Raw genomic sequence first — 57,671 nt, 5'->3', positions numbered from 1 at the left:
GTCCAGCTGGCCAGCGCCGGCTCGGCCCACCAGCGCGGCATCGAGCTGGCGCTCGACGTGGCCCCGGTCCACGTCGGCCTGGATCTCGCGGTGCCGCTCGGCCTGCTGCTCAACGAGCTGGTCTCGAACAGCCTCAAGCACGCCTTCCCCGACGGCCGGCGCGGCACGATCCACGTCACCGTGGCGCGCGAGCCGGACGACGGCGTGGACGCGGACGACCAGATGCTGCGCCTGACAGTGCGCGACGACGGCATCGGCCTGCCGCCGGGCTCGGATGGAACTTCACCGCAAACCTTGGGTCTAAGACTAGTTAGCGCCTTGAGCGAGCAATTGCATGCCAAGCTCGTGCTCGAGAACCGCGGCGGCGCCTGCATCAGGCTTGTCTTCCATCCCGGGCTCAACGGCAAGCGCGGCGCCAGCCACGCGGCCGATGCGCTGTCGCACCAGACGAACATGGCCGCCCGCCAGACGGCGCCATAACAGGATCGATCATGCTGCATTCCTTACCGGGCGCGGCCCGGGACGCGCCGAGCCTGCTGGTGGTCGAAGACGAGTCCGTGGTCGCCATGGACATCGCGGGCCAGTTGGGCGAGATGGGCTACCGCGTCTGCGGCTGCGTCGACAACGGCCCTGACGCCATCATTCGTGCGCGCGCCGACCGGCCCGACCTGGTGCTGATGGACGTGGTGCTCAAGGGCGAGATGGACGGCATCGCGGCCGCCGCGCGCATCGGCGCCGAGCTGCAGATCCCGATTCTTTTCCTGACTGCCTACAGCGACGACCAGACCGTCGACCGCGCCGCCTCGGCGATGCCCTATGGCTATCTTACCAAACCGTTCCAGGGCCGCGAGCTGCGCGCCGTGATCGAGGTCGCGCTGCGCAAGGCCGACGTCGAACGCGCGCTGCGCGACAAGGAACGCTGGCTCACGTCGGTGCTGCACGGCGTGGGCGACGCCGTGATCGCCACCGATGCCGATGGCCTGGTCGGCCTGGCCAACCCGGCGGCCGAGCACCTGCTGGGCACCGAGATCCTGCGCGGACGCAGCGCCGCCGAGGTGGTCCGGCTCGAGGACGACGCCGGCGATGCCGTCAGCCTGGCGCGCCACGACTGCCTGGCGCACAGCGGCGCCGCCATGCTCGTGACCCATGAGGGCCAGCGCATCCCGGTCGACTTCTCGGCCGGCCCGATCTGCGACGAGCGGGCCCACCCGATGGGCACCGCGATCGTACTGCATGACGAACGAGAACGGGTGGCGGCCGAGCTGCGCCTGGCGCGCAGCGAGCAGCGCTTTCGCAGCGCCTTCGATAACGCGCCGCTGGGGCTGGCGCTGGTCGACCGCGACAACCGCTATGTGCGCGTCAACCGCGCCATGTGCCGCCTGCTCGGTGCGCCGGCCGACGAGCTGGTGGGCGCCGCGCAAGACGGCTTCGGGGACAGCGGCGACAATGCCATCGAACGCGAGTACCAGCAAGACCTGCTGTCCGGCCGCAGCGACGCGGTGCAATACGAACGGCGCTACCGCCCCAGGGACGGGCGCACGGTATGGGCCCTGGTATCGGCCACCTTGCTGCCCGAGAACCACGAACCGCAGCAATTCCTGATCCAGGTGAACGACGTCACCGAACGCAAGCGGGCCGAAGAAGAACTGGCCCACCTGGCCCACCATGACGCCCTGACCGGGGTTGCCAACCGGGCCATGCTGAGCGAGCAGGTCGAGCGCGAACTGGCCGTGGCACGCCGCCGCGGGGCGCGGCTGGCGGTGGTCTTCATCGACCTCGATTACTTCAAGCACATCAACGACACCTATGGCCACGAGACCGGCGACCAGGTGCTCAAGGAGCTGGCGACGCGGCTGGCGCGCAGCGTGCGCGCGATCGACATTGTCGGCCGCCTGGGCGGGGACGAGTTCGTGGTGGTGCTGTCCGAGGTGTCCGACACGCGCGACGTGATCGCCCTGACCGACAAGCTGCGCCAGGAATGCGGTCGGCCGCTGCACTTGAACAGCCACGAGGTGCGCCTGGCCGTCAGCATGGGCGTGAGCCTGTTCCCCGACGACGCGCAAGACTTCCGCACCCTGCTGCGCTTCGCCGACAGCGCGCTCTACCAGGCCAAGGGAGAAGGCCGCAACAACGTCCAGTTCTACCGGCCCGAACTGACCGCGCGCATGGAGATGCGGGTGCGGCTGGGGACCGGCCTGCGCATGGCGCTCGAGCGGGACGAACTCGAGATGTTCTACCAGCCCATCGTCGCCCTGGCCGACGGCCGGCCGGCCGCCGCCGAAGCCCTGCTGCGCTGGCACCACCCCGAACTGGGCCTGCTGATGCCCGACCTGTTCCTGCCGATGCTCGAAGAATCGTCGATGGGCGAGGAAATCGGCGCCTGGGCCATCCTCCAGGCCTGCCGCCAGGCCGTCCTGTGGCACGCCGACGGCGGCCCCGGACTGCGCGTCGGGGTCAACGTGACGGCGGCCCAGTTCAAGTCGGGCCGCCTGGTGCCGGTGGTCGAGGCGGCGCTGCGCGCCACCGGCCTCGCGCCGGGCCGGCTGTGCGTCGAGATCACCGAGCAGCACCAGCTGGCCGACACCGAACAGACGCGCGCCACCCTGGCCGGCCTGAAAGCGCTCGGCGTGCTGGTGGCGATCGACGATTTCGGCACCGGCTACTCGTCGCTGGGCTATATCAGCCGCCTGCGTCCCGATGAGCTCAAGGTCGACAGGTCGCTGGTGACCGACATCGACACCGACGCCGAGCGCGCCGGCCTGGTGGTGGCCGCGCTCGCCATGGCGCGCAGCCTGCGCCTGATGGTAGTGGCCGAGGGCGTCGAGACCGAGGCCGAACAGGCGTTCTTGCAGGCCCACGGCTGCGACATGGCGCAGGGCTTCCTGCATGCGCGGCCGATCCCGGCGCCCGAGTTCGATGCCTGGCTGGCCAGGGCCGCGAGCAGGGAGGCCGGCGCCCCCGCCCCGGGCCCGCACTGAACCCAGGCCGGCCCGTAGCCGTGATCGGCCCTGGACCGGGAGGGTGGCGCCAGGCTCCACGACGCCGCCTTCGCCCGCGCTCGCGCTCGATGGCCGGTTGTTGGCCGGTTGCATAAGCAGCCACCCGGTTTTCTATAACCGAAAAATAGACGATAGTATTTTCGCGGATCTATAATATGGGGAGAAAAGACGTCATCGTGACGTCTGGCGCGTCCCTATCACACCACCCGATGCTTACTAAAACCAATGCCGTCAATGCCCCCGCCGAAAGCCAGCTTGGCCTGGTGCTGCGCGACCTGAGGAAGGAGCGCGGCATGACCTTGCTGGAGGCGAGCGAGCGCACCGGCCTGCCGGTGTCCACCCTGTCCAAGATCGAGAACGGCAAGATGTCGATCAGCTACGACAAGCTGGTGTCGATCTGCCGCGGGCTCGGGATCGACATGGCCCAGCTGTTCGGCGCCGACGCGCCGGCCGGGACGCAAGCGCCCCGAACCGCCTCCAGCGGCCGCCGCAGCATTACCCGGGCCGGCGCCGGCTATACCATCGAGACCCCGAACTACCGGCACCTGTATCCCGCCGCCGATTTGCTGAACAAGCAGATCGTCCCCATCGTGGGCGAGATCCACGCCCGCTCGATCGCCGAGTTCGGGGAGATGATCCGGCATGCGGGCGAGGAGTACGCCTACGTACTGGAAGGCGCGGTCGACCTGTACACCGACCTGTATGCGCCGACCCGCCTGGAAACGGGCGACTCGGTCTATTTTGACAGCGGCATGGCCCACGCCTACATCGCCGCGGCCCCCGGGCCCTGCCGCATACTAACCATCTGCCCGGCCGACCGCGACCACCCGGCGCCGCACGTCAACGGCCATAGCAGCGCGGCGCCCGAACCCCGGGCCGCGGCTGCCGGCGCCACGAGCCGCGTCCGTCGCCGCTGATGCACGCCAGGCTGCCCGCCGCCCGGGCAGCGTTTTCGTTTATGTAAAATTTTTCAAGCCTGCCGGGGGCCGACGCCAATGTCGGCCTTCCTGGCAGTCGGCATGCCCGCGCCCGGCAGCATCACCACTACATAATTTCTGATTGCGAAAATTTTCTGATTGGGATAATCTGGTTTCACTTTATCCCATCTCCTGCAAGGAGTCGCAATGCGTGATTCTTCCGTGATGAATGCCGCGGCGCCGGTCGATACCGGCGCCGCCGGGCTGGACGCGTTGTTTGACGTCTTCAACCGCAGCGATGCGCCCGGCCTGGCGGTCGGCGTGGCCCGGCATGGCGAGGTGGTCTACCGGCGCGGATTTGGCCTGGCCAGCGTCGAGCTGGCGGTGGCGAACACCCCGTTCACCCGCATGCGCATCGGTTCGACCAGCAAGCACTTCACCTGCCTGGCCGCGCTGTTGCTGGCCGAGGAGGGCAAGCTGGACCTGGATGCCGGCGTGCGACGGCACCTGCCGGAGCTGCCCGCACTGGACGCAGAGCCGACGCTGCGGCAGTTGATGAACCATACCGGCGGCTACCGCTGCCATCTAGACATCGGCTTCCTGGCCGACGGCATGGCAATCAAGCCGGCCGGCCAGGCGCTGGCTGCCCAACTGCGCCAGCGCGAAGCCAATTTCGCGCCGGGCCAGAAACTCATCTACAACAATAGCGGCTACCACCTGCTGTCGATCGCGATCTCGCGTGCCAGCGGCATGGCGTTCGAAGCCTTCCTCGCCGAGCGCATCTTCAAGCCGCTGGGCATGATCGACACCGTCTCGGCGCCGAGCGACTTCGAGATCCATCGCGGCATGGCCACCATGCATGTGGCGCTGCCTGCCGGCGGCTACCGGCGCGGCATCTTCCCCAGCACCGAAGTCCGGGGCGAAGGCGCGATGATCTCAACCGTCGACGACATGCTGCGCTGGCTGGCCCACCTGCGCGGAGCCAAGCGTGTGGGCAGCGACGCCAGCTGGACCCAGATGCTCGCACTGGCGCGCCTGGACGACGGCGTCGAGCTGCCCTATGCGCTGGGCCTGATGCGCCACGTTTACCGCGGCGTGGAGGTGGTGCACCACGCCGGTGGCGTGATCGGGGGCGCTTGCCAGATGCTGACGGTGCCAGCCCACGGGCTGGACGTCATCATCATGAGCAATGGCGCCCCGATCAAGCCCTGGGACCTGTCCCGGCGCGTGGTCGACATCATGCTGGCTGACACGTTGACGTCCGCCTGCGACACCCAGGTGGCCAGCGCGGACCGCAAGGCACTGCTGGGCAGGCGCTATGTCTCGCGCAGCTCCGGCTTCATGGCCGCTTTCGCCGACGTCGACGGCGCCCTGGGACTGGAAGTGCTGCATCAAGCGCCGATGGCGCTGCATGCCGGGGACGGCAAACTGCGCACGCGGTTCGAGGAATCGGCCACCGGCCCGTTCGCCATCGACCTGGCCGCGCTGCCGGCTGGCGCCGGCGCGCCGGCGACGCTGCGGGTATCAGAGGGCAGCCATGCCGAAGACCTGGAACTGCTGCCTGAAACGCCGCCCACGCTGGCACAGGCGGGCCGGGACCTGGTGGGCCGCTATCGCGCGCCGGAGCTGGACGCCCATGCAGTGCTGCGCCTGGACGGCGACGTCCTGCGCCTGGCACTGGCGGGCCGCTTCGGCAGTACGTCGATCCAGCTGGAGGCGTTGGGAGACGACGTCTTCGGCTGGCAAATGGAAGGGGACCTGCCTTTGCGCGGCGCGCTCCGGGTAGAGCGCAGGAACGGCCGGGTGGCCGGCCTGCGCATGGACACCATGCGCACCCGCCACCTGCTGCTGGAACGAGAGGAGTAAGGCAATGCAAGCGGACTTCATCATCATCGGCGCGGGCATCGGCGGCGCTTCGATCGCCTACTGGCTGTCGCGGCACGCCAGCGTGGTCGTGCTCGAGCGCGAGCCGCAGGCCGGCTACCACAGCACCGGGCGCTCGGCAGCGCTGTTCATGGCCAGCTACGGGCCGCCGCAGGTGCGCGCGCTGACCCGCGCCAGCCGCGCTTTCTTCGACGCGCCGCCGCCGGGCTTTTGCGAGCATCCGCTGCTCACGCCGCGCGGCGCGCTGACCTTCGCCCGCGAAGGCCAGCAGGCCGAGCTCGACGCCCACGAGGCGCTGGTGCGCTCGGTCACCGACGCCGTCATCCGGCTGAGCGCCGACGAGGCCGGGCAGCTGGTGCCGGCCTTGCGCGGTGAAGACCTGATCGGCGCCGTGCTCGAGGCGGACGCGGACGACGTCGACGTCGATGCGCTGCTGCAGGGATTCCTGCGCGGCGCGCGGGCCCGGGGCGGCAGGGTCGTGTTCGACGCCGAGGTGCACTCCATGCGGCGCGAGGACGACGAATGGCAGGTCGACAGCTCGCAGGGCCGGTTCCGGGCCCCGGTCGTCGTCAATGCGGCGGGCGCCTGGGCCGAGGCCATCGGCGCCATGGCCGGCGCGGCGCCGATCGGGCTGGTGCCCAAGCGCCGCTCGGCGCTGCTGTTCGAGCCGCCGGCCGGCCTGGGCACCAGCCACTGGCCCACCTTCATGGACGTCGGCCACTCGTTCTACGTCAAGCCCGACGCCGGCATGCTGCTCGGCTCGCCGGCCAACGCCGATCCGGTCGCGCCGCACGACGTGCAGGCCGAGGAACTCGACATCGCCATCGGCATCGACGCCATCGAGCGCATGACCACCCTGACGGTGCGCCGGCCGCGGCACGTCTGGGCCGGCCTGCGCTCCTTCGTCCAGGACGGCGAATGCGCGGGCGGCTTCGACGGCGCGGTGCCCGGGCTGTTCTGGGCCGCGGCCCAGGGCGGCTACGGCATCCAGACCGCGCCCGCCGCCGGCCAGCTGTACGACGCACTGCTGCGCGGGCAGCCGGTGCCCGAGGCGCTGGCCCGCTTCGGCGTCGACCCGGCGGCGCTCAGCCCCTCGCGGCTGCGTTGACTGCCACCATCGCAACACAAATTCGATCCGTAAGGACATTTTTGGAGATACCAGCATGAATCGCCATACCGTAGAAAAAGCCCAGCCCGACTCGCCATTCTCGCCGCGCCGCACCTTGTTGTCGGTGCTGGTGACCCTCGCGTTCGCACCGGTGCCGATGCTGGCCCAGGCCCAGGTGCAAGCCCAGGCGCCGGACGCCGCCGCCCCGGCCGCGGCGAACCAGCCCGAGGCCGAGGCGAACGTCGTCACCGTCACCGCCAACCGCCGCCGCGAGCCGGCGCGCGAGGTGCCGATGCAGGTCAATATGGTCTCTACCGAGAAGCTGGAGCAGGGCGGGGCCAGCTCGCTGGCCGACTACATCGCCGACCAGCCCGGGATCGACGTCAATTCGGGAGGCGGTCCGGGCCGCGGTTCGGTGACGATGCGCGGCGTCTCGACCGGCGACCAGGTGATCGCCGTGGTGGGCATGTATATCGACGACGTGGCCGTCGGTTCGAGCAGCGCCTATGCGCGCGGCGCGATGTCGGCGCTGGACATGGCCTTGCTGGACCTGCACCACATCGAGGTCTTGCGCGGCCCGCAAGGCACCCTGTACGGCGCCGGCGCGATGGGCGGCCTGCTCAAGTACGTGACCAATGAACCGGACACCAACAGCTTCTACGGCAAAATCACGCTCGGCGGCAGCCAGACCCACGGCGGCGAAGCGGGCGGCACGATCAGCGGGACGGTGAACGTGCCACTGAGCGAGGGCGTGGCCGGGGTGCGCGTCTCGGCCTTCCATGACAAGGCTGCCGGCTACACCGACGCGCGCGGCAGGCTGGCCGGCAAGGACGTCAACGGCGGCGCCAGCAACGGCGCGCGTATCTCGGTGCTGCTCGACCCGAGCGCCAACCTGCGCGTGCGTCTCACCGGCACCGCCCAGGACATCCGGCGCGACGGCCTTGACCTGACCGATTACGGCTTCACCACCGGCCAGCCGCTCACCGGCGAGCTGACGCAGACCCTGGCCACCGGCCAGCCCTACCGCTCCCGGGTGCGCCTGGTGTCGGCCGATATCGAGTACGAAATGGGCTGGGCGCGCCTGAATTCGATCACCTCGCTCCAGACCACCCACCTGACGACGGTCAACGACTACTCCAGCGCCTACGTTCCCCTGGTGGCGCAATTCGGCATGAACCTGGAAACCGTGCCGCTCAGGACCGCCAGCGGCCTGCACAAGCGCACCCAGGAATTTCGCCTGACGTCGCGCCGCAGCGACCGGCTGGAATGGCTGGCCGGCCTGTACTACACCAACGAGCGCGGCAGCAATCACCAGGTTGCCGCGTCGACCGTGCCGGGCGGCGCCCCCGGGCCCGACCTGCTCGACGCCAACCTGCCCAGCACCTACCGCGAGATCGCCGGCTACGGCAACCTGACCTGGAAATTCACGCCCAAGCTGTCGGCCACCGGCGGCATCCGCGTCGCCCACAACAGCCAGACCTACCACCAGGCGAGCGATGGCCTGCTGGCGGGCGGGGCCAGCACGGTCGACGGCGAATCGAGCGATACCGCCAAGACCTATATGGCCACCCTGAGCTATGCGCTCACGCCGGTCAGCAATGTCTACCTGCGCGCCGCCAGCGGCTATCGTCCCGGCGGCCCGAACCCCTTGATCCGCGACCTGGCCACCGGCCTGCCGACCGCGCCGCCTACCTTCGACCACGATACCTTGTGGAGCTATGAGGCCGGCTACAAGGCCGACCTGCTGGACAAGAAGCTGTCGGTCGAAGCCTCGCTGTTCGACATCCGATGGGACAAGATCCAGCAGATCATGGCAGTCAACGGGGTCGGGGTGCTGGTCAACGGCGGCAAGGCCGAGATCCGCGGCGCCGAACTGGGGCTGACCTACCGGCCGACGCGCGCGTGGCGCCTGAACGGCAGCCTGTCGTGGCTCGACGCGCAGCTCACCGAGGATGCGCCCAGCCTGGGCAAGGACGGCACGCGCCTGCCCAACAGCGCGCGCCTGTCCGCCTCGCTCGGCGTGCACCGCGAGTTCACGCTGGGAGGGCATCCAGCCTATGTAGGGGTGACGCAGCGCGGGGCCGGCCAGCGCAACTCGGGCTTCGACGGCAGCACCACGCTGCCGAACTACAGCCTGCCCGGCTACGGCTTGACCGACCTGCAGGCCGGGGTCGAGATGGGCGACTACACACTGTCGTTCTATGCGCGCAATGTGTTCGACAAGCGCGCGCAGCTTGGCGCCAGTCCGCTGCTGGTGCCGCTGGGCAGCCCGGTGCAGGTCACCAATGCCCGCCCACGCACCATCGGCGGCAATCTGAGCGTAAGCTTCTAGGGACAGGCAGGCCGCTGGCCGGCCCGGTTCCTTTCGATCGGACTTCTTGAAGGTATGCTATGACCCTGTTAATCACCGGCGCCACGATCATCGATGGCGTCGCCGACAAGCCGCTCACCGGCAACGCCATCCTGGTCGAACGCGGCCGCATCCGCGCGATCGCCAGGCGCGAGGACCTGGACCCGCCGCCTGGCGTGCAGACGGTCGACATGGCGGGCAAGTTCGTCATCCCCGGCCTGATGAACGCCAACGTCCACCTGCTCGTCAATACGACGCTCGAGACGCTGCTGCGCTACGATGGCCGGTATGAAGAGCTGATCACCGAGGCCGCGCAGGTCGCGCTGAAGGCCGGCATGACCACCGTGTTCGACACCTGGGGACCGCGGCGCGCGCTGATGACGGTGCGCGACCGGATCGACCGCGGCGAGACCGTCGGCAGCCGCATCCGCTGCGCGGGCAATATCATCGGCTTCGACGGTCCGTTCTCGGGCGACTTCTTCGGCAAGGCCGCCGAGGTGGCCAGCTCGTGGTTCGTCGACCGCGTCAACGCGACCTGGGTCGAGAACAGCGGGCGCCACCTGATGTGGATGACGCCGCCCCAGGTCGGCGAAGAAGTGTCGCGCTACGTCGCGCGCGGCATCGACTTCGTGAAATATGGCGCCTCCGAACATGGCGGGCTGGCCGCCGGCGCCTTCCTGCAGTTCTCGGAACGCGCACAAAAGGCGATCGTCGACGCCGGGCATGGCGCCGGCCGCACGGTCCAGGCCCACAGCACCTCGGTCGAGAGCCTGCGCATGGCGATCGAAGCCGGCTGCGACCTGGTCACCCATTGCAATATGACCGGCCCGGTGCCGATTCCCGCCGAGACACTCGACCTGTTCGGGCGCACCCGGGCCGGGGCCGTGATCTTCCCGGTGACCGAGGCCGGGCTGGCCTATGTCAAGGGGGCAGTGTCCGACCATGAATGGACGATGTGGTCCGCGGCCGACATCAATGCCCGCAACCTGATCGGCTCGGGCGCACCGATCCTGCTCGGTAACGACGGCGGCGTGTTCGCCAGGGAGATGCTGCGCGAGCCCTGGTTGAAGGCGACCTGGAACGGCATGCCCGAGCAGGAGGCGCTCGGGCGGCTGGCCACCGGGCACTTCGCCTGGCTGCGCGCGATGGAAGAAAAGGGCATGGCGGCGATGGACCTGCTGCACGCGGCGACGCGCAATATCGCCCGCGCCTACAAGGTCGACGCCGATCTGGGCACCCTGGAGCCGGGCAAGATCGCCGACATGCTGGTGCTGGACAAGAATCCGCTGGAGGCGGCCGACCATTACCGCAGCATCCACGCGGTCATCAAGCAAGGCGCGCTGGTCGACCTGGCCGGGCTTCCCGCACATCCGCTGTTGACCGCCGAACTGCCTGCGCCGCTCGAGGAGGAGGGCAATTTCAAGCGCTTCCTGCATAACGGCGCGCGGCTGCCTGGCTGCCCATCGTGCGTCAGCGGCGGCCACTGACATGCCCATCGATTTCGCCGCGGTCATCGCGGACACCACGGGCAGCGGCGCGGTGACCGGCGCATCGTTCGCCTATTGGGATGGCGAGCGCTTGCATCAAGCCGTCGGTGGCCTGCGCAACAGCGTCACCGGGGATCCGGTCACGCTCGATACGCTGATGCATATCGGCTCGATCACCAAGGTGCTCAACGCCACCCTGTTCATGCAACTGGTCGACGATGGCCTGGTCGGCCTCGACGATCCGGTGAGCAGGCATTTGCCCGAGCTGCGGCTGGGCGATCCGCAAGCGCTGGCCGCGCTCACCTGCCGGATGCTGCTCAACCACACCAACGGCATCGACTACGATTGCCCGGCCTACCACGGTTTCGACCAGCAGCGCATCGAGGATGCGATCGCCGACTGCGCCTCGCGGTTGCAAGTCCATGCGCCGGGCGATGCAACAGCCTATTCGAATATCGGCACCGTCATCGCCGGCCATATCGCCCAGAAGCTGAGGGGCGAGGGCTGGTACAGCCTGGTCAAGTCGCGCATCTTCGAGCCGCTCGGCCTGCGCCATTCGCTGGCCGACATCACTGAGTTGCCGCGCTTTCGTGTCAGCGTCGGCGACCAGGTCGATGCCCAGGGCAATTTCGTCCAGAGCACCAAGCCCTTCCTGCCCCTGAGTTTTGCCCCGGCCGGGGCGACCGTCATGATGACCGCGGCCGACCTGGTAAGCTTCGCCCGCGCCCTGATCGCCGGCGGCGTCGGCGTCAATGGCACGCGCATCCTGTCGCCGGCGAGTGCGGCCCTGATGGCGACCGAGACGACCAGGTTCATTTCGCCCATCACCTGGCGCGTGGGCCTGGGGTGGATGATGGCGCCCGGAGGCGTGCTGTTCCACGGCGGCGGCGGCCCCGGCGTGGTGTCGGTGCTATATGCGCATCCCGCGAGCGGTCGGACGTTCGCGCTCCTGACCAATTGCTCGAAGAACGGCGCATTCGATGCACGGCTCGTCGAACCCCTGCTTGACAGCTGGGGCGCGGCGGTCGCCCCCTTGGCCCCGATCGCAGGGCAAGTCGATACCGGGCCGTACGAGGGCAGCTACGAGAACCAGACGTATCGCTTCGATGTCTTGCGCGACGGCGAGCGCCTGCTGGCCAGGATGGTGGCGCGAGTGGACTTCTACGAGACCGATAACGCCCGGGCGCCGGTCTTCGAGCTGGCGCGGATCGGCGCGCACCTGTTCCAGATCAGCCTGGACGGCACGGTGATCCCGTTCCCGCTGGCTTTCGTCAATCCGGACGCCGGGGGCAAGATGCAACGGCTGGGTGCGATGGCGCGGATCTTCAACCGCGTTGCGGGTTGAGGGAGGACGAAACGATGTCGCTCAATGATACCCGGCGATACGCCCGATCCCTGGTTGCCGCCAGCCTGGTGTGGGACAACCACGGGTGCATGCCGCTGCGGCCGCTGGATGAAACGTTCTTGCCGCAGCTCGAGCTGTACCGCTCGAGCGGCGTCGATGTCGCGATGCTCAACGTCGGATTCGGCGAGCAGGGCGTCGAGGAACATCTGCGGATGCTGGCCCATTTCAGGCGCTGGATCGCGGCGCGCAGCGACCGTTATCTGCTCATCCGGACGGTCGATGACATCCGGCGCGCGCGCGAATCGGGCCGGCTCGCGATCGGCTTCGATATCGAGGGCGCCAACGGCATCGGCGACCAGCTCAGCCTGGTCTCGCTCTACTACGACCTGGGCGTGCGCTGGATGCTGATGGCGTATAACGGCAGCAACAGGGTAGGGGGCGGCTGCCAGGCCGACGATGGCGGGCTGACCGCCTTCGGCCGCCAAGTGCTCGACGAGATGGCGCGGGTCGGCATGGTGGCGTGCTGCTCGCATACCGGCGACCGGACGGCCCGCGACGTGCTCGAGTACAGCCGGAATCCGGTGATCTTCTCGCACTCCAACCCGCGGGCCTTGTTCGATCATCCCCGCAATATCCCCGATGCGCTGATGCTGGGTTGCGCGCGAACGGGAGGGGTCGTCTGCCTCAATGGCGCCGGCATCTTCCTGGGCGATAACGACATCAGCACCGAACGCTATTTCCGGCATATCGACTATGCCGTCCAACTGGTCGGCGCCGACCATGTGGGGATCGGGCTCGATTATGTCTTCGACACCGGGGAGCTGGATGGCTATCTCGCCAGGATGAAGGATACATTCCCCGCCGAACTCGGCTACGCGATGGACGGGGGATACCAATGCGTTTCACCCGCCCAGATCGAGCCGCTGGTCGAGCTCCAGCTGAAGGCCGGATATGCCGAATCCGATATCCGCAAGATTCTCGGGACGAACTTGCTCCGCGTGGCTGAAGCGGTGTGGAGACCGAACGAGTAGCAATCGGCCTGGATCACAGGGGTCAAGCAACAAATCTTTCAACAACCAAGGAGGCAAGATGAGTACACGCGAATATTTTCCACTGCAGCTGAAGGGTTATCCGATTTCGGAAGCGGTCCGGGTCGGCGATGTCGTTTACCTGGCGGGGCAGCTGGGCATCGGCGAGAACGGCCTGGTGGAAGGATTCGAGGCGCAGTCGGTCCAGACGATGGACAATATCGGCGCCGCCCTGAAGCGTGTCGGCCTGGGATTCGAACATGTCGTCAAATGCACGGTGATGCTGGACGACGTCAGCAAGGCAGGGGAGTTCAATCGGGTTTACCAGACATATTTCCCGGCCGGCCAGTACCCGACACGCTCGGCGTTCGGCGGCTGCCAGCTGGCATTCGGGGCCGAGGTCGAGGTCGAGTGCATCGCGATCGGGCCGCGCGCGGCCGGCTAGGGGCACGCGCCCGTGGGCGGCCGTTACCTATCGGCGAGGGTTGACATGAGCGGCCGCCATGCGGGGAGCTCCCGCGATGTCCAGATGGTCAGGATAGGCAAGGGATTTCGCCGGATTTGCCAGACCGAGCTCGGTCAGGAACAGGTCTGCGCAAGCTGCGATGAGCCCTGGCCGATGGATCCGGAATTTTTCAATATATCGGGCAGCAGCGTGAGCTACGAGTGCAAGGCATGTGCCAACGAGCGTAAGCGAGTCAAGTGAGCGGCGAGCACGACGCCTGTTATCGCTGCATATTTGACTCGACATTAGCATATATATTGTCGAGTTCAATGCGGGGCCGGGATGCGGCGCTTGTCTTCCGGTGTCGGCGCGGGTAGAGTCCCGGTCACATGATAACCGGCCAAATCCAATGACGATCGCCCATATCTCCGCCGGCGCAGTTGCGCATCGTAACGACGACCACGTGGCAGTCTTCAACCATGGGGGCGCCACGGACATCCTGGTGATCGATGGCGGGACCTCGGTGGCCGAAGGCGACTACCTCGATCCCATCCACGGCGACGTGACCTGGTTCGTGCACTCATTCACGGCGGCGCTGGAGCATCAATTGCGGCCGGAACGCAGCCAGCAAGAATGCGTGCAGGCCGCGGTCGACGGCGTCCGCGCCAGGTTCGAGGAAATCACGGATCGAACTGCCGTGCCGCTGCACGCATGGCCGATCGCGGCCTTGACCTGGATCCGAATTGGCAAACGGGATGGCAGACAATGTGCGTCGCTGTACGGCCTGGGCGACTGCAAGAGCCTGCTGCGCACGGCAGCCGGCGCCTGCATCGACCTCGATCCGTTCGTGAATCCGCAGGACGCCGTGCTGCAGGCCGAGATCGCGAAACTGCGTGCCAAAGGCGTGACCGATCCGGTCGAACGGCGCGAACGCATGCTGCCGATGCTGCGTGAACGGCGTAAGTTCCAGAATACCCAACCGGCGCCGGCGGTGCTGTGCCTGCATCCGAACGGCGCCTTCAATGCGCGCATCCGGAACATCGACCTGGAGGCGGGAGCGAGCCTGCTCATCATGACCGACGGCTTTTATCGCTTGGTCGATCCGTACGGCCGCTACACGGATTCAGGATTGGCCGACGCCTGTATCGAGCGGGGGTTGCCTGCGATGCTGGACGAGCTGCGAACGTATGAGGCGGTGGTCGGCAGCACCGGGGCGCGCGCCGTGAAAGCGGCGGACGATGCGTCGGCGGCGATCTGGACTGCTTGAGCGGGAGCGGACCATGCTGGCGGTTCAGGGCTGCATGGACGGCGGAGTGGTTCACCCTGGCGGTTGAGGCAGATCCGCATTGATCGCCAGAGAGCGTATTTAACATAATATAGATTATGCGAAGTACCGCGACGTGGTGGACGCCGCCTCCCAGACCTACATAAAAGCTCTCGGAAGCAAAGTTGTTAGATCTATCGAAGTAAACTGCTCGATGCTGCTGTCCGCATCCTGTCTCACAAATTTGCTTCCAATCGCTTCCGGGAAATGTGTCAGGCGACGCATCAACCAGCTTGGATGACCTCGTGTCGATCTTCAACTGTGCTAGTGGCCGTCAGCCCCGTCCAGCAATCTGCTGCCGTAATTCGCTGGAAGCGATGTCCGCGCGCGCGGGCGTTTCCGCAGCCTCAACCAACCGCGTCCTGCTGTCGACCGTTGTGCCTCAAGCACGGCAACTCGCGCCTTAACGGCCTTCAGCTGCTCTACGTTCTCTGCTTGGTTGCGGCTTGCTTCACGTTCAAGATGCAGAGCCGACCGGACCGAGTTCCGTCGCGAGCGCGGCCGCCTCCTTGTTCAATCGAGTCAACTTGGGCGAAAACGAAAGCTGCGCCCGCTTCAGTTCCGTTTGTAACCCATGGACCAGATGCTCGTGTCGGCGTTTCCCCTGTTCCCGCTGTTCCTTGACTGCCATCCGATAATGTTCCAAGGCGTCCCGCGCATGTTTATGCTTTTTTTCCAGCAACACTTGGTGCCGTTCGGCCTCGGCCGGCATGCCATTCAGATCAAGCACGCGTTGCTCTGCGATATGCCGCGCGATCTTCTCGGTGGCGAGCTGGTTTTAGACGGTCGCAAGGTCGTGCTCGCGCGCTTCAAGGCACCGCGAGACATCCTTGACAGCCCGTCGCGCCTCGCCGAGCTACGCTTCCAGTTCAGCCCGGGCACGTTCGTCAGCGGCGCACTGATCGTCGATCTGCGCCCGCACCTCGTCGAGCTCAGCCATAGCCTCCCGTTTCAGCTGTTCGGCCAACTGCGTCGCCAGGGCGCGGATGGCATCGTTGACCGCCTGTATCGCGCCGCCCTCCTCGACCTAATTTTCGCGCAGGTGTATGCCCATCCTGAATCGCGGTGACATTAGGCAACGAGTTCCTGTTGTTCCTGAGGGGCGTCTTGAGCTCGTACTCCATTCTTGGAAAGCACGCCGGCTGAGAGTCGGTCGATCTTGCAAACCCCGCGCATCCGGCGCCAGGTCTGTTCCGATCACTTGAGGCCGAGTTCCGCACGCGAGTACGATTTCACCACAGTGGAACCATCCGTGAACTTCTGGCTGATCGTCAACGAAGTCCCCGTTACGGTATATGTAATCACATCGTCCAGGGTATGCTCTCGCCATCGACCAGATTTTGTTGCCCATACCACTTTTTGACCCTCGACTCGGCAACGTTGCTCCCATACAGTTTCATCGTCAGGCCTGGAATAACTCAGGTGGATGACCCCTGAATCAACTTTAGTCACTTTGAGAGTCTTCGGGTCGCGCCCCATCACCGCGCTAATAGCCGCGCGGCAGATCTGCTGCTGATCGAAGTTGACTGCCAGTGCGGGCTTACTCTCGAATGCTGTCAAAAGTACAGCGATGCCTAGTGCTGCTTTCATAGTATTTTTGCCTACGGTATGGTGTTAGGAGAATGGCTGGCGATCAGTAATTCGATGATCCGTCAGTCCATCTGCTCCACTGGGGCCGTCCCCTTTGGCCACTTGGGACACTCAAAAACATGGCCAGCCGTCGCACCACAGGCACAGCACTTTTCTTGAATGTCTGTCACGGCGTTTTCCTTTGGTGTCAGTCCGGGCCGGGTGGCGTTAGCAAAAGTCCGGTCGGCCGCGCCTGGATACGAAGATCGAACGTCGTACCCTAACTGCGGGGCGATTCTAGCCACGCAGTGGTCCACATCGCCAATCAAGCTTGGATATGGTCTATACCATTTTCCGCGATGTCAATGGCTAATGCTGGGCGGCGGTCCAATCAGGGAGTCAACGCGGTCTTCCCGGATTGCTCTTTGGAGTGGCATTTTAATCGGTAAATCGCCACTTTACGAAGTGCAGTACCCTCATGCCTCGCCCCTTTCTTGGTGGCTGGCCAGTTTGGCATGGTCGTGTCCGTAGTCAGCAGCGGTAAATAGTTATCCTGATTGAAATAAATAGATTGGTTAGTTACGTTTTGGAGAAAGCAATGGATGCGATTAGTCAAGGCTCACCAGTTAAAGCTCTATGGTTGCGCTTAACATAACTTGTAAGGTTATGGTATAAACCGTTGCAGCTCTACATTGTTTCAATAACAATGCCAGTGACATTCGACCACCGACGCCTCCGCTCCTGCCAAGGCCATGCCAGGCGAAATTCATCTACCAAAGGACATCATGATTTCTTCTCGCATTCTGGGTAGCATTGTCTCGTCTGCCATTGTGGTAAGCGCACTGGCAGCCTGTTCTGCTCCCGGCGCCCGACCAGGTTTCGACGGTGCGCCGGTCCATGCCGCGCATTTCGAGCGTTTCAGCTATGAGGGCCGTTCCCAGGAAACCGCGACGCCCTCCGCGACGCAATACCGCAACCCCATCCTGTCCGGCTATTACCCCGACCCCTCCGTGCTGCGCGTGGGGGACGACTATTACCTGATCAATTCCTCGTTCACGAATTTCCCCGGCCTGCCGCTGTTCCACTCGCGCGACCTGGGCACCTGGACGCAAGTCACCAACGTGATCAGCCGCCCTTCCCAGGCAAACTTCGAAGGCCTGCGCTCGTCACGCGGCATCTACGCCCCCGACATCTCGTTCAACAAAGGCGTGTTCTACGTGGTCACCACCTGCGTCGATTGCGGCGGTAATATGGCGATGACGGCCACCCGGCCCGAAGGCCCCTGGTCGGAGCCGGTCAAGCTGGCCTTCGGCGGCATCGATCCTTCGCTGTTCTGGGACACCGACGGCAAGGTCTACCTGGTCGGCAACGACGCCCCGGCCGAGCAGCCGCGCTATGATGGCCACCGCGCCATCTGGGTCCAGGAATTCGACCCGGGCGCGCTGGCGGTCAAGGGAGAGCGCACCCTGCTGGTCAATGGCGGCGTCGACATCTCGGCCGAGCCGAGCTGGATTGAAGGGCCCCACATCTTCCGGCGCGGCGACTACTACTACCTGATCGCGGCGGAAGGCGGCACCGGTGACAATCACTCGCAGGTGGTGTTCCGGTCGCGCAGCGTGCGCGGCCCGTTCACGCCCTACGCGAACAACCCGATCCTCAGCCAGCGCAAGCTCGATCCGGCGCGCCGGAATCCGGTAACATCGGCCGGCCACGCGAAATTCGTCCAGACCCCGGACGGGCAATGGTGGGCGACCTTCCTCGCCACCCGCCCTTACCAGGACGGCATGTACAACATCGGCCGCGAGACCTTCCTGTTGCCCGTCGCCTGGAAAGACGACTGGCCGCAGGTGCTCGAAGATGGCAAGGCGATCCCCTTCGTCGCCGAGCGGCCGGCGCTGCCGGCGCAGGACCGTCCCCAGCTGCCGTTGTCGGGCGACTTCGCCTATGCCGATGAATTCGACGGCGCGCGCCTGGCTGATGCGTGGATCGGCGTACGCACGCCGGCGACGCCGTTCCACCGGCTGGAAACTGGCCGCCTGGTGCTGGAGCCACGCGGCCAGCTCGGCGACCTGCACGCCACACCGGCCTTACTCGCGCGCCGCCAGCAGCACCACATCGCCACCGTGTCGACCGCCTTGCGCTTCCGTCCCACCCACGAAGGCGACCGCGCCGGCCTGGTGGCCTACCAGAGCGACGCCTCGCACCTGTTCTACGGGATCAGCCGGATCGGCCAGCGCGACATGCTGGCCCTGTATGTCCGCGACAAGGCCGATGCCGACCGGCTGCTGGCCAGCACGCCGCTGGACGGCGAGGCGATCGAACTCGAGATCCACGCCGATGGCGGGCGCATGCGCTTTTCCTACACGGCAGGCGGCGTGAAGCGGGTCTTGCTCGGCGACGTCGATGCCACCTTCCTGTCGACCAGCAAGGCCGGCGGGTTCACCGGCACGATCATCGGCCCCTATGTGTGGCGCGGCCACGCCGCCGGCGCAGTAGGGATTACGTGCGCCGGCCTTCTCCGATAAGTGGATTGCCGTGATCGACAACATTTTTTGTTATGCGCTACCATTTATTGTTAGGCAATGGTAGGCTTCGGATACGACGTACCTGGACTATAACAATATCAACGATCGGAGGAGACTTGGAACGACATCCGCGAACAATCACGGTGGGCGGCGCTTGCCTGGCGGCTGCGCTCGGCGCAGGGCTGGCCATGGCGCCCGCCGCCGCCCAGCCACCAACGCAGTCGGCACAACAGTCGCAGCCAACGAGCGCACAAGGCCGCGAACGCATCGACTTCAACGACGGCTGGCGCTTTACCCTTGGCGATCCGGGCGGCGACTCGGCGCCCTACCTGTACGACGTGCGCCCCGACGTCAAGCAATCGGCGGACGGCAAGGACGCCGACGCCAGGCCTGACCAGGCCGCCAAGGTCGAACGCGCCGGCGTGCCGCTGCTCAAACCCTGGATACTCCCGAGCGGCAACGCCTTCATCAAGGATCCGTCGCGCCGCCATGCTCGCCCTGCTGCCGATCCGGCCATCGACGCGCCGTATGCGCGCCTGGGCTTCGACGACAGCGCCTGGCGCCAGGTGCGCCTGCCGCACGACTGGGCGATCGCCGGGCCGTTCCTCGAGACCGGGCCGTATGGCGGCATGGGCCGCCTCAAGACCTGGGGCCCCGCCTGGTACCGCAAGACCCTCGACCTGGACGCGGCCGACCGCGGCAAATCGATCTACCTCGACGTCGACGGCGCCATGGCCTATGCCAGCGTCTGGGTCAATGGCCGCCTGGCGGGCGGCTGGCCGTATGGCTACAACTCCTTCCGCATCGACCTCACCCCCTACGTGACGCCGGGCGCGCGCAACCAGGTGGCGATCCGCCTCGACAACACGCCCGAATCGGCGCGCTGGTATCCCGGCGCGGGCCTGTACCGCAATGTCTGGATCACCAAGACCGCGCCGCTTCACGTGGGCCAATGGGGCGTGCACGTCACGACGCCGCAGGTATCGAAGGAATCGGCCCAGGTGGCCTGGCGGGTCACGCTCGACAACAAGGGCGCCGCGCCGGGCAAGGCCGACGTGGTCACCGAACTGCTCGTACTCGACGCCCAGGGCAAGGCAAGCGGCAAGCCGGTGGCGCGCGTGACGTCTGCGCCGGCGACCGTCGCGCCGGGCGCCAGCGCCGACATCGAGGGCACGGCGACCCTGGCCAAGCCGCGCCTGTGGGGCCCGCCGCCGACCCAGCAGCCGCACCGCTACCTGGCCGTGACCACCGTGCGCCAGGATGGCCGCGTAGTCGACCGCGTCGAGACGCCGTTCGGCATCCGCAACTTGCGCTTCGACGCCAACGAAGGCGTGTTCGTCAACGGCGAGAAGATTCCGCTGCGCGGCGTGAACAACCACCACGACCTGGGCGCACTGGGCTCCGCCTTCAATGTGCGCGCGGCCGAACGCCAGCTCGAGATGCTGCAGCAGATGGGCGCCAACGCCCTGCGCATGAGCCACAATCCGCCCGATCCGCAACTGCTGGCGCTGACCGACCGCATGGGGATCCTGGTGGTGGACGAGGTATTCGACTCATGGCAGCGCAAGAAGACGCCGCTCGACTTCCACCTGATCTTCGACGACTGGCACGAGCAGGACCTGCGCTCGATGATCCGGCGCGACCGCAACCACCCGTCGGTCATCATGTGGAGCATCGGGAACGAGGTCGGCGAGCAGTACACCGACAAGGACGGCGCGGCGATCGCGCGCCGCCTGCACGGCATCGCGCGCGAGGAAGATCCAGGCCGTCCCACCACCACCGCCATGAACTACGCCAAGCCCGACATGCCGCTGCCGGCCGAGGTGGACTTGATCAGCCTGAACTATCAGGGCGAAGGCATCCGCCAGGATCCCGAGTTCGAGGGCACCGACCGCATCCGCACGCCGCCGCAGTATCCGGCCTTCCATGCGACATTCCCGGACAAGGTGATCCTCACCAGCGAATCGGCATCGGCCTTCAGCAGCCGCGGCGTTTATTTCTTCCCCGTCCATCCGGCCAACAGCTCGATCGTGCGCGACGGCCGCGGCGGCGATTCGAAGCTGCAGCAGGTCAGCTCGTATGAACTGTACGCCGTCGATTTCGGTTCGTCGGCCGACAAGGTGTTCGCCGCGCTCGACCGCCACCCTTATGTGGCTGGCGAATTCGTCTGGACCGGTTTCGACTACCTGGGCGAACCGACCCCGTACTACGGCGCGCGCAGCTCCTATACCGGCATCATCGACCTGGCCGGCTTCAAGAAGGACCGCTTCTACCTGTACCAGTCGCGCTGGCGCCCGGACCTGAAGATGGCCCACATCCTGCCGCACTGGACCTGGCCGGAACGGGTCGGCCAAGTCACGCCGGTCCACGTGTTTACGTCGGGCGACGAGGCCGAGCTGTTCGTCAACGGCAAGTCGCAGGGCCGCCAGAAGAAGGCTCCCCTCACCTACCGCCTGCGCTGGGACGAGGTGAAATACGAGCCGGGCGAGGTGCGCGTCGTGAGCTACAAGGACGGCAAGGAATGGGCGCGCGCATCGGTGAAAACGGCAGGCGAAGCGGCCGCGCTGCAGGTCAGCGCCGACCGCACGACGATCGACGGCGATGGCCGCGACCTGTCCTTCGTCACGGTACGCATCGTCGACCAGGCCGGGATCGATGCGCCGCGCACCAGCCAGCGCGTCCGTTTTACGGTCGACGGTCCGGGCGAACTGGTGGCTACCGACAATGGCGACCCTACCAGCTTCGAGCCCTTCCCCTCGCCTGAACGCGCCGCCTTCAACGGCCTGGTGCTGGGCATCGTGCGCGCCAAGCCGGGGGCCAACGGCCCGATCACGGTGCGGGCGGTGGCCGAAGGGTTGACGCCGGCGGCGGTGACGCTGCAGGCGCGCCGGCATCCTTGACCACCGCAGGCGGCATCAGCCTTCGCTGGCGCCGCCTGCGCCAGGAATGCGCATCGCAGTCGCATTCCTGGCTGCTCGCTCGGCTTTGCCCTCCTGCCCTGGTCGCTTTCGCGAATGTTGTTAGCTGGTCCGGAGCCTGCGCCTTCGAATAATTGATGCTGGTCGGCGGCCTATGTTGGTTAGTTACGTTTTTTGCTGATGCACAGGCCGCCTTCCGTTCCGCACTCGGGCGCAACCAAGACTGTTCAGTCCGGGTCACCCCTGCGCCGCTGCAGCGGTATCGGCCTGGGCCGGCATGAAGGTCGATAGCCGAACCTGGCTCAATTCGCGCAACAGGGTTCCCGCCGCCTGCGCCATCGCCACGTCCAGCGCGCCATTGATCGCCTGCTCTTGCGCGCATCCCGGATGGTCGACGTTCGCACCGATGGCAAAGATCACCGGCTCCTCGAGCGCCTGGTAGACGTCCAGCATCGTGATGCTGTCGGGATCGACCGCCAGCACCCATCCCCCATTGCGGCCCGCTGTCGAACGTACATAGCCCGCCTCGCGCAGCCCTGCCATCATGCGCCTTACCAGCACCGGATTGGTGTCGAGCACCACGGCCAGCTCCTCGGAACTGGTCGTGCCCTTGCGTCCATAAATATGCACCAGCGCATGAATCATGCGCGCCAGTCGAAAATCGGCTCTCATCGGTATCCTCCCTGCACAAGAATACCGCAACTCCGAAAGTTTCGGAATACCCTATTCAATCGCCACTCGAGGAGTTCGCTTTTCACGAAGCGCCATTTCTACGCTGATAATTTACGTCGGCGGAACTCGGCCGCCTTGTGCCGGTTGCCGCACAAGGCCATGCTGCACCAGCGACGCCGGTGCGATTTGGTCCGGTCATAGAACCACAGTACGCAATCAGGGTGCTCGCATTGGCGCACATAATCGAACTGCCCCCTGGCCAGCAAATCCGCCAGTGACTCGGCGACCAGCCCCAGCGCCTGCTGCGGCGAAGGTGTCGGGCGTTGCCGCGCGAGTAGCGGTCCGTCATCGCCCCATTCCAGCAGCGGCGCCGACTGCATCGCCGCCAGATACCGGTTGAGCCGTCCCGGATCTCCCCTCCGCCCCTGCTTGCGCAGCTCGACCAGCTCGCGCCCGATCGCCCTCAGCTCCCTGGCCTCGACCAGCAAGGCGTCCTTCGCCGCCTGGTCGGCCACCAGGCCGCTATCGACGCCGCAGCGCTCCAGCCAGCGCAAGACGTCATTGCCGCTTTGCCAGAAATCGACGCGCGCGGCGCCCACGCCAGCCTCCGTGTTGAGCAGGTCGAGCGCAAGGTGGTCGGCCACCATCAGCGGTTCGGTCAGGGGGCTTTCCTGTGTGTGGTCGGACATGATCTTCCTTTCGCGATAACCATCAACATTATACTTGAACGGTTACTGAAAGCGTGCAATACTGTTTCCATAACCTCTCAAATACATTTTTAAAGGTTAGTTTAAATCCACACTATCGAAAGGAGTCCTTCATGAAAGCCATTCTTCGCCCCCTCCTCATGGCGGCGGCCATCGGCAGTGCCGGCGCCGCCCAGGCCGCGGAGCAAGCGCCCGCGGTGCGTTACGAGACCCTCCAGGTCAAGGGCGTCGACGTGTTCTATCGTGAAGCCGGTCCGAAAGACGCGCCCGCCGTCCTGCTGCTGCACGGCTTCGGCGCCTCGTCCCATATGTTCCGCGAGCTGATTCCAAAGCTGGCCACCGGCTACCGCGTGGTCGCGCCCGACCTGCCGGGTTTCGGCCTGACGCACGCCGACGCCTCGTTCCGCTATACCTTCGACAACCTGGCTGACGTCATCGATGCGTTCACCACCGCCAAGGGCCTGCAACGCTACGCGATCTATGTGTTCGACTATGGCGCGCCGGTCGGCTGGCGACTGGCCGTGCGCAACCCGGAAAAGATCACGGCGATCGTGAGCCAGAACGGCAATGCCTACCAAGAAGGCCTGAGCCCGGGCTGGGCGCCGATGCAGGCCGCCTGGGCCAATCCGACGCCAGCGAACCGCGAGGCGCTGCGCAAGTTCAACACGCTGGACATGCTCAAGTGGCAGTACGTGGAGGGCGTGAAGGATACCTCGGCGATCGCGCCCGAAGGTTACCTGCTGGCCCATGAGGCGGTGCAGCGGATCGGCGTCGAACCGCAGATGGACTTGCTGGTCGACTATGGCGAGAACATCAAGCAATACACGCAGCTGCATGCCTACTTCCGCCAGTACCAGCCGCCGACGCTCGCGATCTGGGGCAAGAACGACCCGTTCTTCCTGCCGCCGGGCGCCGAGGCGTTCAAGCGCGACAATCCAAAGGCGGAAGTACGCTTCCTTGACACCGGCCACTTCGCGATCGAGACCCATGGCCCGGAGATCGCGCGCGAGATGCGCAGCTTCCTCGACCGCCACCTGGGCGGGCGCAAGCGAGACTAGCCAGCGGCGTTATAGAGCGGAAGCAAAACCCGGCTCTTCCCGCTAGCCGGCCACGGCCTCGCAGGCGGCCAGCACCTTCATCTGCTGGGCCCGCATATGGGTGCAGCAGATGAAGATTTCGCGCATGAAATAAACAAAACCCACGATCAGCGCCAGCATGCCGCCGATGAAGCACAGGGCAATGTACCGGTCCAGCGGCAGGTCGGTCGACTCCCCCAGGAACAGCATGGCGATCACCACGCACACCAGCAGGCCGCACGCCGTGGAGGCGGTGATACTGACGTTGATCAGGTAAGAGCGGTTGTGCAGGCTGAGCAGTTCTGCCACGCAGTCGTTGCCGGGACTGGCCCTCAGGCGGTCTTCCAGCACCCGGGTACGGTCGATCAGGCGGCCCAGGCGGTTGGTCAGGGCGATCAGCAACGTGCCCACGCCGGCCAGCAGGAACACCGGCGCGATCGCCAGCTGGATGGCGCCACCGATATCGCTGAGCTCGAGAATCATGGGTTCCTGTCCTGTTGACGGGTGGCCGTCAGTTTAGCAGCACAGCCCGCCAGTGTGCGCATTCGCCCAGTCTTTTGGCCGAGCCGGAAACGGCGACGATTGCCTCAGGGACCTGGTGATTTCCCCATGGGAAAATCCCCATTAATTCAAGCACATCGCTCCCATGCGATGCGGGAATACGGCTCGGTTTTGTGGACCCGCAAGCGCCGCGATGCAGGCGCGCTACGTCATTTGATGCGCATGAAATCTCGACAAATTGGGACATTCTGGCGCTGGCATTTCGTTAGAGTTCTTGTCCGGGCCAACTTTCCTGTACGAATTAAACACCCTGGAACGGCCCGCACCAGCAACTTTGCAAGCAGGTTTTAGTACGGTTCCACACGCACGTCACCCCTCTTTGACAACCAGCGAGGTCTCTACTATGACAACTCCAGTTTCGCAATGTACCGTGTTCATCCAGGTCTGGGTCGACACCAACGCCGTCCAGGCAGGCAAGACCGGTGGCCTTTATATGGTCGACAACCGCACGTCGCGCGGTAGCCAGAAGGAAGGCTCGGGCACCTTGCAAACGTCCTGCAGCATGAATTCCAATATCTGCTGGTCGGTCCTGCCGGTCGACCCCAACTTCTCGGCGGCCGGCGGCATGATCGGGCTGCAATCGATCGGCAACTCGAATGCCTGGGGTTCCAGCGGCCAGCCGCAGCGGATCGACGGCACGACCTTCACCGGCACGGCGCAGAACGCGGGCACGGCCAACTACCAGATGGGCATCAACGTCCAGGTGCCGGGCCAGTCGGGCATGACGCTGAGCCTGAACCCGACCGTCTCCGTCATCAACTAACCCAGGGAGGACCACATGAGCGCAGATAAATCCATGGCCATGGTTCGCGTCGTCAAACCGAGCGCCACGATGCCGGCCCCGCAGACCCAGGTCGCGATCGCCGTCGACACCGCCTATATCGCCGCCACCTCCGGCCAGTCCGTCAATACCGGCATCTACATGATGGACAACCAGGCGAATATGGACAGCTCGGGCGAAGGTTCGCTCGAACTGACCACCGTCTGCCCGGTCGGCAGCCTGATCGGCTTCTCGGTCTACCCGATGGACGTGAATTCCGGCGACAAGGTCGTCATCACCGGCTTTAACGTCTCCCAGGGCAATGTGTTCGGGAATGTCGGCTATCCGATCCAGATCGACCCGGCCGATGGCAGCTACTGGATCGGCCAGGCGATGAACGCCGGCCGCCAGACCTACCAGATCCAGGTCCGGGTCACGGCCGGCGGCCTGCGGCCGACCAACTACTACATCAACTGGGATCCGTTCATCGTCGCCCGCTGATCCCCGGGCAGGCAGCGGCGCCATGCGCCATGGCGCCGCCCGCGGCAAGGACGCGCGCCGCGTACTTGCCGCCCCGCGCATCGGCTGCGCGGCCGGCCGCAATCCGCAGGCCGTCGTCCAGCAGGCGGGCGGCCCAGCCGAACACGGTGTTCTGGCTCACCACCGCGCGCATGGCGCGCATGCGGGCCGCCTGCTCCTGGAGCGGCATGTCCAGCGCGCGGCCGATGGCGCGCGCGATGCCGGCGATGTCGCGCGGCTCGACCAGCAAGGCCTGGTCCAGCTCGGCCGCGGCGCCGGCCTGGCGGCTGAGCACCAGCGCCCCGCGCACATCGCTGCGGGCCGCAACGAATTCCTTGGCGACCAGGTTCATCCCGTCGTGCAGGCTCGTCACCAGGCAGACGTCGGCGGCGCGGTAGCAGTCGGTGACCGTCGCCGCGTTGGCGCTGGCCGCATGCAGCAGCACCGGCTGCCAGGCGCCGTTGCCGAAGCGGGCGTTGATCCGGTCGGTCAGCGCCTTCACCTGGCGCGCAATCTGCTGGTAGGCGGGCAGCGCGCCGCGGCATGGTGCGCCGATCTGCAGCAGGGTCACCTGCCCCAGCAGCTCCGGGCGCTGTTCCAGCAACAGCTCGAAGGCCTGCAGGCGCTCCGGGATGCCCTTGGTGTAATCCATGCGGTCGACACCGACCAGCAGGCGCACGCCGGGGGCGACGCCAAAGCGGCGCCTGACATCGATGGCCAGGCCAGGGGCCGGCAAGTCCTGGCGGGCCGGCCAGCCGATCGAGATCGGATAGGCGTCTACATGGGCCGTCCCCAGCCCCGGCGCGCAGGCGCTGCGCGCCCGCTTGAAGTTGGCCGCGTCGGCCGGCGTCTGCAGGCCGACCACGGTGCTGGCCAGCAGGCCAGCCATCACCTGCTCCCGCCACGGCAGGCGCGCCAGGCGCTCCGGCGCCGGAAACGGGATGTGCCAGAACAGTACGATGACCGCATCCGGCAGCTGCTCGCGCACCATCCGCGGCACCAGCGCCAGGTGGTAATCCTGGACCAGCACCACCGGCCGCGACGAGGATGCCTCGGCCACCACGGCGTCGGCGAAGCGGCGGTTGACCCGCACATAATGCTCCCAGTCGCCGGTGCGGAAGGTCGGCTCGACGTCGGTGCGGTGGCACAGCGGCCACAGGCCCTCGTTGGACAGGCCGTCGTAGTAGCCGGCCACTTCATCGTCGCCCAGCCACAGGCGGCGCAGGCGGTAAGGGGCATCCAGGTGGCGTTTCATGACATGACCGTGCTCGTCGGTCGTCTCGCGGTCGGCGTCGCCGCTGCCGTGGGCGATCCAGCAGCCGCCTTCAGCGGCCAGCACCGCTTCCAGCGCCGTGACCAGGCCGCCGGCGGGCCGCCGGGCCACGATGCCATCATCGGTATGGGAATGGACGCAGGGCGCCCGGTTCGAGACGACGATCAGGTCGTCGCCGCAGCCCAGCTGCTCGAGCAGGCGGGCCAGGTCGAGGCTGTCGCGCACGTCGGCCGGGCTCAGCAAATTGGCCGGTGCGCGCTGCGTGCGGCCGTCGCCCGGATGGCGGTCAGGCAGATGGGTGGGTAGATGCGCTGGATTGCCGCGCACCCGCGTACTGGGGTGGGATTGGACTCTCGCTGTCATGCAAACAGCTTAATATCTTAGCGTTATCCCCGACCGTGCGCCACCGTACTCAAGCTGACAATTTCTCGGCAGCAATCCCTAGATGGCGATGTAGTGGTCCAGCAGCATTCCCGCAAATAGCAGCGCCAGGTACATGATCGACCAGGCGAAGGACTTGCGGGCGACCTGGTCGCTATACCGTTTATGCACCAGCCACCCGTAGCGCAGGAACACGGCGTTGAGCGCGCAGGCCGCCGCCAGGTACACGACGCCGCTCATGCCGACCGCCCACGGCAGCGCCGTGCCGGCCGCCAGCGCCAGGCTGTAGCGCCACACCTGCAGGCCGGTGTGGGCCATGCCGTGGGTTACGGGAAGCATGGGCAAGCCCGAACGCGCATAGTCGTCGCGCCGGTACATCGCCAGCGCCCAGAAGTGCGGCGGCGTCCACAAGAAAATGATCAAGACCAGCAGCCAGGCCTCCATCGGCACCGCATTGGCAACCGCGGCCCAGCCCAGCGCCGGCGGCATGGCGCCGGCAAAGCCGCCGATCACGATGTTCTGCGGTGTGTTCGGCTTGAGCAGCAGCGTATAGATAAAGGCGTAACCGACGAAAGTCGCCAGGGTCAGCCACATCGTGAGCGGATTGACCTTGGTATACAACAGCGCGGCGCCGGCGCCACCCAGCGCCAGCGAGAACACCACGGTCTGCAGCGGGCCCAGGCTGCCGCTGGCGGTCGCGCGGCGGGCGGTGCGCGCCATGCGGGCGTCGATCCGGGCCTCGAGCAGGCAGTTGACCGCGAAGGCGGCGCCGGCCAGCAGCCAGATGCCGGCAGCGCTGAACAGCAGCACGCCCCAGCCGGGAAAACCTTCGCTGGCCAGCAGGCTGCCGATCACGGCGCAGAACACCGTCAACATGGTGACGCGCGGCTTGGTCAGCACCCAATACTGGGAGCAGTGGCGGGAACAGTAGCGGGCCAGGCGCGTGGCGGCGCCCTCGCCCGCCTCGAGGCCTGCTGTTTCTATATCTGCAACTTTGATATTCGACATGATCGCTGGACCGCGGTGCGACGATGGCGGTCCTTACCCAAAACCCGACATCGTAGAGGAAATCGGGGTGCAGACAAACGGGCAAAATGTCCCAGTTGCCGTAGAGACCACGGAATTTGCCGCGATCAGCCCACTTCCTCGACCGGATGCACGATCGCCGGCGCCAGGTGGACAGGTGACTGATGTGTGAAAACCACATGCTGGATCATGCCCAGCGCGACGTAGGCGAGCAGCTCGCACAATTCCTCGAACAGCTGGGCGCTCGGGACTGCCATATCGAGATGGCAGTACATATGACCTTCGGCGCAGGTGGAGCCCATGGCGCCCGCCACCGTGACAAACAGGCATAGCCAGGGGACGCGGCGCGCGAACGCAGCGCGCACCGGTCCATCGATGCGGTAATGCCAGGCGCTGAACACCAGCCAGGCCAGCAGCACGACGGCGAGAGTCCGGGCCAGCGGCCCGGCCCAATGCGCCGTGGCGGCCATGGCTTCGGCGCCCGGCTGCAGCAGCCATGCTTTCCCCCAGCTGAGCTCGCGCCCTGCCAGCAACAGCCACACGGGCGCCGCCCACAAGGCCAGCATGGCGACCCGCGCCGGCCGGGAGCGCAGGTAGCCGAGCAGCGCCAGCGCGCAGCCCACGCCCAGCACGACCACCTGCAAGTTCTCCAGCAACCCGCCCTCGCGCGACCAGGCCGCGGGCAAGACCAGGCTGGCCGGATAGGACGCCGCCAGCGCCGCCAGCAAGATCCACTCGCCGCGGACAGCCTGCAAGCAGCTCAGCTTTCGTGACATACGTGCTCCGTTCGCATGAAGCCGCGATTCCCGCAACGTGGGGGAACCGATCGGCAATCACGCGATTGTACGAAGCAGCGTCATGCGCACGATTGGTTTGCCGAAAAATCCGACAAAAGGTTGATGTTTCTACGTCAACATCGTCGAATGAGCGCTCAGTGGCCAGCTCAGTGGCCAGCTCAGTGGCCGGCGTGGGCCGGTTTCGCCGCGTTATTGAGTGCCTTTACCGGCGCCTTGATGTCGACCGTCTCGCGCTTGCCATCCTTGCCTTCGAACACCAGGGTAAACGGGACGGTATCGCCTTCTTTCACTTGTGCTTTCAGGTTCAGCAGCATGATGTGGTAACCGCCCGGCTTGAGTTCGACCGGCTTGCCGGCCGGCAGCTCGATCGCCTGCACCTGGCGCATGCGCATGACGTCGCCCTGCATCGCCATCTCGTGCACCTCGACCGTGGGGGTCAGGGGCGAACTGGCCGAGACGAACTTGCTGTCGGCAGCCGCCTGCAGCTGCATGAAGGCGCCGGTCGCTTTCTGCTGGGGCACGGTGGCGCGCACCCAGGCGTCCTTGACGCTGACATTGGCCTGGGCGAAGGCCGAACCGGCGGTGGCTGCCAGCACGGCAGCGGCGGCAAAGTGACGGATGAATTGATTCATGGGTACTCCTGGTGGATGATAAAGGGTCAGGCCGCATGCAGCAGCTTGCGTACATCGGCAGCGTACTCGATCGCCGACTGGCTGTGCGACAGTTTCAGGCGCAGTTTGCCGTTGGTGTCGAAGGCATAGGTGACCGACGTATGGTCGATGGTGTACGAATCGCCGGTCGGCACTTTTTGGTAGATCACCTTGAATTCTTTCGCGGTCTCGGCCAGGCGCTGCTGGTCGCCGTACAGCGCCAGGAACGACGGGTCGAAGGCGGCGGTATAGGCATTCAGGACCTCGGGCGTGTCGCGCTCGGGGTCGACGCTGACGAACAGCACCTGCAGGCGGTCGCCGTCCGGCCCGAGCAGGGTCTTGACCTCGGCGGCCCGCGCCAGCGCGGTCGGGCACACGTCCGGGCACTGGGTAAAGCCGAAGAAGATCAGCACCACCTTGTCCTTGAAGTCGGCCAGCGTGCGTTCCTGGCCCGTCGGGTCCTTGAGGCGGAAATCGCGGCCGAAATCGGCGCCCGTGATATCGGTGCCGTTGAAACTGACGTTCCCGCCGACGTCGCAGCCGGCCACGACGCCCAGGGCGATCGCCGCGCCGGACAACACGAAGGCGCGCCGCGACGCACCAGTTGAAACTCGTTGATTCATCTTGCTACTCCTGATTGAACGCGCGCCGTGCGGCGACTAGCCTGCCAGCAGGCTCGCATCGCACGCGCGCAAAGACAGCGCCGGCGCCATGCCGGCTCGTATTCGTCAAGAGCAGATGGGTGGCCCGCGCGGCGGCAAGGGCGCGCCGGCGCTGGCGGTGGTGTGCGAGGCACCTGAGATGGACACTGCCGCGATGGATGGCTGCGGCAGCGGCGTACGTGGCGCCGCGATGGCCAGCGGCACGGCGGCGGGCAGGCACAGCGGGCAATCGAGCGTATGCCCCTTGCCATGGACGGCCGCGCCGTCGCGGTCGACGAAGACGACCTTGGCGCCGCCCTCGGAACACACCAGCGCCATCGTGGCCGGATGCACCACGGGCGCGGCACTGGCGGCGCCCAGGGTAAGGACGAACCAGGCCAGGACCAGTCGGACCAGCATCGACGATGTGCGCAGGATGTGCATGACCTTCGATTATTGGTGATCGCCCATGCTCGCGTCAACGGCAAACTGCATCCGGAAGCTCTCTCATAACGTAGATGTTGACGCTTGCGCTTGACACGTATTGACGTGCCGGATATCTTAACGTTAAAAGTTGCCTTAGAGCAATTTACCCTTGGTACAGGGGGAGGTACCAGATCACGGCCTTCAAGGGCACGCGGAAAACCCGGACTTGCGCCATGCGGACGGCGGCTGCCGCCGGCGCAGGATCTCCAATCGATAATGAGTACAACAAGGAGTTTTACATGAAGCTACTGCCTCGCGGGCAGTTTGCAGGCCGCATCCGCATGCCCGGCCTGCCCCTCGCGCTCACCATGCTGCTCGCCGCTTGCGGCGGCGGCAATGGCGAGTCGCCCATCTCCCAGATGGAAAGCGCCAGCAAGAGCCTGTTCCGGTCGGTCGCCGGCGCCTTCGACGATACCGAAACCGTTCTCACCCCGAAGAAAGCCACCGCCAGTTCGGCCGAGCGCGGCGACCTCAACGCCTCCGCGGCGATCGACGGCAACACCGGCACCCGCTGGGGTAGCGGCTTCACCGACGACGAATACCTGGTGCTCGACTTCGGCCAGAGCGAAACCATCACCCGCGTACGGATCGACTGGGAAAACGCGCATGCCAGCAGCTACCTGCTGCAGGTGTCGGAAGACGGCAATGACTGGAAGACGATCAAGAAGATCGACGACAGCCAGGGTGGGGTCGAGGACCTCACCGGCCTGAATGGCCAGGGCCGCTACCTGCGCATGCAGGGCATCAAGCGCGCCGGCCAGTACGGCTACTCGATCCTCGAGATCCAGGCCTACACCGGCACGCCGGCGGCACCGGAAGAGCCGAATCCGAACCCCGAACCGGGTCCCGACCCGGTGCCGGGCGACCCGACCAAGCCGGGCGTGCTCATCAAGCCGGTCGAGGCGACCTCGTCGGCACCGGAGAACGGCAGCATGGCGCCTGCCATGGCGATCGACGGCAAGCCCGGTACCCGCTGGTCGAGCAAGCCGGAGAACGGCGCCTGGATCCAGTTCGACTTCGGCCAGCGCACCGCGCTCGGTTACATCAAGCTGAACTGGGAGGCCTCGTACGGCAAGCAGTACACCCTGCTCGCCTCCGACAACGGCCGGGACTGGACCCAGTTGCGCCACGTCGGCAACGGCCAGGGCGGCGTCGAAGAGTTCTTCAACCTGAACACGGTCGCACGCTACGTGCGCCTGCAGGGCGTGGAGCGCGCCTCGCAATACGGCTACTCGCTGTTCGAAGTCGAGTTCAAGACCCCCGGCAACGACAACACGCTGCCCGAGAGCCCGACCTCGGCCCTGCGCTACCCGGCCAACGGCAACGGCCTGACCCCGCTGCCCGGCGCCGACCAGGCAATCGAGACCCTGCAGTTCTCGCTGGCCGACGGCACCCTGGTGACGCGCTTCGGTGCGCGCGGCCTGGCACGCCATGCACGCGAACGCGGCGAGGCCTGGAACGAAATCGGCTACGGCCTCAACGAGACGGTCAACCCCGGCACCGGCCTGCCGCAAGACAAGGGTCCGGGCCACTACCTGAACTTCGTGCCGAATTATTTCAAGAACCGCACCTGGGGCATCGAGATCATCGACAATAGCCGCGTGGCTGGCGTCACCAATCCGAAGCTGATCGTCAACGAGTACACGACGGTCGACTTCCGGTCGGGTGGCGCGGTGTTCTTCCGCAGGTTCGACGATCCGGGAACGACCGACTTCGGTTGGATGACCGGTCGCCGCCTGGTCGACGACAGCGTCAAGATGTGCAAGCCGACCGGCTACCCGCAAAATGGACGCCTGTTCAGCCCGAACGGCATCAACAGCGGCTGTACCATGCTGATCGAGGACTATCCGGGGCACCGCCAACTGGGCGCCGACGGTTTCCCGAACGGCGGCAATGTGCCGGCCCGGCCCCTGGTGAGAGGCGATGTCATCGAGGTCGCGCCTTCCTACTTCACCACCAAGGAGTTCCTGGCGTCGAAGGGCGACTACGGCGACGAGCGCTACTACTCGCAGGAATGGACCTATGTGGTGGGCACCGGCCTGCGTCCATGGTATGGCGTGCAGCCGCGCCTGAACTCGGCGCCGCTGCCGGATGACATGCTGGCCGGCGGCCTCGGTTCGGTGTCATACAACTACAGCGACGAAGGCCTGTACATGTTCCAGCAGCCGCATAATCACATCGGCATGCAGAATATGCAGCGCTTCGTCGAAGGTCGCCGCCTGCTGCACACCAACTTCAGCACCGGCCGCCATAATGAACCGGGCAACGACCGCTACGACGCCGCGATCGGCCTGCAAGGCCAGCATTTCAACGCCTCGAGCTGTGTCGCCTGCCACGGCAGCAATGGCCGCAGCCCGGCCCCGGCAGCGATCAACCAGCGCCTGGACGGCATGGCGGTGCGCGTCGCCACCACTGGCGCCGATGGCCAGCAGTTGCCGCACCCGACCTATGGCACCACGGTTCACATGAACGCGCTGTCGAACGACGGCACGCCACAGAACTGGGGCACCAATGTGCGTGTGACAGGCTTCGACACCCGCGTGGTGGCGCTGGCCGATGGCACCCGGGTCGAGCTGCGCAAGCCGAAGATCGCCTTCGACGGCCCGATCCCGGACACCATCTCGCTCCGCGCGGCGCAGCCGATGATCGGTGTCGGCCTGCTCGAAGCCGTGCCGGAGGCGGACATCCTGGCGCGTGCCCGCACCAGTCCCGACCAGGACGGCGTGCGCGGTGTCGCCAACTTCGTCTACGACCCTGAAACCGGCGCGGTGCGCCTGGGCCGCTTCGGCTGGAAGGCGTCGAAGGCGTCGCTGCGTCACCAGAGCGCCATTGCGCTGCTGCAGGACATGGCAGTGACGTCGCCGGTCTACCCGAATCGCAGCTGCGACGCCAATCCGGCGGCATGCGACTCGGCGCCGAAGCAGAAAGGCATTTCGGAATCCGACCTGCAGTCGATCACGCATTACCTGGCCCTGCTCGCGGTACCGTCCAGTCGTGGCCTCGAGAGCGGCTTCCCGAAAGGCGTGGCGCCGCTCGACGAGCACCGCGTCGACACCCGCCAGGTCGCCGCCGGCGCCAAGCTGTTCGAAAGGATGAACTGCGCGGCCTGCCATACCTCGTCGATGAAGACCGGCTCGACCCACCTGTTCGCCGAACTGCGCGACCAGACCATCCGTCCATACACCGACCTGTTGTTGCACGATATGGGTCCGGGGCTGGCTGATGGCTACCAGGAGGGCCAGGCGTCCGGCAGCATGTGGCGTACCGCGCCGCTGTGGGGCATCGGCTATACCGAGAAGGTGATGGGCAAGGACGGCCAGGTCGGCTACCTGCACGATGGCCGCGCCCGTAGCCTGACCGAAGCCGTGATGTGGCATGACGGCGAAGCGGCCGCCTCGCGCCAGCGTTTCGAGAAGCTTGCGACTGCCGAGCGTGAGGCATTGCTGGCATTCTTGCGTTCGCTGTAAGCGTCAGCACCTGAAGTGAATGGCGTCGGGAGCAATCCTGGCGCCATTTTTATGCCTGATCAATACGGGCGAGCTTGGCAACGCAATACGAAACATATACAATCCATATACGAATCATATACGGAGGACTACCATGGGCATTGTCAATATCGAAGACGAACTGCACGACCAGGTGCGCCTCGCCACCAAGGTCTCGTGCCGCTCGATCAACGCGCAGGCTGCGTTCTGGATCAAGGTTGGCATGCTGTGCGAGACCAATCCCACCTTGAGTTTCAACGAGATCGTCGCGCGCGAGCTGGCCGCCGCCGGCGTGTCGGCCCCGCCCCTGGCATTGCGCGCGGCATGACCAAGCAGCCGCATGAACTGGCGCTGATGGCCGAATCGGGCCGCTTGCTGGCCTGCGTGTTCGGGATGCTCGACCGATTGCCCCTGGCCGGCATGACCACGCTCGAGGTGGACACCCTCGTCGAGCGCTTCATCGTCGACGAACTCCAGGCGCGCCCGGCCAGCAAGGGCCAGTACGACTTCGGCTTCGTGCTCAACGCATCGATCAATCACGTGGTCTGCCATGGCGTGCCGTCGGCGGCCGACGTGCTCATGGATGGCGACATCGTGAACTTCGACATCACGCTGGAAAAGAACGGCTATATCGCCGACTCCAGCAAGACCTACCTGGTCGGCAACGTCGACCTGGCCGCCCGGCGCCTGGTGCAGACGACCTATGAGGCGATGTGGAAAGGCATTCGCGCGGTGCGGCCCGGCGCCACGCTGGGCGACGTCGGTCATGCGATCGAGCGCCATGCCAAGCGCAATGGCTGCTCGATCGTGCGCGAGTATTGCGGCCACGGCATCGGCCGTGAAATGCACGAGGAACCGCAGGTGCTGCACTTCGGTTCCAAGGGTACGGGACTCAGGCTGCGCGAGGGCATGGTGTTTACGATCGAGCCAATGCTCAACCGCGGCGGACGCAGCGTGCGCACCGAAGCCGATGGCTGGACGGTAGTGACGCGCGACGGGTCGCTGTCGGCGCAGTTCGAGCATACGGTCGCGGTGACGGCGACGGGCGTCGAGGTGCTGACGCTGCGTCCCGAAGAACGCGGGATGCTGCAAGCGGCCTAGAACACCAGCATCCGCCAGCCCGGCGCGCTACCCTGTTCCACGAACGACACCATGCCCTCGACACCAGCGCAGTGCGCCGACAGTGCGGCGCACCCGGCGCCGCTGGCATGCAGGGCCTGGGTACAAGCGCGAATCTCCACGCCCAGCTCATTGCTGGCTTCCAGGTGACGCCCGATCGGCCAGCGTTGGTCGCCGAAGCCGGTCGGCAGCCCGGCATTCTGCGCCAGCAACCACTGCACCGACTGGCTCGAAAACAGCATCTTGACGCGCATGTCGAGCGCGGCCGCGGCCTGGGCCGTCATGAAGGGCGTGGCGAGCAGTTCGGGACGCGACAGGTCGCACGACCAGACCAGGATGGACAGGCCGCGCGCCTGCTCATCTAGCTGCTCATTCACGGCTTGATCCAGTCGTCGACCGGCTCCAGCCGCATGCGGCGCTCGGCAAGGTCGGCCAGCGCCGCCCCGTGCGCCAGCTGCGCGCGATCGCGCTCCCAGTCGCTGGCCCGGATCTCGGCGATCCAGCCCTGGCCGTAGGGGTCCTGGTTGATGAGTTCGGGCTTGTCCTCGAGCGCCCCGTTGATCCCGACCACCGTGCCCGAGACCGGCGTCTTGATCGTCACCACGGTCTTGCTCAGCTCGACGACGCCCATGGTCTTGCCCTGTTCGAGCTCGGTGCCAACCGATTTCGGCCGGCACATATAGAAGTAGTTGCCGCTGATCTTGACGCCGAAGGCGCTGACGCCGACCTGGAAGCGGCCGTCGCCCACCGCGCGGCACCACATATCGTTCTCGAGGTCGAAATAGCAATCGTCCGGATAGTCGAAGCCGAGGATGAGCATGGTCCAGGATCAGGGAAGAAACCGCATGGCGGAAGGATGCGGGAGTCGAACCCACCCGGCGACGCATGGCGCCACCAACTGGGTTTGAAGCCCAGCCGCCCCACCAGGGACGATTTCCTTCCGAAGAGGCCGTATTCTACCGCGTGCCGGCAATTCCATCCAGAGGCGGGCTCGAGCGACGCTCGAGGAGCTGCGACTGGCCGAGCACGCTCGCCACCTTGGTGGTGATCACATCGATCGCCGGCCCATTCGCGCCATGCGGCAGGATGACGTCGGCCTTGCGCCGGGTCGGCTCGATGAATTGCTTGTGCATGGGCCGCACCGTGTCCATGTACTGGCCGACGATGCTCTCGAGCGAGCGGCCGCGTTCGGTCACGTCGCGCTGCAGGCGGCGAATAAATCGCACGTCGGGCGCGGTGTCGACGAAGATCTTCAGCGACATCATGTCGCGCAGGTCGGCATCGTACAGGGCGAACAGGCCCTCGATCACGATCACCGGGGCCGGCTTGACGGGAATGGTCTGGTCGGTACGGTTCGATACCGTGAAGTCGTAGATCGGCATGGCGATCTGTTCGCCATTGCGCAAGGCGCGCACGTGCTCGACCAGCAGCGGCCAGTCGAAGGCTTGCGGGTGATCGTAGTTCTGCTCGCGCCGCTCCTGCATCGTGAGATGGGTCTGGTCGCGGTAGTAGTCGTCCTGCATGACGACAGAGACGAGATCGGTGCCGAACGACGCCAGCACTTGCTGGGTCACCGTCGACTTGCCACTGCCGCTACCGCCAGCGACGCCAATGACAAACGGTTGGAAAGGAATCTGATTCATCCCCGAATGATACCGGAGCGGCGGCCGAACCGACAGGGGCGGCGCGCTCCGCAAGAGGTGTCTGTCATTACATCGTCATGCATGCCGCGTACCGTGGCGACGTTGCAAGCAATATCGGCGCAACAACAATTCACAGCAACTTTCGTTACCAAAGAGCAATCACATCTCCTGGATAATCGCCATGACTTCACGCCGCAGATTCTTGAGCAGCAGTGCCCGCGCCGGCATCGCTGCCGCCACCTACGCCGCCTTCCCCGCCTCCATCCAGCGCGCGCTGGCCATCCCCGCCAATAACGCGACCGGCACCATCCGCGACGTCGAGCACGTCGTGATCCTGATGCAGGAGAATCGCGCCTTCGACCATTACTTCGGCACCCTCGCGGGCGTACGCGGTTTCGGCGACCGCTTCCCGATCCCGCTGCCGGAAGGCCGCGCCGTGTGGCAGCAGCGCATGGCGGACGGCAACGTGATGATGCCGTTCCACCTCGACGGCAGCAAGGGCAACGCCCAGCGCGCCAATGGCACGCCGCATGACTGGCTCGACAGCCAGCTGGCCTGGGACAACGGCCGCATGGACCAGTGGCCGCGCTACAAGAACCCGATCTCGATGGGCTACTTCAAAGAGGCCGAGATTCCCTTTCCCTTCGCGCTGGCCAATGCCTTTACCGTGTGCGACGCCTACCACTGCGCGATGCATACCGGGACCGATGCCAACCGCTCGTTCTTCCTGACCGGCACCAATGGCGCCGTCCCCACCGGCACCGCCTTCGTCACCAACGAGTGGGACGCCATCGACGGCGTGGCCGCGGGCGTGAACACGGGCTACACCTGGACAACCTATGCCGAACGGCTCGAGGCTGCCGGCGTCAACTGGATCAGCTACCAGAACATGCCCGACGAATGGGGCGACAATATGCTGGGCGCCTTCCGCCAGTTCAAGCGCGCCAATATCGCATCCGGCTACCCCGTCTCCAGCGGCGGCGCGCCGGGCCAGCCGTATACCAATACCGGCCAGGCCGTCCCCTACAAAGCCTATGACGCGGCAACCGACAATCCGAACAATCCGCTCTACAAGGGCATCGCCAACACCCTGCCCGGTACCAGGCCCGAGCAATACCTGGATGCCTTCAAGCGCGACGTCCGCGAGGGCAAGCTGCCGCAGGTGTCGTGGATGAACGCGCCGTCGATCTATTGCGAACACCCCGGGCCATCGAGCCCGGTGCAGGGTTCCTGGTTCCTGCAAGAGGTGCTGGACGCCCTGACGGCCAACCCCGAGGTGTGGAGCAAGACCGTCCTGATCGTCAATTTCGACGAGAACGACGGCTATTTCGACCACGTGCCCTCGCCATCGGCGCCGTCGCCCGACGGCAAGGGTGGCTATGCCGGCAAGACGACGCTGGCGCCAGGCGACCTGACCGCCGAATACTATACGCACCCGAAGCCGGCCGGCAGCACCCGGCAGCCGGCGCCGGATGGCCGCGTGTACGGACCCGGCCCGCGCGTGCCGATGTATGTGATCTCGCCATGGAGCCGCGGCGGCTGGGTCAATTCGCAGGTGTTCGACCATACCTCGGTGCTGCGCTTCCTGGAGGCGCGCTTCGGGGTCAAGGAGCCGAACATCAGCCCGTTCCGCCGCGCGGTGTGCGGCGACCTGACCAGCGCCTTCAATTTCGTGTCGCCGAACGACGAGGCGCTGCCGGCGCTCAAGGGCCGCAAGACCAAGGGCGAGGCCGACGCCCTGCGCGCGGCGCAGCAGCGCCTGCCGCAGATCCCGGCGCCGGCCGCACCGCATATGCCGGTGCAGGCTGCCGGTACGCGACCGTCACGCGCGCTGCCGTATGAGCTGGCGACCACCTGCGAAGTGCAGCCCGGCGCCACCATGGCCGCCGCGCGGGTGGCACTGAACTTCATCAATACAGGCCGCCAGGGCGCCGTGTTCCACGTCTACGACCGCAAGAACCTGGCCGCAATCCCGCGCCGCTACACCGTCGAAGCGGGCAAGTCGCTGTCGGACGTGTGGACGCCGGCGATCGGCGGCGCCTACGACCTGTGGGTGCTGGGGCCGAACGGCTACCACCGTCATTTCACGGGCAGCGCGCTGCGCGCCGTGGCGGCCGGCCAACCCCGCCCGGACGTGCAGGTGCGCTGCGACGCCGCCACCGGCGAACTGGTGCTACGCCTGGTCAATGCCGGGGCCGCGCCGTGCAGCATCAACCTGGCTGCGAACGCCTACGCGCCACTGAGGCAGCAGCACACGCTGGCGCCGCGCACCGAACTGACCGTGCGCCTTCGGGTGGCCGGCAACGATTACTGGTACGACTTGAGCGCCACCGTGTCGGGCCAGCCCGACTACCTGCGGCGCTTCGCCGGCCGCGTCGAGACCGGCCGCCACACGGTCAGCGACCCGGCGCTGGGCCGGGTCTGAATCCATCATCGAGAGGAATAATATGCATCACATCTTCCGCAATATCGCTGTCAGCGCAGCAATCGCGCTGTGCGCACCGTTCGCCCAAGCCGCCGTGCTCAATTTCGACGACATCGTCGGTCCCGACGACTATGCTGCCTTGCCCGGAAACTACGGTGGCCTGGACTGGACGGACGCCGGCCTGAACGTCTTCACCGGCGCCTGGCCCCACACGCCGCGTTCCGGCCATGGCCAGGCGACGACGGACTGGATCGACGGCGGGTCGTTCGAGAGCACCATCCGCTTCCTGGCGCCGACGGTCTTCAACGGCGCATGGTTCTCGGGCTACGAGGACGGCCATGTCCGCTTCGACCTGTACGCGGGCGGCCGGCTGGTTGCAAGTTCGCAGTCGCTGCAGTTATCAGGCACGTCGACCTTCCTGGACGCGGGCTGGGCTGGCGCGATCGACGCGGTCGTCGTGTTTACCAACGCCCAGGGTTCGTACGGGATGGACGACTTCACCTTCGTGGATCCGGCCCAGGTGCCGGAACCAGGCTCGCTAGCCCTGCTGCTGGCCGGCGCCGGCTGCCTGGTCCTTCGCAGGAAACAGGAGCGTGCCCGGTCGTAGCAGGTGCGCGTCCCCGACCCGCCGCAAGAAACCGATCCGGTCGAAGAACTCCAGGATCTGGATCGCGCGCTTGCGGCCCAGGCCGGTCTCGTCACGGAAGCGCGCCGCCGTGACCTGGCCCTGGGCATCCTCGTGCGCCAGCCGGCGAACCAGGTCGGCCGCTTCCTGCATCACCGCCGGGTGGTAGAACAAGTCCTTCACCACCTGGTAGACATCGCCGCCGCGCGCCATGCGGCCCAGCACCTGGCGCACCTGCACTTCGGGCAGGCGCGCGGTCTGCGCGATATCCCGCACCCAGGGCGGATCGAAGCGTCCGTCGAGCAGTTTCGGCAGCGCGTGTTCGGCCACCACCTGCTCGGCCGCCCGCAAGGCCACGCCGTGTTCGGGCAGGTGCAGGAAACCGTTGCGGCGGTTGATGGCGCCCGCCGCGATCATGTGCCCGGTCAGCTGCAGCCATAGCGCCTCGGGCATGCACGGTGCGGCCAGGCGTCGCGCACGCAGCAGGTCGGGGCCGATCTCGTCCGGATATTTCGCATGGAAGTCGCCCAGCGCCTGCAGCAGGCCGGCCTCGTTTTCCTGCAACCGCGCGCGTGAAACCAGCCACTCGCCGCCGGCGCCGACCACAATATCGGGCACACTGGCCAGGTCGAACGGCCAGCGCGCCAACCCGGCGCTCCTGAGCCAGGTCGCGCCATTGACGCCATAGGGCGCCTGGGCCAGCGCGCCCAGCAGGCGCGCTTGGGGATCGTCGGCGCGCTGGGTGGCGAGATAGGCCAGCCGTTCCGGCGTCTGGCGATAGCGCACCGGTCCCAAGGGGTCGAGCACCGAGCCGCCGGCCACCGTGCGGATCGCGGAGGCGTCGCGCAGGATGAAGCGGTCGCCATGCCAGATATTGGCCGGCTTGTGCAGCACCAGTTGGGCCGGCGCCGCGGCGCCGGGCGCGATCGACGGCTGGCCCAGCACGGCCACCGTCGCCAGGCAATCCTGGGTCGCCGCATGCAGGTGCACCAGGGTGCCTGAACGCAGCGCGCGTTCCTCGCTCGACGCCACTTGCAGCCAGACGTCGATGCGCTGGGTCGCAAGCGCGATCGCCGGGTCGCACAGCACCTGGCCGCGCAGCTCGTCGCTGCGTTCCAGGCCCGCCAGGCCGACGGCGCAGCGCTGGCCGGCATGCGCCTCCTGCGCGGCGCGGCTGTGCACCTGCAGGCTGCGCACGCGATAGACCTTGTCGGGCGTGCCAGCCAGCGCCAGGCCATCGCCGATGGCGACCTGCCCGCTCGAGACGCTGCCGGCGACCACCGTGCCCACGCCATCGAGCGTGAACGCGCGGTCCAGGCCCATGCGAAAACCCGCGCCAGGCGCGCCGTCCACCGGCGCCGCATGCAGCGCCTGCACCAGGCGCTCGCGCAGCGCATCGATGCCGTCGCCGCGCACGCTGGACACCTGCAGCACCGGATAGTCGTCGAGACCAACGCTGGCCAGCAGCCCGGCGACCGCCGCCCTGGTCTCGCGCAGGCGGGCCTCGTCGACGCGATCGATCTTGGTGATGACGGCCGCGCCACGGCGCACGCCGAGCAGGGACAGGATGGTCGCGTGCTCGATCGTCTGCGGCATCGGGCCGTCGTCGGCCGCGATCAATAGCAAACCGAAATCGATGCCGCTGGCGCCGGCCACCATCGTGCGCACCAGTTTTTCGTGGCCCGGCACGTCGACGAAGCCGATCCGGTTGCCATCATCCAGCGGCATCCAGGCATAGCCCAGTTCGATCGTAATGCCGCGCTTTTTCTCCTCGGGCAAGCGGTCGGCGTCGATGCCTGTCAGTGCGCGTACCAGCGCCGTCTTGCCGTGGTCAATGTGTCCGGCGGTGCCGACGATCATGCAAAGTCCCTCTTGTGTTAATCCTGGATCAGCGCCGCCCGCAGCGCCCCCAGTTGCCCCAGCAGCTCGAGCGGGTCGTCGATGCAGCGGCAGTCGAGCAGCAGACGGTCGTCCGAGATGCGGCCGACCACCGGCAGCGGCAGGCCGCGCAGCGCTTCCGACAGCGCGTCGAGCGCCGTGCCCATGCCGCGCTTGCCCGACAGGCTCGGCGCGATCGCCAGGCCGCTCGATGGCAGCCGGTCGATCGGCAGCGAGCCCGAGCCGATCTGGCTCAGCATCGATTCCGGCGTCACCGTATAGCGCGGCGCCAGTGCGGCGCGCAGCGGTTCGAGCAGCGCCTGGGCGTTGGCAGCCACCTGCTCGCGGCTGCGGGTCAGCCATCGCAAGGTCGGAAGCTCGTCCACCAGCAGCTCGGGCTGCAGGTACAGCTGCAAGGTCGCTTCGAGCGCCGCCAGCGGCAGCTTCGACAGGCGCAGCGCGCGCTTCATCGGGAATTTGCGGATGCGGGTGATGGATTCCTTCGAGCCCACGATCAGGCCGGCCTGAGGCCCTCCCAGCAGCTTGTCGCCCGAGAACGTCACCACGTCGCAGCCGGCTGCCAGCATCTGCTGCGGCGTCGGTTCTTGCGGCAGGCCGTACTTGCCCATGTCGATCAGCGAGCCGCTGCCGAGGTCGCTGACCAGGGCCACCCCGCGTGCCTTCGCCAGGGGCGCGAGTTCGGCTTCCGACACCGAGCTGGTAAAGCCCTGCACCGCATAATTGCTGGTGTGGACCTTCAGCAGCAGCGCCGTGCGCCCGGTGATGGCGCGCTCGTAGTCCGCCAGGTGGGTGCGGTTGGTGGTGCCGACCTCGACCATGTGCGCGCCGGCGCTGGCCATCACGTCGGGCATGCGGAATGCGCCGCCGATTTCCACCAGCTCGCCGCGCGAGACGATGGCTTCGCGGCCGCCACCCAGAGCGGCCAGCGACAGCAGCACGGCGGCGGCATTGTTGTTGACCACGGTCGCTGCTTCAGCACCCGTGATCTCGCACAGCAGGCCTTCGACGATGCTGTCGCGATCGCCGCGCGAGCCGGTAACGAGGTCGTATTCGAGGTTGTTCGGGCCGGCCATCATCGCCACCAGGTGGTCGATCGCCGCTTGCGGCAAGACAGCACGTCCGAGATTGGTATGGATGACCGTTCCGGTCAGGTTGATCACCCGGCGCAGGCGCGGCGCCAGGCGCTCGGCGATACGCCCGGCCAGCGACTGGCCGAGCGCCTCCGGCGCGAGCGCGCTCATCGAGAGCACACCGGCCAGGGCCTGCGCGCGCAAGCCATCGACTTGCGCGCGCGCTTCCGCCGCGACCAGGGTATGGCCGTGGCTGGAAACCAGCGCCTGCACAAACGGCAGGCGCAGCAGTTTATCGATCGAAGGCAGATCCTTGACTGTCGCCTTCGAGCCGTGGACCACGGACTCGTAGGTCGACATGATCAGTTACTCCTTGTTTCTTCTTGATCGACAGGATCGTCTTCACCGCCCGTGAGCAGCAGCAGATTGACCCCGTGCGGCTGGAAGCCGGCCTCGGACACCAGGATGTCCAGTGTCAGGGTCGCCACGTCGTCGGCCACCGGGTCGACATGGAGATCCCTCTCCATGCGCACGATCTTGAGATAGTGGCCGCACTCGTCGCAGGTCTCGGCCTGCACCGATGCCTGCGCCGTATCCTCCTGCGCGCCATCGGTGGCCACCGCCTGCAGCGAATGGTAGTGGATGCCCTTGGTGCTCTGGCAGTGGCTGCACTTGACCCGCACCATATGCCACTGTGTCGAGCACAGCGCGCAGTTCAGGTAACGGAAGTTGCTGCCGCTGGGGTCCAGCCTGGTCACCGACGAGGTCGGCAGGCTGCCGCAGCACGGGCACAGGGTCACGTCGAGCGTGCGCCCGAACGGTTCCTGGCGCGCCGCGCCGTGGGCTTGGCTGGTCGCCAGCACCATATGGGTCCAGTACACCTGCAGGCCGGCCGCCACCAGCGGCGCCGCTCCCATGTCCAGGCCGGCTGCGCCTTGCAGCAGCAGTTCGGCCTGGCCTTCGAGATGGTCGTCGTCCTGGGCCAGGACCGCCTGCACGGCGGCCTGGGCCGGGCTGCCCGTGAGACGCGGGACCAGCAGTTCCAGCATGCGGCGCAAGGCCCCACGCCAGGCCGGGTCACGCGGCCACAGCGGCGCCGGCAGCGGCGCCTGGGCGGCGCGGCCGGCGGCCAACAGGTCGTCTGCACTGGGCAGTGCGACCTCCGGGAAGTCTTGCAAGACTTGGTGCTGCACATGCGCCAGTTCGGCGGCGAACAGCAGGAAGTCGCGCATCGCATGCCCGGCCGCCAGCTGACGCAGGCGGGTTTCACGGGTGGCGAACAGCTCGGCGCGCAGCGGGAGGTGCAGGTAGGGCATCTGCTGCCCGGACCGGACCGCGATTTCTTCCGGGCTGAGCAGCGGTGTTGCTTTGGTAACACTCATAGAACAGTGCGATCCTTAATGTTTCTTGCGAGTGATTTCCGGGTTGTTAGTCCGGGTGACTTCCTTATACCACAGCGGGTGGTGCGACTTCGCCCAGTCCTCATGCACGGTGCCGCGGGTCATGGCGCGGAACGAACCCTTGACCCAGATGGCAGCATACACGTGGACGATGACGCTCAGCACCAGCACCAGGGCCGCCACCGCATGCACCAGCATGGCGACACGGCGCAGCGGAATCGGGAAGAAGTCCGCGAACCATGGTTGCCAGAACATGAAGCCGGTGATCAACAGCAGCACCAGGCTGACGGCGAAGGCCCAGAACACGCCCTTTTGGCCAGCGTTGTACTTGTGCACTGGCGGCAGCATGCTTTCGTCGCCGGTGGTCACCATCTTTGGCGCCTTCTTGACCCATTCCGTATCGGACCTGGTCCAGAAGTTGTCGCGCACCACGGCGAAGAACAGGAACACGAAGCCGAGCACCATGAACAGCCCGAAGAACGGGTGCAGGATGCGGGTCCATTGTCCACCGCCGAAGAAGACGCTGAAGAAGTACATCGAAGGATGGAACAATGCCAGCCCGGTCAATCCCGCGCAGATGAACAGCAGGGCCACGGCCCAGTGGTTCATCCGCGTACGGTCACGATAGCGAGTGATAAACATGTTCTTCTCCTTAAACGCGCGGTTCATCGCGGACTACGTCGCGCTGGTCCGCCCCGGGCGTCGGCTGCACCGGCGGTTCGTCCACATGGGTCTCGATCGGACCGACTTTCATGTAGTGGAAGAAGCCCGCCACGGCGGCGCCGATCATCGCGGCCACGCCCAGCGGCTTGGCCACGCCCTTCCACAGCGCCACGGTCGGGCTGATGGTCGGGTTCTCCGGCAGGCCCGAGTACAGGTTCGGCTTGTCGGCGTGCTGCAACACATACATCACGTGCGTGCCGCCGACGCCGGCCGGGTTGTACAGGCCGGCGTTCTGGTAGCCGCGCTCCTTCAGGTCCACCACGCGATCCGATGCGTAGTGGATCATGTCTTCCTTGGTGCCGAAACGGATGGCGCCGGTAGGACAGATCTTGACGCAGGCCGGTTCCATGTTCACTGCCACGCGGTCCGCGCACAACGAGCATTTATAGGCCTTCGAGTCCACCTTGCTGATGCGTGGCACGTCGAACGGGCAGCCGGCGACGCAGTAGCCGCAGCCGATGCAGTTTTCGCTGATGAAGTCGACGATGCCGTTGGTGTACTTGACGATCGCGCCCGGCGCCGGGCAGGCCTTCAGGCAGCCCGGCTCGTCGCAGTGCATGCAGCCGTCCTTGCGGATCAGCCACTCGAGGCGGTCACCTTCGTCAGGCGTCTGGGTGACGACTTCCGAATACTTCATGACCGTCCACGACTGCGGCGTCAGGTCGCGCGGGTTGTCGTAGGTACCGTTGGTATCGCCGATCTCGTCGCGCAAATCGTTCCACTGCATGCACGCCACCTGGCAAGCCTTGCAGCCGATGCAGCTGGAGACGTCGATCAGCTTGGCGACTTCGGGCTTGTGGGTACGGGCCACCGGCACGGTCGCCGTGGTGGCCGACCGCGCTGCGATATCGAGAGATTGTAGTGAAGACATGACTTAAATCCTTTCGATATTGACCAGGAACGACTTGAACTCGGGCGTCTGGGTATTCGCATCGCCCACGAACGGGGTCAGCGTGTTTACCAGGAAGCCCGGCTTGGTCAAACCGACAAAGCCCCAGTGGTTCGGCAACCCGACCGTATCCACCTTCATGCCATCGCAGTCGAGCTGCGGAATGCGCTTGGTGACGACGCACTTGGCCTTGATGTAGCCGCGCATCGACGACACCTTGACCATATCGCCATTGCCGATGCCCTTGGCCTTGGCCAGCTCTTCGCCGATCTCCACGAACTGCTGTGGCTGGAGGATTGCGTTGCTCTGCACGTTCTTGGTCCAGTAGTGGAAGTGCTCGGTCAGGCGATAGCTGGTCGCAACGTACGGGAAGTCCTTCGCGGTGCCGAATGCTTCCATATCGCCCTTGAACACGCGCGCCGCAGGATTGGCACGGGCTTTCGGGTTCTTCGGATGCATCGGATTGTGCGGGAACGGCGACTCGAACGGCTCGTAGTGCTCAGGCAGCGGGCCTTCGGCCATGCCGGTCGGCGCGAACATGCGCGACACGCCCTCGGCCGTCATGATGAACGGCTGCACGCGGTCCTCGTCGCCCGGATTCGCATCCGGACGGATATCCGGGATGTCGGATCCGGTCCAGCTGCTGCCGTTCCATGCGATCAGGTTGCGGTGCGGGTTCCACGGCTTGCCCTGCGGGTCGGCCGAGGCCGCGTTGTACAGCACGCGGCGGTTGGCCGGCCATGCCCATGCCCAGCCCAGCGTGTTACCCACGCCGTACGGGTCGGCATTGTCACGGTTGGCCATCTGGTTGCCGGCCTGGGTCCACGAACCGGCATAGATCCAGCAGCCGCTGGCGGTGGTGCCATCGTCGCGCAGCACGCCGAAGCCCGGCACCTGGTCGCCCTTCTTGACCAGCACCTTGCTCGGATCCTTGGCGTCCATGATGTCGGCCAGCGCCTTGCCGTTAAACTCTTTCGCGAGTTCTTCAGCGGATGGGCTGTGCGGAATCTTGTACGGCCAGGCCAGGTTCACCATCGGGTCAGGGAAGGCGCCGCCATCCTTGATGTACGCATTCTTCATGCGGGTGAACAGGTCGGCGATGATCTCGATGTCCGGTTTCGCCTCGTATGGCGCCTCGGCGCCCTTCCAGTGCCATTGCAGCCAGCGCGACGAGTTCGACAGCGAACCGTCTTCCTCGGCAAAGCAGGTGGTCGGCAGGCGGAACACCGTGGTCTGGATCTGGGTCGGATCGACGTCGTTCGACTCGCCGAAGTTTTGCCAGAATTCGGACGTTTCCGTGTTCAGCGGATCCATCGTCACCAGGAACTTGAGCTTCGACAGGCCGGCGATGATCTTCTTCTTGTTAGGGAAGGAGCCCACCGGATTGAAACCCTGGCAGATATAGCCGTTCAACTTGCCCTGGCCCATCAGCTCGAAGGCCTGCAGCACGTCGTACAGCTTGTCGATCTTCGGCAGGTAGTCGAAGGCCCAATTGTTCTCGGCGGTCGCGGCATCGCCCCACCAGGCTTTTTGCAGGCTGACGAAGAACTTGGGATAGTTCTGCCAGTAGCTCATCTGGTTCGGACGCAGCGGCTTGAGCGCGCGCGGCTTGTAGTAGGTCTCCAGATCCTGCTCGTTGTCGGTCGCCAGCGACAGATAGCCCGGCAGCGAGTTCGACAGCAGGCCCAGGTCGGTCAGGCCCTGGATGTTGGAGTGGCCGCGCAGTGCGTTCAGGCCACCGCCGGCGACGCCGACGTTACCCAGCAGCAGCTGCATGATGGCGCCGGTACGGATGATCTGCGAGCCCTGGCTGTGCTGGGTCCAGCCCAGCGCATACATGATCGTCATGGCGCGGCCCGGCACGGCGGTCGACGCGATGTACTCGCAGACTTTCATGAACTGCTTGACCGGGGTGCCGGTGATCTTGCTGACCTGTTCCGGGGTGTAGCGCGAGTAATGGCGCTTCATCACCTGCAGGACGCAATTCGGGTCTTGCATGGTCGGATCGACCTTGGCAAAACCGTCTTCACCTATGGCATAGCCCCACGACTTGTTGTCGTAGCGGCGATTGGCTTCGTCGTAGCCGGAGAAGATACCGTCCTCGAACGAGAAGTCCGGGCCGACGATGAAGCTGGCATTGGTGTAGTTCCGGACGTATTCGGTCTGGATCTTGTCGTTGCTAAGCAGATAGTTGATGACGCCGCCCAGGAAGGCGATGTCGGAGCCGGCGCGGATCGGCGCGTAATAGTCGCTCATGGCGGCCGAACGCGTGAAACGCGGGTCGACCACGACCAGCTTGGCTTTATTGTGGTGCTTGGCTTCGATCACCCATTTGAAACCGCATGGATGAGCCTCGGCGGCATTGCCGCCCATAATCAGTACTACATCGGCATTCTTGATGTCAACCCAATGGTTGGTCATCGCGCCACGTCCGAACGTCGGGGCCAGACCGGCCACCGTAGGTCCGTGTCAAACGCGAGCCTGGTTGTCGAAGACGAGCATGCCCATCGAACGCATTGCTTTATGCGTGATGTAGCCCGTTTCGTTGCTCGCCGCGGACGCACACAGCATGCCGGTGCTGGTCCATCGGTTGACTAGTTTGCCTTCGGCATTGTTGACCACGAAGTTGGCGTCGCGGTCATCCTTCATGAACTTGGCGATGCGCGACATCGCTTGGTCCCACGAAATACGCTTCCATTCCTTGCTGCCCGGCTCGCGCACCTCTGGGTACTTGAGGCGGTTCGGCGAGTGCACGAAGTCGAGCAGGCCGGCGCCTTTCGGGCACAGGGTACCACGGTTCACCGGATGGTCCGGGTCGCCTTCGATATGGATGATGTCCGAGGTGACGTTCTTTGCGCCGTCGCCCAGGCTGTACATCAGCAGGCCGCAGCCCACCGAGCAGTACGGACAGGTGTTGCGCGTCTCCTTGGCCTTTGCCAATTTATAGTGCCGCGTCTCCGCCATCGCCGGCAACGGCGAGAAGCCGAGCGCGACGATGGTGGAAGCGGCCAGTCCCGCACCGCTTACGCGGAGGAACTGCCTACGATTCATGCCCATCTAGGTTCTCCTACTAGTAATGGATTGCGCACGCCGCAAAAGGGTCCGCCGGGGTCGATGCCCCGGCATGCTGGCCCCATTGCGCCGCCGCCACCGCCAGGTGGCCTGCGCACTTTCTACGCCGCTGGCCGTATTACTTGGCCGGTGGCGTTGTTGCCTGGGTGGCGCCATCGCCACCGGTTGGTTCCGACGCACCGCTGTCGCGCGGCTTGTCCGCATCCTGTCCTGCCACGACACCGCCGATCGCGGTGCCACCTTCGCCCGGGCCGGTGCCCGGAACAGCATCCGGCGAGGTGGCCGGCTCGGCGACGATGCCGGCGTGCGGATCGGGATTCTGGGCAGCGACCGCCGCGGGCGACGCGGGATCGGTCGGCGCGGGCGACGCCTCGACGTCGGCCTTCTTGTTGCAGGCCGACAGGGCGAGCACGGCGGCCAACATGCTGGCGCTCAGCAGGGTGCGATTTTTCATCATTGAGTTATGTTGCATTGCAATATCCGTTGACCTTGAGATATATGGGAAATATATAGGAATCGATGAGCTCTACAAATAAGTATTTTACGCAATGTATACATTTCCTGCGTGACATTAGGTGAGAATTGACCCGCGATTGTCGTGCTGCCTTGCGCGGCTGCCCTCGCTGTAATGACAGGCAGCCGCCCCTCATCTCTTCCATCCGCAGTTGCCTTCCATCGTCTCGTTACGGCCGGAAAGCCTCTAATGATAACGATTTCATCGAAATACAACGTTATCAATAAATATTTACTACAAGCCCAGAAAACCTAATGATTGCGCCTAACATTAGGTGTTATATTTACTGACAGGTTGTATGGCAGCTCCTGATCAAAGCGCCTGGCGGCCTCGGTAGCACCCGATAAAGGAACCCCATAGATGGGTTCTTCAAACAAGACGGAGACACAACATGAGACAGTTGAACAAGTCGGCCATCGCCGTGGGCGTCGCACATCTGTGCTGGTTGTCCGCAGCAGTCGCACAGGAAGCCCCCACGCCCGCCAGCGCACCCCAGGTAGTGACGGTCACCGGCCAGCGCGCCGCACTGGACAGCGCCCAGCAGCTCAAGAAGAATGCCGACGAAGTCGTCGATTCGATCGTCGCCGAGGACATCGGCAAGCTCCCCGACAAATCCATCACCGAAGTGCTGCAGCGCATACCGGGCGTGACCATCGACCGCACCATGTCGCGCGCCGACCCCGAGCACTTCTCGGTCGAGGGCTCGGGCGTGTCGATCCGCGGCCTGTCCTGGGTGCGCTCGGAACTGAACGGCCGCGATTCCTTCTCGTCCACCGGCGGCCGCGCGCTGAACTTCGGCGACGTGCCGCCCGAATTGATGGCCGGGGTCGACGTCTACAAGAACCCCTCGGCCGAACAGATCGAGGGCGGCATCTCGGGCCTGGTCAACCTGCGCACCGCCCTGCCCTTCGACATCAAGGGCCAGCGCATCACCGGCAGCGTCGAGGGTACCTACTCGGAACTCAAGAAGGGCAAGACCCGCCCGGCCGGCTCGATCCTGTATTCGAACCGCTGGCAGACCGGGATCGGCGAGATCGGCGCCCTGGTCAACTTCGCCAGCTCGCGCAGCGTCACCCGCACCGACGCCTTCCAGGTCGAGCCATACTACCCGGTGGCCGACGCCGAACCGGGCCGCACCGTCTGGATCCCGAAAGGCGCGCAGTGGCGCACGCTGGACTTCGACCGCAAGCGCCAGGGCACCTATGGCGCCCTGCAGTGGAAGAAGGACAATACCCTCAAAAGCCACCTGACCTGGTTCCGCTCCAAATACGATATGCGCTGGGACGAGAACGCGCTGTTCTCGGCCGAAGGCACGCCGACCAACCTGCGCGTGACCAACGGCGTGTATGACGCCAATGGCGGCTTCCTGAGCGGCACCATCACCAACCCGACCGGCGAGGCCATCGAGTACGCCAACAATGCCCGCACCGAGCGCCGCGATTCGGTCACCACCGACATCGCCTGGAATATCGAATGGAAGCCGGCCAGCAACTGGACCTTCACGTCCGACCTCCAGCACGTGAAAGCGCGCTCGGAAGGCTTCGATTCGACCGTGGCGCTGGGTACCCTGATGCCGGCGCTGAACCTCGACGTCACCGGCCCGCTGCCGCGCATCACCTTCACCCCGGCCCAGGCTGCGGCGATGAGCGATCCCAACAACTTCTTCTGGGCCTTCTCGCAAGAACACCTGGACCGCAGCGTGGCCGAGCAAAAGGCCTGGAAAGGCGACGCCAAGTATGACTTCGACCACCCGATCCTGCGCGACCTGCGGATCGGCGTGCGCCTGACCGACCGCGATGCCAAGACCATCGTCTCCAACCCCGACTACAACTGGGTCGGGATCTCGCAGCGCTGGATGATGCCGTGGCAGATCAATAACCTCGCCTACCTGAGCGACCCGCGCTTCAATGCGCCGACCTCGGTTAATCAGTTCAACAACTTCTTCAATGGCAAGGCCGATGTCCCGGCCATCATCTTCCCGAACCAATCGGTGATCAGCGGCTATCCGGGCAGCTATGCGATGCTGCACGGCTTCCACGATATCCTGTGCGCCGAGGCGGGCAACACCTGCGCACCATGGAAAGCCGCGGCCTTCGGCGAAGCCAACCCGTCGGGCGACAACGAGCAGGCCGAGAAAACCAAGGCCCTGTACACCCAGCTGCGCTTCGCCTTCGACGAGCTGCGCTTCCCGGTCGACGGCAATGTGGGCGTGCGCTACGTGAAGACCGATTCGCAATCGTATGGCTACACGGTCTACAACTCGACCTTCACGATCCCGCCGGGCGGCACGACGGGCTTGCCGGTGCCGGTCATTCCCGCCTTCGCCGGCCGCGAAGATTACGAGAACAGCTACCACAACTGGCTGCCGAGCCTGAACCTGCGCATGAAGGCCAGCGACGAACTGCAATTCCGCTTCGCCATCGGCAAGGGCATGTCGCGCCCCAACTTCGACCAGTTGCAGGCCTATACGACCCTGGGCCAGAACGTGACGAGCACCACCACCGGCAACGGCGCCGACCAGGTCACCAACGTCACCTCGGTCGGCCATACCGGCGAGGCGAAGGGCAATCCGATGCTGCGCCCGGTCACCTCGCGCAATATCGACCTGACGGCGGAATGGTACTTCGCCAAGGCCGGCTCGCTCACCGTCGGCCTGTTCGACAAGCGCCTGAAGGACATCATAATCAAGCAGACGTCGGCCTACCAGCTGACCGACACCGCAGGTCGTGTAATCGATTTCAGTGTGGCTACCCCGGTGAATGGCGCGCGCGGCAGTGCGCGCGGGGTCGAGATCGCCTACCAGCAGTACTTCGACAAGCTGCCCGGCTGGCTGGCCGGCTTCGGGGTGCAGGCCAACTATACCCACGTCAAGACCAAGCGCGACCTGTACAACCCGGTGTTCTCGCCCTGGTGCAGCGCCGGCAACAATGCGGCCAACCTGAACCTGAACCTGAACGGTTGCGACACCAATGGCCAGACCTTCGGCGACCTGCCGCTGGAATACATGTCGCGCAACTCCTATAACCTGGCGCTGCTGTACGACCGCGGTCCGTGGTCGGCGCGCCTGGCCTGGAGCTGGCGCTCGAAGAACCTGCTGGGCAATAACAACAACGGCACCAACGGCACCAATGGCGTCGACACCAACCCGGACAGCCCGACCTTCGGCCAGAACGTGGTCGCCTGGGGCTTGCCGATCTGGGCCGATGACTATGGCCAGCTGGACGGCGGCGTCAGCTACAAGTTCAACGACAACTACCGCATCGACTTCCAGGCCCAGAACCTGACCGACGCGAAGTACAAGCAAATCATGACCCACCACATCGGCGACAAGGGCCGCGCGTGGTTCGTGACGGGGCCGCGCTACAGCGTACGTCTCGGCGTGTCGTTCTAGGACGTTCGCGCCGGCCGCGCCGTCCATCCAGGGCGGCGCGGCCGGCGTGTGCGCCGTTATTTACGGACTGATTCATGCAGAACACGACTTTCTCGTCGCTCGATACCTTCGTCTTCTTCGTCTACTTCGTCGTCGTGGCCGGCTACGGCCTGTGGGTGTACCGCCGCAAGCAACGCTCCACCTCCGCCTCGCACGACTACTTCCTGGCCGAGGGCTCGCTGACCTGGTGGGCCATCGGCGCCTCGATGATCGCCTCGAACATATCGGCCGAGCAGTTCATCGGCATGAGCGGCTCGGGCTTCAGGATGGGCATGGCGATCGCCGTCTATGAACTGATGGCGGCCTTTACCCTGATCCTGGTGGCCGTGTTCTTCATGCCGGTCTACCGCAAGAACCGCATCTACACGATGCCGCAATTCCTCGAGCAGCGTTATGGCGGCTCGGTGGCGACCATCATGGCCGTGTTCTGGCTGTCGCTGTACGTCGTCGTCAACCTGACCTCGATCCTCTACCTCGGCGCGCTGGCGATCGGCGCCATCGCCGGCATCGATGTCTGGACCTGCATGCTGTTCCTGGCCGTGTTCGCGGCCGTCATCACGCTGGGCGGCATGAAGGTGATCGGCTATACCGACGTGATCCAGGTGCTGTGCCTGGTGCTGGGCGGCCTGGTGACCACCTGGCTGGCGCTCGAACTGGTGGCCCGGCACAATGGCGGCGGCGGCGCGCTGGGAGGCTTGCAGCACCTGCTCGGAGCCGCGCCCGGCCACTTCGACATGGTGCTGGCGCGCGACAACCCCAACTACCTCGACCTGCCCGGCATTTCGATCCTGATCGGCGGCATGCTGATCGTGAACCTGAATTACTGGGGCTGCAACCAGTACATCATCCAGCGCGCGCTGGGCGCCGACCTGCATACGGCGCGCAAGGGCATCCTGTTCGCCGCCTTCCTGAAATTGCTGATGCCGGTGATCGTGGTGCTGCCGGGGATCGCGGCCTTCGTGCTGCACCAGCAGGGCGCGCTGGGCGGGGCGATGGGCATGGACGGCGAGGTCAATCCCGACCGCGCCTATCCGGTGCTGCTCACCCTGTTGCCTACGGGCCTGAAGGGCGTCGCCTTCGCGGCGCTGACGGCGGCCGTCGTCGCCTCGCTGGCCGGCAAGGCCAACAGCATCGCCACCATCTATACCTTCGATATCCACAAGAAGCTCATCAACCCCGGCGTGTCGGAGCCCCGCATGGTGTGGATCGGGCGCGTCACGGTGGTGGTGGCGATGCTGCTGGCGGTGCTGATCGCGCCCTTCATGGGCATCGACAAGAAAGGCGGCTTCCAGTACATCCAGGAATACACCGGCTTCGTCTCGCCGGGCATCCTGGCCATGTTCCTGCTGGGCTTCTTCTGGCGTCCGGCGACGGCCGCGGCTGCGATGTTCGCCACCATCGGCGGCTTCGTCGCCTCGATCGTCCTCAAGTTCCTGCCGGGCGTGATGGACCTGTCTTTCCTGGCGCCGGTCGGCTTCGCCGTGCCGAACGTGCTTGGCGTGCACGAGATCCCCTTCCTGGACCGGATGGGCATCGTGTTCGTGTTCGTGGTCGCCGGCATGGTCGTCATCAGCAAGCTGTTTCCCAAGAAGGGAGCCGAAGAAGCCAAGCGCATCGAGATCGATGCGCGCATGTTCACGGTGCAGCCGGGCTTCGCGCTCGGCTGCGCCATCATCTGCCTGGCGCTGGTGGCCGTCTACGCCGCCTGGTGGTAGCCTGGTTTGAAAGAAGCACGATAATGACAATAGGAGACTCAAGAATGCATCATGCCTTGCCGACCGGCCGCTGGGCCCTCGTTCTCGCCGCCGCCTGCGCCGTCCAGTGCGCGCAAGCCGCCCCCGACGCCCACCAGGACCGCGCCGCCAAGCTGGTAGGCCAGATGACCATCGACGAAAAGATCGGCCTGGTGTTCGGCCGGTTCGGCGCCGAACACCAGGGCAAGCGGCCGCCCGCCGGTTCGCTGGCGCAGTCGGCCGGCTACATCAAGGGCATCGAACGCCTCGGCATCACGCCGCAGTGGCTGACCGACGCCGGCATCGGCGTCGCCTCGCAGCCAGGCAAGAACACGCGCGAGCGCACCTCGCTGCCGGCGGGGATCGCCACCGCCGCCACCTGGAATCCGCAACTGGCGTTCAAGGGCGCGGCCATGATCGGCAAGGAAGCGCGCTTGTCGGGCTTTAATGTGATGCTGGGCGGGAGCGTGAACCTGGCGCGCGAACCGCGCAACGGCCGCAATTTCGAGTACACCGGCGAAGACCCGCTGCTGGCCGGGATCATGGCCGGCGAACAGATTCGCGGCGTGCAGTCGAACCACGTGGTCTCGACCGTCAAGCACTATGCCTACAACGACCAGGAGACGGGCCGCAACCACCTGAACGTCAAGATCGACGATGCGGCCGGCCGCATGTCCGACCTGCTGGCCTTCCAGATCGCCATCGAACGCGGCAAGCCGGGCTCGGTCATGTGCTCGTACAACCGGGTCAAAGGCGTGTACGGCTGCGAAAACGAGCACCTGCTGAACAAGGTCCTCAAGGGCGACTGGGGCTACAAGGGCTACGTGATGTCGGACTGGGGCGCCGTGCACTCGACCATCCCCGCCGCGCTGGCAGGCCTCGACCAGCAATCCGGCTACCCCTTCGACAAGTCGCCCTACTTCGACGGCGCGCTGAAAGAGGCGGTAGAGAATGGCCACGTGCCGCAGGCACGCCTGGACGACATGGTCGCCCGCATCCTGTGGGCGATGGCGAGCAATGGCGTGCTGGATCATCCGGTCAAGGACGCCAGCCAGGAGATCGACTACGCAGCCCACGCCCGCATCTCGCAGGAAGATGCCGAGGAAGGCATCGTGCTGCTCAAGAACGAACGCAATGTGCTGCCGCTGGGGGTCGGCCTCAAGCGCATAGCCATCATCGGCGGCCATGCCAACAAGGGCGTGCTGTCGGGCGGGGGTTCGGCCCAGGTCTATCCGCGCGGCGGCATGGCGGTGCCGAATGAAGGACCGAAGACCTGGCCGGGGCCGATGGTCTACTTGCCTGGCTCGCCGATGCAGGCACTGGCCAGCCGCAGCAAGGCGAAACTCGACTGGCATGACGGCAAGGACCCGGCCGGCGCCGCGAAGGTCGCCGCCGGCGCCGACGTCGTATTGGTGTTCGCGACCCAGTGGACGTCCGAGGCCAACGACGTGCCCAACCTGTCGCTGCCGAACGCGCAGGATGCGCTGATCGCCACCGTGGCCAAGGCCAATCCGCGCACCGTGGTCGTGCTGCAGACCGGCACCCCGGTGACGATGCCCTGGGTCGACCAGGTGGCGGGCGTGGTCCAGGCCTGGTATCCGGGCACGAACGGGGGCGAGGCGATCGCGCGCGTGCTGAGCGGCGAAGTCGACGCCTCGGGGCGCCTGCCGCAGACCTTCCCGAGGCTTGAAAACCAGCTGCCGCGCGTAAAACTCGACGGCCTGGGCCTGCCCAAGGACAGCCGATTCGACGTCGATTACGATATCGAAGGCGCCGCGGTCGGCTACAAATGGTTCGACCTGAAAGGCCACAAGCCGCTGTTCGCCTTCGGCCACGGCCTGTCGTATACCAGCTTCACCCATGCGAACCTGAAGGCCGAGGCGGCCGATGGCGGCATCCGCGTGCAATTCGACACACTCAACAGCGGCGCGCGCGCCGGCAAGGCCGTGCCCCAGGTCTACGTCTCGAAAGTCGGCGCCGGCTGGGAAGCGCCGAAGCGCCTGGGCGGCTGGGACAAGCTGGCACTGAACGCCGGCGAGCGCCGCAGCAGCACGGTCAGCGTCGATCCGCGTACCCTGGCGGTATTCGACGCCAAGTCGAACCGCTGGAAGATCGCAGCTGGCGACTATCGCGTGATCCTTGCCACCGCCGCCGACGCCCCGGTCCAGACGGTAACGGTGCGCCTGCCGGCCCGCG

Annotated in this window: 45 protein-coding genes and 1 tRNA gene (1 of these 46 running past the window's edge); 25 read left to right on the top strand and 21 right to left on the bottom strand. The window is 65.8% G+C overall.

Annotation, left to right across the window (positions count from 1 at the left end):
* The 12 genes from E8M83_RS09975 to E8M83_RS09920 all read left to right on the top strand — a co-directional run.
* Nucleotides 1-480, top strand: partial view of a histidine kinase dimerization/phosphoacceptor domain -containing protein gene (locus E8M83_RS09975; protein ID WP_137173214.1) — the 3' end only. 1,749 nt of this gene lie to the left of the window's left edge; only the last 480 of its 2,229 coding nucleotides appear in the window; its start codon lies off the left edge, out of view; its stop codon occupies nt 478-480.
* 11 nt (nt 481-491) lie between these two features.
* Nucleotides 492-2,978, top strand: coding sequence for an EAL domain-containing protein (locus E8M83_RS09970; protein WP_137173213.1), 2,487 nt, complete (start codon nt 492-494; stop codon nt 2,976-2,978).
* Between the two features lie 230 nt (nt 2,979-3,208).
* Nucleotides 3,209-3,916: a helix-turn-helix domain-containing protein gene (locus tag E8M83_RS09965; RefSeq protein ID WP_170976758.1), complete on the top strand. Its 708-nt coding sequence runs from the start codon at nt 3,209-3,211 to the stop codon at nt 3,914-3,916.
* A 207-nt stretch (nt 3,917-4,123) separates the two neighbouring features.
* Nucleotides 4,124-5,782: a serine hydrolase gene (locus E8M83_RS09960; RefSeq protein WP_229491478.1), complete on the top strand. Its 1,659-nt coding sequence runs from the start codon at nt 4,124-4,126 to the stop codon at nt 5,780-5,782.
* A gap of 4 nt (nt 5,783-5,786) precedes the next feature.
* A complete protein-coding gene (locus E8M83_RS09955) occupies nt 5,787-6,908 on the top strand; it encodes an FAD-binding oxidoreductase (RefSeq protein WP_137173211.1) in 1,122 nt (373 codons plus the stop codon).
* Nucleotides 6,909-6,963: 55 nt separating this feature from the next.
* Entirely contained in the window at nt 6,964-9,240 is a 2,277-nt protein-coding gene (locus E8M83_RS09950) for a TonB-dependent receptor (RefSeq protein ID WP_229491477.1), read from the top strand.
* A 59-nt stretch (nt 9,241-9,299) separates the two neighbouring features.
* Nucleotides 9,300-10,745: an amidohydrolase family protein gene (locus E8M83_RS09945; RefSeq protein WP_137173210.1), complete on the top strand. Its 1,446-nt coding sequence runs from the start codon at nt 9,300-9,302 to the stop codon at nt 10,743-10,745.
* A gap of 1 nt (nt 10,746) precedes the next feature.
* Nucleotides 10,747-12,090, top strand: coding sequence for a serine hydrolase (locus E8M83_RS09940; protein WP_137173209.1), 1,344 nt, complete (start codon nt 10,747-10,749; stop codon nt 12,088-12,090).
* A gap of 14 nt (nt 12,091-12,104) precedes the next feature.
* Nucleotides 12,105-13,121, top strand: a complete 1,017-nt coding sequence (locus E8M83_RS09935) for a dipeptidase (RefSeq protein ID WP_137173208.1) — start codon at nt 12,105-12,107, stop codon at nt 13,119-13,121.
* Between the two features lie 58 nt (nt 13,122-13,179).
* Nucleotides 13,180-13,563: a RidA family protein gene (locus E8M83_RS09930; RefSeq protein ID WP_137173207.1), complete on the top strand. Its 384-nt coding sequence runs from the start codon at nt 13,180-13,182 to the stop codon at nt 13,561-13,563.
* Nucleotides 13,564-13,972: 409 nt separating this feature from the next.
* A complete protein-coding gene (locus tag E8M83_RS09925) occupies nt 13,973-14,830 on the top strand; it encodes a protein phosphatase 2C domain-containing protein (RefSeq protein ID WP_137173206.1) in 858 nt (285 codons plus the stop codon).
* A gap of 631 nt (nt 14,831-15,461) precedes the next feature.
* Nucleotides 15,462-15,956, top strand: a complete 495-nt coding sequence (locus tag E8M83_RS09920; protein WP_137173205.1) for a hypothetical protein — start codon at nt 15,462-15,464, stop codon at nt 15,954-15,956.
* 128 nt (nt 15,957-16,084) lie between these two features.
* Here the strand turns inward: E8M83_RS09920 and E8M83_RS09915 are convergent, their stop codons facing one another.
* Nucleotides 16,085-16,477, bottom strand: coding sequence for a hypothetical protein (locus E8M83_RS09915; protein WP_137173204.1), 393 nt, complete (start codon nt 16,475-16,477; stop codon nt 16,085-16,087).
* Between the two features lie 809 nt (nt 16,478-17,286).
* On the opposite strand from E8M83_RS09915, the gene E8M83_RS09910 reads away from it, so the two are divergent.
* Together E8M83_RS09910 and galB are read left to right on the top strand one after the other, a co-directional pair.
* Nucleotides 17,287-18,981: a glycoside hydrolase family 43 protein gene (locus tag E8M83_RS09910; RefSeq protein WP_229491476.1), complete on the top strand. Its 1,695-nt coding sequence runs from the start codon at nt 17,287-17,289 to the stop codon at nt 18,979-18,981.
* Between the two features lie 116 nt (nt 18,982-19,097).
* The gene (gene galB, locus E8M83_RS09905) at nt 19,098-21,881 is read left to right on the top strand and encodes a beta-galactosidase GalB (RefSeq protein WP_229491475.1); all 2,784 of its coding nucleotides are present in this window, start codon (nt 19,098-19,100) and stop codon (nt 21,879-21,881) included.
* A 255-nt stretch (nt 21,882-22,136) separates the two neighbouring features.
* Here the strand turns inward: galB and E8M83_RS09900 are convergent, their stop codons facing one another.
* On the bottom strand, nt 22,137-22,571 hold the full coding sequence (locus E8M83_RS09900; RefSeq protein WP_137173202.1) for an Rrf2 family transcriptional regulator: 435 nt from the start codon (nt 22,569-22,571) through the stop codon (nt 22,137-22,139).
* A gap of 98 nt (nt 22,572-22,669) precedes the next feature.
* Nucleotides 22,670-23,260: an ABATE domain-containing protein gene (locus E8M83_RS09895; protein ID WP_137173201.1), complete on the bottom strand. Its 591-nt coding sequence runs from the start codon at nt 23,258-23,260 to the stop codon at nt 22,670-22,672.
* Nucleotides 23,261-23,391: 131 nt separating this feature from the next.
* Between E8M83_RS09895 and E8M83_RS09890 the strand changes: the two genes are divergently transcribed.
* On the top strand, nt 23,392-24,336 hold the full coding sequence (locus E8M83_RS09890; RefSeq protein ID WP_137173200.1) for an alpha/beta fold hydrolase: 945 nt from the start codon (nt 23,392-23,394) through the stop codon (nt 24,334-24,336).
* 42 nt (nt 24,337-24,378) lie between these two features.
* Here E8M83_RS09890 and E8M83_RS09885 read toward each other — a convergent pair whose 3' ends face one another.
* Entirely contained in the window at nt 24,379-24,837 is a 459-nt protein-coding gene (locus E8M83_RS09885; protein ID WP_137173199.1) for a DUF2721 domain-containing protein, read from the bottom strand.
* A 421-nt stretch (nt 24,838-25,258) separates the two neighbouring features.
* Here E8M83_RS09885 and E8M83_RS09880 point away from each other — a divergent pair, with 421 nt between their 5' ends.
* Complete coding sequence (locus E8M83_RS09880; protein ID WP_137173198.1) at nt 25,259-25,678, top strand: hypothetical protein; 420 nt, start codon at nt 25,259-25,261, stop codon at nt 25,676-25,678.
* A 15-nt stretch (nt 25,679-25,693) separates the two neighbouring features.
* Nucleotides 25,694-26,176: an AidA/PixA family protein gene (locus tag E8M83_RS09875; protein WP_206077445.1), complete on the top strand. Its 483-nt coding sequence runs from the start codon at nt 25,694-25,696 to the stop codon at nt 26,174-26,176.
* On the opposite strand, the gene E8M83_RS09870 is transcribed toward E8M83_RS09875, so the two are convergent.
* The 6 genes from E8M83_RS09870 to E8M83_RS09845 form a co-directional block, all read right to left on the bottom strand.
* Nucleotides 26,160-27,830: a trehalose-6-phosphate synthase gene (locus tag E8M83_RS09870; protein WP_137173197.1), complete on the bottom strand. Its 1,671-nt coding sequence runs from the start codon at nt 27,828-27,830 to the stop codon at nt 26,160-26,162. The genes E8M83_RS09875 and E8M83_RS09870 overlap by 17 nt on opposite strands.
* Before the next feature lie 78 nt (nt 27,831-27,908).
* Nucleotides 27,909-28,856, bottom strand: coding sequence for a heme o synthase (gene cyoE / locus E8M83_RS09865; RefSeq protein ID WP_137173196.1), 948 nt, complete (start codon nt 28,854-28,856; stop codon nt 27,909-27,911).
* A 125-nt stretch (nt 28,857-28,981) separates the two neighbouring features.
* Complete coding sequence (locus E8M83_RS09860) at nt 28,982-29,650, bottom strand: hypothetical protein (RefSeq protein ID WP_137173195.1); 669 nt, start codon at nt 29,648-29,650, stop codon at nt 28,982-28,984.
* 179 nt (nt 29,651-29,829) lie between these two features.
* Complete coding sequence (locus E8M83_RS09855; protein ID WP_137173194.1) at nt 29,830-30,303, bottom strand: copper chaperone PCu(A)C; 474 nt, start codon at nt 30,301-30,303, stop codon at nt 29,830-29,832.
* A gap of 26 nt (nt 30,304-30,329) precedes the next feature.
* Nucleotides 30,330-30,944, bottom strand: coding sequence for an SCO family protein (locus tag E8M83_RS09850; protein ID WP_137173193.1), 615 nt, complete (start codon nt 30,942-30,944; stop codon nt 30,330-30,332).
* Nucleotides 30,945-31,049: 105 nt separating this feature from the next.
* The gene (locus E8M83_RS09845) at nt 31,050-31,406 is read right to left on the bottom strand and encodes a DUF2946 domain-containing protein (RefSeq protein ID WP_137173192.1); all 357 of its coding nucleotides are present in this window, start codon (nt 31,404-31,406) and stop codon (nt 31,050-31,052) included.
* 281 nt (nt 31,407-31,687) lie between these two features.
* On the opposite strand from E8M83_RS09845, the gene E8M83_RS09840 reads away from it, so the two are divergent.
* The 3 genes from E8M83_RS09840 (at nt 31,688) to map (ending at nt 36,034) form a co-directional block, all read left to right on the top strand.
* Nucleotides 31,688-34,915, top strand: coding sequence for a di-heme oxidoredictase family protein (locus tag E8M83_RS09840; protein ID WP_137173191.1), 3,228 nt, complete (start codon nt 31,688-31,690; stop codon nt 34,913-34,915).
* Nucleotides 34,916-35,048: 133 nt separating this feature from the next.
* On the top strand, nt 35,049-35,261 hold the full coding sequence (locus E8M83_RS09835) for a ParD-like family protein (protein WP_137173190.1): 213 nt from the start codon (nt 35,049-35,051) through the stop codon (nt 35,259-35,261).
* Nucleotides 35,258-36,034: a type I methionyl aminopeptidase gene (gene map / locus E8M83_RS09830; RefSeq protein WP_137173189.1), complete on the top strand. Its 777-nt coding sequence runs from the start codon at nt 35,258-35,260 to the stop codon at nt 36,032-36,034. The genes E8M83_RS09835 and map overlap by 4 nt, the downstream gene beginning before the upstream one ends.
* Here map and E8M83_RS09825 read toward each other — a convergent pair.
* The 4 genes from E8M83_RS09825 to udk form a co-directional block, all read right to left on the bottom strand.
* A complete protein-coding gene (locus E8M83_RS09825) occupies nt 36,031-36,429 on the bottom strand; it encodes a hypothetical protein (protein WP_137173188.1) in 399 nt (132 codons plus the stop codon). The two genes, map and E8M83_RS09825, sit on opposite strands and share 4 nt — an antisense overlap.
* Complete coding sequence (locus E8M83_RS09820) at nt 36,426-36,872, bottom strand: glycine cleavage system protein H (protein WP_137173187.1); 447 nt, start codon at nt 36,870-36,872, stop codon at nt 36,426-36,428. Before E8M83_RS09820 ends, E8M83_RS09825 begins: the two co-directional genes overlap by 4 nt.
* Before the next feature lie 26 nt (nt 36,873-36,898).
* Nucleotides 36,899-36,994 (bottom strand) — tRNA-Sec (locus E8M83_RS09815).
* A 14-nt stretch (nt 36,995-37,008) separates the two neighbouring features.
* Complete coding sequence (gene udk / locus E8M83_RS09810; RefSeq protein ID WP_137173186.1) at nt 37,009-37,695, bottom strand: uridine kinase; 687 nt, start codon at nt 37,693-37,695, stop codon at nt 37,009-37,011.
* Between the two features lie 181 nt (nt 37,696-37,876).
* Between udk and E8M83_RS09805 the strand changes: the two genes are divergently transcribed.
* Nucleotides 37,877-40,120, top strand: a complete 2,244-nt coding sequence (locus tag E8M83_RS09805) for a phosphocholine-specific phospholipase C (protein WP_137173185.1) — start codon at nt 37,877-37,879, stop codon at nt 40,118-40,120.
* Nucleotides 40,121-40,142: 22 nt separating this feature from the next.
* Nucleotides 40,143-40,727: a PEP-CTERM sorting domain-containing protein gene (locus E8M83_RS09800; RefSeq protein ID WP_137173184.1), complete on the top strand. Its 585-nt coding sequence runs from the start codon at nt 40,143-40,145 to the stop codon at nt 40,725-40,727.
* Here E8M83_RS09800 and selB read toward each other — a convergent pair.
* The 7 genes from selB to E8M83_RS09765 form a co-directional block, all read right to left on the bottom strand.
* On the bottom strand, nt 40,659-42,605 hold the full coding sequence (gene selB, locus E8M83_RS09795) for a selenocysteine-specific translation elongation factor (protein WP_137173183.1): 1,947 nt from the start codon (nt 42,603-42,605) through the stop codon (nt 40,659-40,661). The genes E8M83_RS09800 and selB overlap by 69 nt on opposite strands.
* A gap of 17 nt (nt 42,606-42,622) precedes the next feature.
* Nucleotides 42,623-44,074, bottom strand: coding sequence for an L-seryl-tRNA(Sec) selenium transferase (gene selA, locus E8M83_RS09790; protein ID WP_137173182.1), 1,452 nt, complete (start codon nt 44,072-44,074; stop codon nt 42,623-42,625).
* Nucleotides 44,075-44,076: 2 nt separating this feature from the next.
* Complete coding sequence (gene fdhE / locus E8M83_RS09785; protein ID WP_137173181.1) at nt 44,077-45,096, bottom strand: formate dehydrogenase accessory protein FdhE; 1,020 nt, start codon at nt 45,094-45,096, stop codon at nt 44,077-44,079.
* Nucleotides 45,097-45,111: 15 nt separating this feature from the next.
* On the bottom strand, nt 45,112-45,756 hold the full coding sequence (locus E8M83_RS09780; RefSeq protein ID WP_137173180.1) for a formate dehydrogenase subunit gamma: 645 nt from the start codon (nt 45,754-45,756) through the stop codon (nt 45,112-45,114).
* A 10-nt stretch (nt 45,757-45,766) separates the two neighbouring features.
* Nucleotides 45,767-46,708 carry a formate dehydrogenase subunit beta gene (gene fdxH / locus E8M83_RS09775; protein ID WP_137173179.1) on the bottom strand — a complete coding sequence of 314 codons (942 nt, stop codon included), beginning with the start codon at nt 46,706-46,708 and terminating at the stop codon, nt 45,767-45,769.
* Between the two features lie 3 nt (nt 46,709-46,711).
* Entirely contained in the window at nt 46,712-49,783 is a 3,072-nt protein-coding gene (gene fdnG, locus E8M83_RS09770) for a formate dehydrogenase-N subunit alpha (protein ID WP_137173178.1), read from the bottom strand.
* A 133-nt stretch (nt 49,784-49,916) separates the two neighbouring features.
* On the bottom strand, nt 49,917-50,270 hold the full coding sequence (locus E8M83_RS09765; protein WP_137173177.1) for a hypothetical protein: 354 nt from the start codon (nt 50,268-50,270) through the stop codon (nt 49,917-49,919).
* A gap of 433 nt (nt 50,271-50,703) precedes the next feature.
* On the opposite strand from E8M83_RS09765, the gene E8M83_RS09760 reads away from it, so the two are divergent.
* The 3 genes from E8M83_RS09760 to E8M83_RS09750 all read left to right on the top strand — a co-directional run.
* Entirely contained in the window at nt 50,704-53,703 is a 3,000-nt protein-coding gene (locus E8M83_RS09760; protein WP_137173176.1) for a TonB-dependent receptor, read from the top strand.
* A 74-nt stretch (nt 53,704-53,777) separates the two neighbouring features.
* The gene (locus E8M83_RS09755) at nt 53,778-55,457 is read left to right on the top strand and encodes a sodium/solute symporter (protein ID WP_137173175.1); all 1,680 of its coding nucleotides are present in this window, start codon (nt 53,778-53,780) and stop codon (nt 55,455-55,457) included.
* 44 nt (nt 55,458-55,501) lie between these two features.
* A partial coding sequence (locus E8M83_RS09750; protein WP_137173174.1) for a beta-glucosidase occupies nt 55,502-57,671 on the top strand: 2,170 nt, incomplete at its 3' end.

Source organism: Massilia sp. HP4 (genome assembly GCF_005222695.1).
Classification (GTDB): domain Bacteria; phylum Pseudomonadota; class Gammaproteobacteria; order Burkholderiales; family Burkholderiaceae_D; genus Telluria.
Note: the sequence above shows the minus strand (reverse complement) of the source record. Positions and strands in the feature narration are given on the sequence as shown.

Bases quoted from the DNA above. Each gene is read 5' to 3' on its own strand.
- fdhE (WP_137173181.1), bottom strand. From the start codon at position 45,096: ATGAGTGTTACCAAAGCAACACCGCTGCTCAGCCCGGAAGAAATCGCG.
- E8M83_RS09895 (WP_137173201.1), bottom strand. From the start codon at position 23,260: ATGTCCGACCACACACAGGAAAGCCCCCTGACCGAACCGCTGATGGTG.
- E8M83_RS09950 (WP_229491477.1), top strand. From the start codon at position 6,964: ATGAATCGCCATACCGTAGAAAAAGCCCAGCCCGACTCGCCATTCTCG.
- E8M83_RS09940 (WP_137173209.1), top strand. From the start codon at position 10,747: ATGCCCATCGATTTCGCCGCGGTCATCGCGGACACCACGGGCAGCGGC.
- E8M83_RS09935 (WP_137173208.1), top strand. From the start codon at position 12,105: ATGTCGCTCAATGATACCCGGCGATACGCCCGATCCCTGGTTGCCGCC.
- E8M83_RS09885 (WP_137173199.1), bottom strand. From the start codon at position 24,837: ATGATTCTCGAGCTCAGCGATATCGGTGGCGCCATCCAGCTGGCGATC.
- selA (WP_137173182.1), bottom strand. From the start codon at position 44,074: ATGTCGACCTACGAGTCCGTGGTCCACGGCTCGAAGGCGACAGTCAAG.
- E8M83_RS09860 (WP_137173195.1), bottom strand. From the start codon at position 29,650: ATGTCACGAAAGCTGAGCTGCTTGCAGGCTGTCCGCGGCGAGTGGATC.
- E8M83_RS09840 (WP_137173191.1), top strand. From the start codon at position 31,688: ATGAAGCTACTGCCTCGCGGGCAGTTTGCAGGCCGCATCCGCATGCCC.
- E8M83_RS09915 (WP_137173204.1), bottom strand. From the start codon at position 16,477: ATGAAAGCAGCACTAGGCATCGCTGTACTTTTGACAGCATTCGAGAGT.
- E8M83_RS09890 (WP_137173200.1), top strand. From the start codon at position 23,392: ATGAAAGCCATTCTTCGCCCCCTCCTCATGGCGGCGGCCATCGGCAGT.
- E8M83_RS09855 (WP_137173194.1), bottom strand. From the start codon at position 30,303: ATGAATCAATTCATCCGTCACTTTGCCGCCGCTGCCGTGCTGGCAGCC.
- E8M83_RS09760 (WP_137173176.1), top strand. From the start codon at position 50,704: ATGAGACAGTTGAACAAGTCGGCCATCGCCGTGGGCGTCGCACATCTG.
- E8M83_RS09925 (WP_137173206.1), top strand. From the start codon at position 13,973: ATGACGATCGCCCATATCTCCGCCGGCGCAGTTGCGCATCGTAACGAC.
- E8M83_RS09900 (WP_137173202.1), bottom strand. From the start codon at position 22,571: ATGAGAGCCGATTTTCGACTGGCGCGCATGATTCATGCGCTGGTGCAT.
- E8M83_RS09835 (WP_137173190.1), top strand. From the start codon at position 35,049: ATGGGCATTGTCAATATCGAAGACGAACTGCACGACCAGGTGCGCCTC.
- E8M83_RS09965 (WP_170976758.1), top strand. From the start codon at position 3,209: ATGCTTACTAAAACCAATGCCGTCAATGCCCCCGCCGAAAGCCAGCTT.
- map (WP_137173189.1), top strand. From the start codon at position 35,258: ATGACCAAGCAGCCGCATGAACTGGCGCTGATGGCCGAATCGGGCCGC.
- E8M83_RS09880 (WP_137173198.1), top strand. From the start codon at position 25,259: ATGACAACTCCAGTTTCGCAATGTACCGTGTTCATCCAGGTCTGGGTC.
- E8M83_RS09955 (WP_137173211.1), top strand. From the start codon at position 5,787: ATGCAAGCGGACTTCATCATCATCGGCGCGGGCATCGGCGGCGCTTCG.
- E8M83_RS09870 (WP_137173197.1), bottom strand. From the start codon at position 27,830: ATGACAGCGAGAGTCCAATCCCACCCCAGTACGCGGGTGCGCGGCAAT.
- cyoE (WP_137173196.1), bottom strand. From the start codon at position 28,856: ATGTCGAATATCAAAGTTGCAGATATAGAAACAGCAGGCCTCGAGGCG.
- udk (WP_137173186.1), bottom strand. From the start codon at position 37,695: ATGAATCAGATTCCTTTCCAACCGTTTGTCATTGGCGTCGCTGGCGGT.
- selB (WP_137173183.1), bottom strand. From the start codon at position 42,605: ATGATCGTCGGCACCGCCGGACACATTGACCACGGCAAGACGGCGCTG.
- E8M83_RS09970 (WP_137173213.1), top strand. From the start codon at position 492: ATGCTGCATTCCTTACCGGGCGCGGCCCGGGACGCGCCGAGCCTGCTG.
- E8M83_RS09845 (WP_137173192.1), bottom strand. From the start codon at position 31,406: ATGCACATCCTGCGCACATCGTCGATGCTGGTCCGACTGGTCCTGGCC.
- E8M83_RS09820 (WP_137173187.1), bottom strand. From the start codon at position 36,872: ATGCTCATCCTCGGCTTCGACTATCCGGACGATTGCTATTTCGACCTC.
- fdxH (WP_137173179.1), bottom strand. From the start codon at position 46,708: ATGTCTTCACTACAATCTCTCGATATCGCAGCGCGGTCGGCCACCACG.
- E8M83_RS09875 (WP_206077445.1), top strand. From the start codon at position 25,694: ATGAGCGCAGATAAATCCATGGCCATGGTTCGCGTCGTCAAACCGAGC.
- E8M83_RS09800 (WP_137173184.1), top strand. From the start codon at position 40,143: ATGCATCACATCTTCCGCAATATCGCTGTCAGCGCAGCAATCGCGCTG.
- E8M83_RS09850 (WP_137173193.1), bottom strand. From the start codon at position 30,944: ATGAATCAACGAGTTTCAACTGGTGCGTCGCGGCGCGCCTTCGTGTTG.
- E8M83_RS09930 (WP_137173207.1), top strand. From the start codon at position 13,180: ATGAGTACACGCGAATATTTTCCACTGCAGCTGAAGGGTTATCCGATT.
- E8M83_RS09765 (WP_137173177.1), bottom strand. From the start codon at position 50,270: ATGCAACATAACTCAATGATGAAAAATCGCACCCTGCTGAGCGCCAGC.
- E8M83_RS09945 (WP_137173210.1), top strand. From the start codon at position 9,300: ATGACCCTGTTAATCACCGGCGCCACGATCATCGATGGCGTCGCCGAC.
- E8M83_RS09780 (WP_137173180.1), bottom strand. From the start codon at position 45,756: ATGTTTATCACTCGCTATCGTGACCGTACGCGGATGAACCACTGGGCC.
- E8M83_RS09805 (WP_137173185.1), top strand. From the start codon at position 37,877: ATGACTTCACGCCGCAGATTCTTGAGCAGCAGTGCCCGCGCCGGCATC.
- E8M83_RS09920 (WP_137173205.1), top strand. From the start codon at position 15,462: ATGGACCAGATGCTCGTGTCGGCGTTTCCCCTGTTCCCGCTGTTCCTT.
- E8M83_RS09755 (WP_137173175.1), top strand. From the start codon at position 53,778: ATGCAGAACACGACTTTCTCGTCGCTCGATACCTTCGTCTTCTTCGTC.
- E8M83_RS09960 (WP_229491478.1), top strand. From the start codon at position 4,124: ATGCGTGATTCTTCCGTGATGAATGCCGCGGCGCCGGTCGATACCGGC.